Here is a 47,532-nt window from a genome sequence, read left to right as displayed (position 1 = left end):
AACCAGTAGCACTTTCTGGCATAACATTCCAGCGCATCAAATTCATGAATAATGGCTAAAACGGTATAATGTTCATTCTTATCTTCCCAGTAGAGTTGAGTAATGAACTCATCTATTTCCGTTGGAACTTGGAAACTATTCCACTCCTCCGCCATAATCATTCTGGCTTCTAGTTCATCGTCATGATTACAGTTAATTCTCTTAAAATCTTTCATAGAGGTAAAAAAATGAAGATGTTTAAAATTTTAATGCCAATTTATCAGATTGATAGCAGGTTTTATCATTTGAGGGGAAAATTCTATCTTAGATTCAAATCAAGGACTTCACGACACGTCAACGCTCAGGTGGAAAAAACTTCAGTAATTAGAATCAAGATTTTTGACCCATTGATTTATGGTATTCTTTGAAAATTCAATAGAAACATACTTATCGGAAAGTCCTAAAATCGTATCCAAAATTTCTAATTTTGTCAGACCAATACATTTAATTATATTTGGTGGGTCTATTATTACCTCGCTTTGGTTATAGCTGAATGATAATTTTACTTCAAATTTTTGGTCTAATATATTTGATAATCCATGACTTTCAAATTGGTTTACATCAAATGAATTTTGTGTTAGTTGATTTAAAAATGACTCTATTGAAAGACTTAAAGCTTCTCTACCTTTGAAACTAGCTAATTTTATTTTTGATTTGGGTTTGTTTGCAAAAATTTGATTTTTTTCTTTAAATATATTAAAATCTAGAGTTCCTTTTTGAAACTTTGATGGATAGGATATTTCTAAGTTATCCAGTTCACTAACGAATAAATTACAAATATCATCTTTTATATTTAAGTGAAAATAATTTTTCATAAAATACTTTGTTGAGATAAATATTTGGTTTTTCGTGAATCCATTATTTTCCAATATTTTTGGTTTTTTAACTGTGAGATATCCATCGCTATTTATCAAGGTAAGAATTGTTTCAAAATTACCGTTTTCAAAATTTGAAAAATCAGTATTCTTAAAAGCGCTATAGGAGTCTGGAAAGATTAAATCTTCCAAAAATGCCATAATAGCTGTGTTCAAATCCTCCGAAATATTATAAAAGTCTTTTGCATTTTCTGGTCTTAATGCAAACAATTCATCTTCTTTTTTTATAAATTTTAATTTAATTTCATGTGAGACCTCTTTACTTATTTTATTTTCTTTCCTTTCATTAATTTCTAGACTTGTTACTATGTTTTTGACGATAATATCTTTTTTCTTTTTAACATAATCTTTGTGCTCAAAAATTTCCTTATCTGACTCATTATAAACTTCATTTTTTTCTATTAGTTGAAAATCCTCTAAATTTAAGCTCTTTAATTCATCAGGGTTTGAATGAAAAAAATTAAATATTTTATCGTTTTTTAAAAAAATGAAATCTTTTGCGTTTTGAAAACTATAGGTAAATCCATCCAATACTTCATCTATATAAGCAGGTGTTAATTTTACTATATATATGTTTTCTCTAATTTTAATGTCGTATTTTTCTTCGATTTCCAGAAGCTTGTAGTAATTGGTGGTCATTGTTATTTGAATTTTCAGTGTTAAATATAACTTTTTCTATATTTAGAACTATTTTTTGTAAATTATATTTTATATAGTTGCTTTTGATAATATTATTTTTCTCCAAGTATTGTATTTAAAACATAGCTTAATTAGTTTGCTACTGCCCCGCTCAGGAATATTTGTCCGTGTAGGATTAAGGTTGCCGTCTACCATCGTCCAAGGGATATCCACCAGCAGGTTTTGCTTGGCTAGTCCTTGGATGTAATTTTTCAAGGTAGATTGGAGGTCTTTTATGAGGTCTTGGAGCATTTGCTGAAATTTTTCAGTTAAAAATAAGAGTTTAATTTGAAAATCATCAGGCCATTGATATAAGTATTTGGATAGGGGTAGCTTTTCTCTTATTAAATATTTGAGTCTTGTCCAGAAAATCGAAATCTTTTTGGGGCGCAACTGGCTTGACTACCTAAGAGTTTCTAATGATTAGATGTTGTTGAATTCATCAAATATTTAGTCCTTACTTACCTCAGTTCACTGAAAGACTTTTAGAATTTACATTCCAATAAAGGACTAAATTTTTGGTGAGGTTTCGAAAAGTAGTATGCACATTGTGAGTGGTTAAGCTCTGAATTAGACCTAAAAAACCTTGCACAATATATCTATACCCAGTCCTCCGTATCTGGCGAGATAGGGAGGAGGGAATTCGGGGAGGTCTTAAAGGCCCCGCAGGCATGCATTAAAGGGTTTTTTGAAAAAAATTTTTCCAGAAAATTTTCACTGTTGCTATTTTTGACTTTTTTAATTGAATATCAATTGATTAGGAAGTTAATAAGCTCTTTTAATTTAGGGGAAAATATTTTGGCGATTTTCTATGTCCTTTCGTAAAATGAAAGAAATTTAAAACAATGGAAAAACTAGCATTTAAAATTGAATCAAATGAGGATTTTTTTCTAGTAGAGGGAAGAAATTTCCAGTGCGATCAAATGGTAAGAAGAAGTACCGAATTAATTACATTAATCGACATGGTTGATAAAGAAATTTGGTGGTATGGAAATGATGACGATTTTTTTCTTGCACTTCACGCAAAAAACCGAAATGAATCAAACTTCATAGAACTTGAAAATTGGGGCTATTTTGATTTTTTTGCTGAGACTTTTGGTGTTGAATTCCGTGCCTTCAAGCTCAATTAATGTCTTAGGAATAAAATATTTTGAGGTTTTTTTAATTTTTTTTTAGGGATAAAAATTGATGCTAAAAAATAGTTAGGTGATTGGCTAATAAATTAAAATACTGTTTATGACATTTTTCGGCACTTTTTATATAAGTTATTTAATTTAATTAAAATGAAATTAAATAATGTATATAGTTTATTTAAATCTATTTAATTTTTCAAAACCATTATAAACAGAATTTTATTTTTAGCGTATAATAAGTCCAAAGGAAAAAACAGGATGTTGAAATTCTAGAAAATTCATCCCTCTGATTTCTATAGCTGGTATAAAGAATCAGTTCGTGTCGGTACCTCAATAAAGTATACACCTATTCAAGACGTCAGGATATAGGTTGATAGTTTGAGGTTGAAATGCAATGTTTTCATGCTGGGTATACTCCTTATCAATGGTCCATTTGACTATTTATTTAGAGTACTAACTCCTTCCAAATCTTCTAAACTAAAAAGTTGGTGGTTGAACTCTGATTCACCTGCATGGAAATGTATTGCCTAATATTTAGCCCTAGGTGACAAAAATTAACCATGGGTATATGTTGATTTCTAAAGTTAAAAAATGCCTTTAATCCATCAGAAATGAAGCAAGGCCTTATTAAACCATGGGTAACTATCCCCTATATGTATTATTCATTAATCAATTAATTATTCATTCAACAAACAACTTAAAAATATGGAAAAAATACGCAAAAATTCCTATCTCCTTCATGATTATGATTTCAGGATAACAAGTAAAATTCAAAAGGTATTGGAAGAAATTCTTCCTTCTCCTCAGCATGCTGAAAGACATGTGAAAAATCATTCCTTCAAGTATTTCTATGTAGTTGATAAGATTTTATCAACCAATTTGAAATTTGAAAAGAGTCCAAAAGCATCTCAACCTGTTTGTTATAATTCACTTTATGACTTTACTAGTAAGGTTAAAATTGAGGTGAAGTCAGGTGACTTTATAACCTTTTCAAAATTGATTTTAGATGTTCTCCAGCTAGGGAAAATCATTAAAATGACAAGGCCTCATGATCGAGACAAAAAACTATGTGCGGAATATCAAGTGGTTTGGAAGGGGTTAGGTAATTATAGAGTATATCCTTTCGATTACATAACAAATAGTAGCACCCAACAAAAATTCATAACCAAACTTAGGAAACAGGGAAAATCTGAATTTTTTATTGGATCACCAGCAGCAATAAAAATGGAAGAGTGGATGAATCTACTTGATTTTTCATGGGTGAAGACAGATTCTCTCAAGCATAAATCAAAACTATATTTAGAGTATTACAAGAGTAATAAGTTTCAAATCAAAGCTGATACAGGCCGAATTTATAACAGTTTCACAAATTTGCCACGCGTCATTCGTGAAAAAACTAGAGTACAGTGAGGTCCTATTTCCGAACTCGATTTGGCAAATGCTCAGGGTGTTTTCTTGGCCTCAATAGTTCAAAAGCATTTACGAAAAAATAATGTCATTCCAGATCAATCAACCATTGATTTCATTCATTGGACTGAATTAGGAAAGCTATTTGAGTTTTTAAACGGAAAACTCAAGTTCCCAACAGGAAAAGACAGGGAAGTATTTAAAGAAAAGCTGTGGATGTGTGTTATGAGTCATAATAAAGCTATGAAAATGGTTGGATATAAAATGGTTTATTCTGCTTTAGAAAGAGAGGTTCCTCAAGTTTTAGAGGTCATTACAGAGGTTAAAGAACACGATCATACTAGAATGGCCTTTCTTCTTCAAAATGCTGAAGCTGAAGTCATGATGAACTGCTTTGAAAAGATTATTGATAAATCTTCTTCATCACTGCTTCATGATGCCATGTATTTTCCAACTGCCCATTTAGAAAAGAATGTGAATGGATTTATAACGGAATTGAAATCTTTAGAAATCCGATGTACAGTAAAGGTTTTGGCTAAATATGATAATACAGTACTGCCAACGGGTCATTTCAATACAGTTGACCTTCAAAAGGTTAGGTATGATATTGATAGTATTAGGAAGGGGATATTCTTGAGTTTTGCTCCCGAAAAAAGGCATTTGGATATCATCAAAGAAAATATCGATCTCTTTGAAGAGTACCCAATAAAATTGAAAGCTCATGTCAAACCAAAATTTGGCAGAAGCCTAAATGAGGATTTTGTAATAAATTTTGAAAGCCAGAAAAATAATCAAGCCATGTATAATTCAGGAATTCTCCATTCCATGCTTGTATATGCAGGCAGTGGAATGGCTAATCTCCGATTAAGCGATGTAAGTACTCTAAGTCCATTTGATCTGCTGGATATTGTTGAAATGTCCGATTCAAATCACATTCAAAAGATTTTCATTGGTGATCAAGAGATTAGCTTTCAATTATTGCTTATGGTGTGGATGAAAAACAATTTCGATATGTGCCAAGAGTTTGAAAAAGGATTGATTTTAGATTTGGTGAAACACAACCTTGATTTTATTTCAAATCTTGTATTTGGGAATAACCCTTTACCTGATGAAGTATTTCCATATGGTTACGGCTGTTATCAGATTGATGAAAAACAATTTCTACTCGCTTTGAACAGCCAAACTGAAAAATCACCAATATTAAAATTGTTTGAAAAGCTATATAGTCAAGATTTAGTTTTTCAAATAATTTGTAAAGATCAATTAGACCATTTATTTGGAACCTTAGATTATTTGAAGTCAGATATATATCTATTTGAAAATAGACTGCATCAACTAGATTTTAAATCCTACGTGAAGTATTTAGAAAACTGGTTAAAGGCTAATTGTATTGAATTAAAAGACGGGGAAATCCTGGTTTATCCCGAAAATTTAGATGATGATGATTTCTATCAACTGCATGGATAACTAGCAGCAATGATAATTCTTCCTTCCTAGGGCGTTCAAGTCCAACCAATAAATCAATCAAATCTTACTATAATCAAACAAATGCCCATTTTAAAAAATGAGCATACTGAGATAACTATTTCCTAAAATGAAAAATCAAATTTCAATATCGGCATGCGAGAAGATTTTGAATACCAGAAAAACAAATCGGTATTCAAGTCAAGACTTATATGCTATACGGATATGGTTGGAATTTTTGGTTGATTTAGAGCTTGACGCCCTAGAGAAAGAATTGGAGAAATCAAAAGAATTGAATGTCGGAAATTGTAATAAAAATGGAGTATAAATGACTGAGCCATTAATTATCACCACTCCCCAAGCCTTAGAATCCCTGATTAAAGAATCAACAACCAAGGCAGTAATTGAGGCCCTGAAAGGGCTTACTATTCCTTCAGAAGTTCAATCTAAAAGGGAGATTCTGACAAGACAGGAAGCGTGTAAAGTTTTGAAGATTAGTCTTCCAACTTTAGGTGAATGGACAAAACAAAGTCTATTAAAGTCCTATAACTGTGGAGGACGGATTTATTACAAATCTGACGAGTTGGAAAAAGCATTAAAGCAAATTCCTTAATAAATGTGCCATAACGAAAAATGCCTTTCTATGTGGCAGAAATGTTGCGGTAAAGATTACCCTCAATAATGGCAAAGTACTAGGAATATATAGAGTGATCGTTCGAAGTAATTCGTTAAATGCAGTTTCTTCCTCACATAAATTTAATATTCTTGGCAAGTTTTATTGATCTGACTTACTTTCATTATTGGCTTTGCCCAATGTTCAGCAAGTTTAATTGCATTTTCTTCTGGCGTTACTTTAATATAAAGTAAAAAAGCCTTTTCGGTTTTATGGCCTGTGATTTTCATTAATGAGATTGCGGGAAACCCAGATTTATAAACGTTGGTAGCAAATGAACGGCGGGCCGTATGAGTAGTAACTAATTCCCATTTTTTTAGAATTCCATGGACTTTTAAGCCTCCTTTTATCCCTTCTGTTTCTATATCTACTTTAAGGCTATCTACTTTTCCCGCAATATCTTTAAGGTAGGAGTTCATTTTTTGATTTACGATAGCTGGAGGAAGGCTATTAGAGTATTTGCCAGCATATTTATCCATGATTTGCCTAACCATCCAATGAATAGGGATTATCACCTTTTCGTCCGTCTTAAATGTGGTGATATGAAGGAAATTATCCTGAATATTTTCAGGTTTAATATTTGTGAAATCGCTGAACCTTAGTCCAGTCCAACATCCAACGATAAACAAGTCCCTTACACGCTCTAAATGAGGCATAGAGCTTAAATCTTGCTCGTATATGTCGCTAACTTCCTTTTCAGTAAGGTAAATGGAAAACCCCGCAACCTTATGAGCTTTGAATGCTTTGGATTGAAAATACATGTTTTGATTATAGCCGTTTTCGGTTGCATAATTCAAAAATGTCTTAATCACTTGAATGTATTTGCCTACGTTGTTTAGGCTGAATTTCTTCTTATTCAGATAGGCAACAAACTTGGTGTAAAATTCTTTGTTGATAGTTTCAAATGTTAGGTTGTACCCCTTTCCAAAGATTTCTAGCATGTCGAAAACGGTATTATATTTTTGAATTGAACGCTTATCGAACCTTTTTCCGGTGGAAGTTAAACGGTTCCCATCTTTAGAGTCTTGAATGAACTGTTTGAAGACTCCTAAAAAAGTAACGACCTCCACAGGTTCCGATTCTTTGACCTTTCCTAATTCTGAATCGATTCTTGCTTTGAGTTCCTTTAAAGTTGGTTCTCGATTCAATTCTAGTTCTAAATCATTGAAAGCCTTTTGCCCGGCTTCTCTTACCCTTCCTAAATGTCCATTTATAACCTTGTGGTCTTCTACGGCCTTTACAGGCTTGACATTTTGCTTCTCAGTATTCCAGTGAGCTGGTGAAACAGACTTACCACTTGCGTATTTTAAAGTATTACCAGACCAACGGACAACCAAAATAATAGAGGTTGTATTTTCGCTGTTTTTGTCTTTCAAGTAGACATTAAAGCTTGCCATATTTAGGGACGGTTTTGGGGACGGTTTTGGATTAAATCCCTCAAATGGGGACGGAATTGGGGACGGTTTTACTTACTTTATTTACCGAATTACTTTACCTAAATTTACATTAAAACTTCATTTAATGGTCAATATGGCATAAAAAATGATAAAAAATAATAAAGAATAAAAAAGAGGTATGTAGCCCTGTTCCCGCTACATTAGAGGATACTAGAAATGGTATCCTTTTTTATTTTATGGAAATTTTGAATGTTCACAGGTTCTACTCAAGATCAAGAAAAGAGTGGGGTTGGAACTCTTTCCGATATCAGGTGGTATTTCTGATTTTTTGTTTTTTAGGATTTGCTTTATTTACTTTTTTCATCCGTTCATTTAAAATATTCCTTAGCCCATTTGAAAGGGGTGTTCTGCGTCATGTGCTTGATCTAGTTTTGATAATCAATTAATTATAAAACTAAGCACATGAACAAGGAACTTATCTTTCTCAGAACATTCGCAGTAACTGCGGCAATTAGCTCTTCTTTCTTATTCTTCACCTCATTTAAAGGTTCAGGAAACCAGCAGTTTGAAACCATAGATGTACAAAGAATAAATGTGGTGGAAGCTGACGGGACTGTAAAAATGATCATCACGAATGCTGGACTTTTCCCAAATGGTGAGGATAAAATCAATGGGAACAACACCAACGCTGATAGAAAGAAAAGAGCAGGAATGCTGTTTTTCAATGAAGATGGGTTGGAATGTGGAGGATTCATTTATGATGGGGAGAAAAAGGAAAATGGGCATAGCTCAGGTCTATCCTTGACATTTGACCAATATGATGGAGATCAGGTCATGCAGTTGTTAACGACTGATTCCAAAAAAGGAGAGGATCGATATGTAAGTTCAAGTTTGGTTTTCAATGACAGACCGGCTAAAGAGTCCCAAGAAAAAACGCGTGAGATCATGCTGGAATTAAAAGAACTCAGAAAGTCAGACCCCGAGGCATTTAAAGCCAAATACTCAGAATACCAAGAACAAGAACTACTTGGAGGAGCTCCCAGAATTATGTTAGGGAAATCAAGAAGTCAAAATAACGGGTTATTTTTGTTTGATGATAAAGGGATGCCAAGAGCTATGTTCTACATCGATAAGGACAATAATCCTAAGTTGGAGGCATATGATGAAAAAGGAAATGTGACTAGTACCTGGCCAGAAAAGAAATAAAAATATCAAAGGTGGAAGAATCCTTCCACCTTCTTTTATTAGACCTATGAAAAAGCTACTGGAGCGATTACAACTTTCATCCGAATTTTTACTTTTCATTATATTTTTCACCTTTTTGGATTCCATTAAGTCTAGAATTGGTCCCGGACAAGTGATCAATCTCTATACTTTCACCCCTGAATCGGTTATCACGGCAATTCCAAACTTCTTAATTATTGTTTTGCTTCTCCGCTATAGCTATTTGAAAATCCATGGAAATCAATTTCCCCTTCAGAGGAAAAAAGCTTTGCTAAGCTTCCTGTTGGGATTAATAGGCTGGATATTGATAAGTAATGCCTTCTCGCTTTTCATAGCGCTTGCTTTTGGGAATTTTGAGAGGAATTTTATGGGAGAGGTAGTTTTTCTGTCAAATTTTACCCGTGTATTGGATTTCATGATTTACGGTGGGTTTTATTTTGCCTTCCTATTATTCAGGAAATTTCAGGAGCATCAAAAGAAGCTTGCAGATTATGATCAGGCAATGTCGGAATTGACCATATACCAATTGAAACAGCAGCTAAATCCTCATTTTTTGTTTAACAACCTCAATGTTCTAGATCAATTGATAGAGGAAAATCCAGCGGTGGCATCAGAGTTCTTACATGAATTTTCTGAGATTTACCGCTATGCCTTGGAGAAGTCAGATAGCCATCTTGTTCCTTTGAAGGAGGAACTGGCCTTTTCTTTAAATTACTTTCGATTGTTGTCCAGAAAATTCGGTGCTGGCTATAAACTTGAAGTGCCTAATGAAATCCCTGATTTCTGGATTCCCCCTTTAACCTTACAAGTGTTGATAGAAAATGCGGTTTTTCATAATCAGGGAAGCGAAAGCCAACCCATCTCCATTTCCATTCAAGTCAATGAAAAAATTGCGGTCTGGAATCAATTAAAGCCATATAAACATAAAAAGCATAGTGGAGGAAGAGGCTTGAAAAACCTAATAAAACAATACAGGCTTCTCAGTAAAGAGACCTTGGAAATAGTCAAGACCAATGATTCCTTTACTGTGGAATTACCATTGATAAAAGAAAAAGTAATATGATTCGGGTAGTAATTTTAGAGGATGAAGTGCCTTCAAGAAATAAAATCAAGAGATTTTTGGAGGGGCTGGAGGAATCCGTTGAAGTGATTGCGGAGTTGGATTCTGTGGAGGCAGGGATTTCCTTCTTTAAAAATTCACCCAAACTTGATCTCTTGATTTCAGATATCGAATTACTGGATGGCAATGTTTTTCAGTTGTTCGAAGAAATTGATATTAATTGTCCAATTATTTTTACCACAGCCTATAACCAGTTTTGGATGCAGGCTTTTGAGGGGAATGGGATTGAATATTTACTGAAACCATTCAACCAAGCACGATTTATGAGCGCTTGGGCAAAGTTCAAAAGGTTGTCGTGGTCCAATGAGGAGCAATCTGCCATTTTGGAAAAATTACAGCAGGTGATTGGAATTCAAGTGTTAGATAGACCTACTTTCAAAAGCAGGATATTGGTTCCAAACCACAAAGGGGCTTATTTTTTGTCATTGGATGAGGTAAGCTTTTTCTTGGCAGAAAACTCATTGGTATGGGCTGTGGATCAATTTTCGAAAAAGCATTTACTCAAAGAATCTACTTTGAGGGAATTGGAAGAACAATTAAGCCAGGATAAATTCTTTCGAATCAGCCGGAGTCATTTGGTACATAGTAAATATGTTTTGGGACTGGAACGATACTCCAAGAACTCAGTTGCAATCAAAGTCCAAGGAGAAAACAATTTGTTGGTTTGTAGCCAAAGTGCTACCCCTGATTTTATTAAGTGGATGAATGAATCTTAAATCTGCTGTTGAATTATCCTTTGATTTCAAATCCTTTAACCCATATTTCACATAAGCAAACTTAGTTCCTTCTGGATTCCAAAAGGAGGATACTAGAAATGTTATCCTTTTTTTGTTTTAAGTTTTTTTGGTGTAAAGCCTTGCAATTTTTTAACTTCCCTGACTAAACCAATCCTGTTATGGGCTCTACTTCTACGATCACAATTTCAACTTTTGTCAATCTTCCAATTGAAATAGTATGGAAAGTCTGGATTAGACCTGTGCATATCAAAAAGTGGAATAATGCCAGCCCAGATTGGTACACACCCTTCGCAAAAAATGATTTGAAAGTAGGAGGGAAGTTTATGTATCGAATGGAAGCTCGAGATGGAAGTTTTGGGTTTGATTTTGAAGGGAAATACCTGGAAGTGGAAACTGAAAAACTTATCAGTTATCAATTAGAGGATGGAAGAAAAGTTTGGATAAAATTTGAAGTAGAGGGTGATGGGGTGCTGGTTACCGAAACATTTGAACCGGAGCAGGAAAATTCAATCGAGCTCCAAAGACAAGGCTGGCAGGCCATTTTAGATAATTTTAAAAGATATAGCGAAGCGCTTTAATCCACCGATTTCCGCTGCTTATTTATTCTAAAGGTTGAATTTTCGGATTTACTGAAGAACTTCCAACTTCCGGCCTCCAACCTCCTGACCTCCAACTTACGACCTCCTAACTTCCTAACTACCCTCTCTTCAATCAAACCTTCCTACTTCAAATCCTTGGATTTCGATTGCAGTATTTTTTTGTTGATGGATCTCGGCTAGAATTTTACCAGTTGCAGGAGCCAAAGAGATGCCCATCATGGAATGTCCGCTTCCTACTAAAACATTGGAATATCCAGGTGCTAATCCGATGTAAGGCAAACCATCCGGTGAGCAGGGACGTAGCCCTTTCCAGATTTGGTTTTCATCTGGAAACTTTGCTTCGAAATCCGGGTAATACCGATTGATCGATTCAAAGATCCCTTTAACTCGATTGAGATTAATTGATTGATCTGTCCCTGCGATCTCCATTGTTCCTCCAAAACGAACTTGATTTCCGTAGGGGCTTACAGCAACTTTCATCTCTGTCAAAATTGTCGCTTGAGAAATCTCTGGCTTGTTTTCCTGAATAAAGGAATATCCTTTTCCGCCCATCATAGGTAATGAAAAGCCAAGCATTTTGGCGAGTTCACCAGACCAAGACCCACCGCAGAGCAGGACTTTTTCTGCTTCGATTTTGCCTTGATCGGTCAGTACAGCATTCACTTTTTGACCAGCTTTCTCAAAGCCAAGAACCTGAGTATTGTATTGGAATTTAACTCCTTTTGCTTCTAAGTATTTTTTCAAAAAGCCATATAAAGCACCAGGGTCCAAATGCGCGTCTCCTGGGAAAAGTACGGCTCCTCTAGCCTTCAATTCTAGGTTTGGCTCTACTTTTTTGATGTCTTCTGGAGTGAGGATTTCTGCTTCCAAACCGTATTTCCGAGCCAAATGAGCAAATTCAACTTCCTCTTTTTCTACAGCATCAGTTTGATAGGCCATCATTAACCCTTTTTCCACCAATGCAATTGCGGATTCCGGATGCTCCATTTTGAACTCTTGATAAAGCGCTTTACTGAGCAAACTCAAATTTTTCAAAAAAGGAATGCTCCGCTTTACTTGCTTTTCATTTGCAGCTTTGAAAAAAAGCATACACCATTGAGCCAGTTTATAATCCAGTCTTGGATGAATATAAAAGGGGCTTTTGGAGGAAAACATCCATCCGATCCCCTTGGAAATCATACCTGGAGCAGCCAATGGAATTATATGACTAGGCACAATCATACCCGCATTGCCCGTGGAGCAATTATCTTTCAGGTCCGTCCGATCTATAATGGTGACTTCGATTCCTTCTTTCTGAAGAAAATAAGCTGAGAAAAGTCCGACGATTCCACCGCCGATGATCAATGTTGGTTTCATATTCTGAAGTACTTAGTATGAAGTACAGAGTGCCAGTAAGCCAAGTTCAAATTGACACTTTAATTGATTTATTAGCCTTTTCACATGTTTAAATAACCTGAAATCCATGTACATATGGATCATCATCGTCTAGGATAATCGTATTGTAGCCATAGACTTTTGCCCAGCCTTCAATGCTTGGAATAATGGCTGGCTTGCCAGCGATCTCGGTGACTTCTTCGATTCTTCCAGTGAATTTTGAACCGATAAAACTCTCATGGATAAACTCATCTCCTGGTTTTAACCAGCCTTTTGCGTGCCATTGTGCCATTCGGGCAGAAGTGCCTGTGCCACAGGGTGAACGGTCGATCGCTTTATCTCCATAGAACACAGCATTTCTTGCGGTACTTGTCGGATCTAAAGTTTTACCTGTCCAGAGCACATGAGAAAGTCCTCTGATCCGATCATGTTCTGGATGGACAAAATCATAACGCTCGTTCATTTTTTGGCGTAGATTTCTAGCCATTGAAATAAGCTGCTCCGCTTTGTAATGTTCCAAACCGGGGAAATTTTCCTGTGGATCTACGATGCAGTAGAAGTTGCCACCATAGGCTACATCTACATTTAATTTTCCGAGTTCATCGGATTCAATTTCCAGATTTTCTGCTGCCAAAAAACTCTTAACATTCGTCAATTTCACAGATTTGACCTTTTTTCCTTCCTGCTTGTATTCTACCAAAACCAATCCTGCAGGGGCCTCCATTCGGAGAAATCCAGGTGTTTTTGGATGAATCAATCCTTCCTCGATGGCTATGGTAATCGTGCCAATCGTTCCATGACCACACATGGGCAAGCAGCCTGAAGTTTCGATGAAAAGTACCGCAAAATCATTTTCTGGATCATGAGGGGGGAAAAGCATGGACCCGGACATCATATCATGTCCTCTCGGCTCAAACATCAAACCTGTCCGAATCCAATCGAGATTCTCCAAGAAATACTGCCGCTTTTCTAGCATGGAATTGCCTTTCAAAAACGGTACTCCACCGGAAACTACCCGAACTGGGTTTCCGCAAGTATGGGCGTCGATGCAGGAGAAAGTATAACGAGAAGGCATAAAATTATTCGATAATTGTAGTTTTAAGAGCTTTATGAAATAACATGGAAATATCCCGCAAGCGGGACGAAATAGGACCGAAATATCTGAATTGACTAGAAATATCTCACTGCGTGAAGCGCAGTTTATTTCTGCGTATTTCTATTGTATTTCATATTTTATATTCTCCATTCACCTGTCTCATAATCCCGAGCGGATTTTCGTTTTTCAAGGCATCCGGAAGTAAGTCATTTGGCATATCTTGAAAAGCTATCGGCCGTGCAAAACGCTTGATTGCATGAGCTCCCACTGAGGTACTTCGAGAGTCGGTTGTTGATGGATAAGGTCCTCCATGCTGCATTGCATATCCAACTTCAACTCCTGTTGGTACTCCTGCGAAGAGCATTCTGCCACATTTTTCCTCCAGTAGATTGATCAGTTCTTTATGTGTTTTGAATTCCTCAGTATCTCCCCACAGGGTAATTGTCAGTTGTCCGTGAAGTTTTTCTGCTACTGATTTTAACTCAGCATCGTTTTCATATACCACCATCAATGCAAAGGCTCCAAACACCTCCTCTTGAAAACGATTATCACTCATCCAATCCGCGGCACTGATTTCTGCCATGGCCGGACTGGCATTTATAAGGTGTTTCGCATCAGGGACTTTGACCCATTCCAGTTCCGAACGAAGCTGTAGTTCATTCAAGGCTTTGTAATAAGATTCAGCAATCCCTTCGTGAAGCATCGGAGATGCCGCCACTCCTTGGATAGCCTCTGAAATCGCATTTCCAAATCGTTCAGCTAAAGTTCGTGGGACGAAAATCAACCCTGGATTGGTGCAGAATTGCCCAGCTCCAAGTGTCAAGGAACTCACAAAACTTTGTGCAAGTGGTACTAATTCGTTTTTCAGTCGCTGAGGAAAAGTGAAAATCGGATTGACAGAGCCCATTTCTGCATAAACCGGGATAGGTACTTCTCTGTTACCGGCGATGTTGAAAAGTGATTTGCCCGCAGAAAAAGAACCCGTAAACCCTACTGCTTTTGCCAAAGGATGCTTGACCAAATCTTGTCCCATTTTGACCCCGCCCTCTACATGAGTGAAAATACCTTCCGGAAGTCCGGATTTTTTCACGGCTTGTGAAATGCAATCTCCCACAAATTTGGAAGTATCGGGGTGTGCCGGATGACCTTTGTAAATTACAGGACATCCCGCTGCCAAAGCGGAAATAGTATCTCCGCCTGCCGTTGAAAATGCCAAAGGGAAGTTGCTCGCACCAAAAACGACAACCGGGCCAAGTGGTGTAAGCATTCTTCGAATGTCAGCTTTGGGAAGGGGAGAGCGATTTGGGTCGGCTGGATCTATCGTAGCCTCTACCCAACTTCCCTCTCTCACGAGTTTTGCGAAAAGTTTGATTTGTCCGGTAGTCCGTCCTAATTCTCCATTGATTCTTCCTTCGGGAAGATTGGACTCTCGGACTGCCATTAGGACAATGGCACTTCTGTTTTCCTCTAGGATCTCCGCGATTTTTTCAAGAAAATCAGCTTTTTTGGCTCCAGATAGGTTTTTATAACTTAGAAATGCCTCTTGGACTGCTTGGAAAATATGGTCTAGGTTCATGGAATTTAAAATTCAAAAATTGGAAAATTGAGAATTGCTTGGCTAGGCACACATCTGACATCGGTTATTGTGCACCCGACATCCTACAATTTAGGCCTTTTAGCCAAGCCATCGTTAATGATTTTTTCAATTCTTTCTCGCTCTTCTCCGATTAATGTCAGTCTAGGCGCACGTACATGCTCGCTTCCAACGCCACAATGAGTTTCGGCCAATTTGATGTATTGCACCAATTTTGGATGGATATCCAACTCTAAAAGTGGCAAAAACCAACGGTAAATTGCTGCTGCTTCTTTGATTTTGCCTTCCTGAATAAGATTGAAAATGGTCACAGTTTCCTTTGGAAAAGCACAAACCAATCCAGCCACCCAACCGCAAGCTCCCATCAGCAATTCTTCCATTGCCAAAGTGTCCACACCACAAAGTAATTTATAGCGATCACCAAAGCGATTGATCATCCGAGTTACGTTAGAAATGTCGCGGGTTGATTCTTTAATCGCTTGGATATTTTCACATTCGGCTAGCTCAGCAAACATGTCGATGGTCACCAAAGTCTTATAATCCACCGGATTATTGTAGATCATCATCGGGAGCTTGGTCGAGTTGGCGACGGTTTTGAAATAAGTCACCACCTCCCGAGCATCTGCAGCATAGCGCATTGGAGGTAAGATCATCAAGCCTGATGCTCCAAGTTCTTCGGCTTTTTTGGCCCAAAAAAGTGCCTCTTGGGTAGCGCCTTCGGCAATGTTAAGAATTACAGGAACTTTCCCATTGATGTAATTCACGGTTTCTCTAGTCAGCGTGATTTTCTCTTCTGTAGAAAGTGCAGAACTCTCACCCAATGTGCCACCGAGAATAATTCCGTGGACTCCTGACTCCAATTGGAAATCTAGGTTTTTGAAAAATAAAGACATGTCAAGACTTCCGTCTGCATGAAATTTGGTTGTCACCGCAGGAAATACACCGTACCAGTTCATAGTTTTTTATTTCAAAAGTAGTGGAGTTCAAATTGGTTTTCTTCCACAGGGTTAATATTCTTTGATACTATATTGATCTATTAAATACTGTTTTACTTTTATAAGTAATAATTTGATACCAATTTTGAAATATGTCCAGAGTCATATCCTTTCAAATCCCAAAATCTCAAAGAGAGTTTATCCGATTCCAAGAGGATAGAGGAGCACATTTTTATGACAAACTTCATCAACACCCTCAGTTGCAGTTGACCCTTATTTTGGAGGGAAAGGGGCAGTTTCTAAGTGGGGATTATGTGGGGCGTTTTCAGCCTGGAGATATTTTTTTTCTTGGTGAAAATGTTCCTCATGTCTTTCGTAGTGATCCCGAATACTTCGAGGCTGGAAGTGAATTTATTGTCGCCGGAAATACAGTTTTTTTTGATTTTCAAGCTTTGGGAAAAGCTATTCAGGAAGTGGAGGAACTCAATTCTTTGGAAAAATTCAGAGAAATGGCGGGGAGTTGCTTTCAGGTAACCGGAGAGGTATTGGATGAATTAAGAGAAATTATAGGTGGATTTTCTGTTTTCAGGGAATTGGAGCGGTTCCTTTTCGGAATCAAACTTCTTACACTCTTGGAAAGTGAATGTTGTGAATTGATCCCATTAAATCAAAGCAAGCCCAACTTCAATGAACGAGACGGTACGCGGATGAATCATGTTATGCAGTTTTTGCTTGAAAATCGTTTTCAGGCCATTTCCCTGGATCAAGTTGCCGAAAAAGCCAATCTGAGTAAAGAAGCTTTTTGCAGGTTTTTTAAGCTTCGAACCCAGCGTACGTTTACTCAATATCTTCAACAGCTCCGGATCTCAGAAGCACAAAAGCTTCTCAGCGAAACTGAGCTCAGTATCTCAGAAATAGCTTTTAGGGTTGGTTATGAAAATTTATCCTATTTCAACCGCAGTTTTAAAAAATTGGCAAATTCTTCTCCGAGAGAATGGAGAAAAGAAAAGAATCCTACATCCGCTTGATATTCATCCCCCCATCCACAGAAATAATCTGACCGGTAGAATAGGGTAGATCCCCACGAACCAAAGCTGCAACAACTTTTCCAATATCCTCAGGTTGGCCCATGCGAGGTTCCAGAGTCATTCCACTTTTTACATTTTTGTGATAGGTTTCCCGTACTGCCTCGATCATGTCCGTTTCGATCACTCCCGGTCGGATCTCATAAACAGGGATTCCAAACTCTGCCATTTTTATCGCAAAGACAGTGGACATCATCGAAAGTGCTGCCTTGGACATGCAATAAGCCCCTCGAGTCACAGAAGCAATCTCCGCTGATACCGAAGTAATAGTAACAATGCTTAAGTCAGATTCCGGATTTGCTTGTTTTAATTCAGCCATCCATTTGGCAATCTCCTGCGTGAGAAAGAATGTCCCTTTTTGATTGATTTCCATCAGGATATCATAGTCTTCTTCGGATATTTCCAAAACATCACAGCGAGTTCTTGGCGCCACTCCTGCATTATTCACTAGGACATCAATTCTTCCGAATTTCTCCCGCAGTCCATGAATAATCGAAGCCCGATCTTCTTTCAGAGCAATATTTCCCCGCAAATATTCCACATTGACTCCAAGAGCGCGAAGTTCTTGAAGTGTTTCAATCGCCTGAGATTCATCCCGGACACCAATGATTGCGAGATCGAACCCCTCTTTTGCTAACTGTTTGGCTATCCCAAGTCCGATACCTCTACTTCCTCCAGTGATTAATGCTACTCGATTCATGGATTTTTTTATTTTCAAATTGGCTTAATGAATTGATTTTAGGTAGTAATTATTCAAATATGTATGAATTCTAACACATAATCCGAGTTAAAACCCAACAGCTCTTTTGTTCAAGAATTCTGTGATTTAAAATTGTCAAACAGATTTCAGTTCTTTCAACAATGTAAACTCTTCCATTTTTTTGTAAAAAGGATCTAAAGGGAAACAGCCGGAAATCATCCCGTTTCTTGGGGCAGTAGTGCAATCTGAAAAAGTACGGCAAATCTTTCCGCGTTTCATCTGCTCTCCAGCTAAGATATCGGCCGGTAATTCCGGATAGCTGAGTACCATTCTTCCTAATCCCACCGAATCCGCCTTGCCTCTCCTGAGTACTTCCTGACCCACATTTGGCAACCATTCCTGAAGGTAAGAGTAGGCCGAACCAACTACGAAGAAGTTTGGAAATGCTTTTTTCACTTCTGCTGTGGCTTCAATTTGCCGGGCAACTCCCATCAAGGGATCTTCCGGTGGCATATATCCATCCGAGGGAGGAAATAAAGCAGGACGCTGAATATGTGGGTTGTAGTAGGGGCTTCCTGCCGTAGTACAAAGCAATTCGATATCTAATTTTTTCAGTTCCTCCAGAAAAGAAAAAGGCTCAGAAAGATCAGTTTCCTTACCTGATTGATTTGCTCCGAAAGCGAATTTATAGTCACCTTCAAAGGCTGGGATTCCAATTTCCTCAGGCCCTTTTTGAAATGGCATCCAGTCAAAAATACTCATCCTGACACCAATCTCCAGACCCGTAGCCTCAGCTCTGATTCCTGCCACGATTTCCCGAAGAAAACGACTTCGGTTTTCCATCGATTGACCATAAATTCCAGAGCGATCATAGGCACTTAGGAGTTCATGACCCAAATACCCATGGCAATGCTTGATGTCTACAAACTGAAAACCTGCCTTTTGCGAAAGCACAGCCGCTCTCACATAATCCTCTACCAGCTCGTCGAGATCTCCATCAGACATAATGGGGTAGTCCTCAGAAATTCCGAATTTCTTATCCAAAACCGGATGTCGGTATAGAATCTTGGGTTCCATTTTTGTTTTGGAATTTGGCTTACAAAATCTGCCTGAATGGGTGAGCTGCAATCCGGTCATCAAATCCTCGGCGCCTCCAAAACGAGAAGCATGAGATTTTTCCACCAGCTGGTAGAGTCCTTCAAAATCTTTCAAATTCGAATCATTCATCAACAATTGATTTGGATTGGCTCGCCCTTCATGACGGACTGCCACCGCTTCGCAGCCCCAAAGAAGCTTTGCTCCGCTGATTGCAAAATTCTCCCAGCGTCTTTTGGTAAGTTCTGAGGGTTTTCCATCCGTCGTCCCATCCCATCCTTCCATGGGAAGAATGCAAAATGAGTTACCAATTTTCTTTCCAGATCGGAGCTGATGTCCTTTTGCAAAGGGGGAATCATTCCCCGGAATCAATTCTTCGTCAAAACCCAATTTGATTTCTTGCTCTTTCAGATGATTTCTAAACTGTTCAGCAGTTTTCAGTTGGGCAATACGGGGAAATTGAGGTTTATATTTTCCAGTACTCATGAGCTTGGGATGCAGTTGAAGAAACTATAATAAGGAGCGCCATCTTTCATGCGCTGAAGCAAAAGTGCTAATTCCCGGGCATGATAATCTCCCCACATGCAGGATTCGCCATAAGGTGCTTTGCCGGGCTCGGGTTGGTAATCCCAGCCATTTGGCTGATGATAGATTGAATGGAGAATCAATCCCTGATGACTGTCTGAAGTAGAAAGGTAAGGCTCCTGAAATAGGTTTTTTGCAATCAGAATTCCCGCATTCAAGTATTTTTTAGCTCGATCGTGATCTTCCTTTTTTAGAAAATTTGAAATCCGAATGAAGCCTTGAGCTGCAATACAAGCAGCAGAACTATCCACCGGTTCCAATCCGTTGAAAGGGTCAGAAGGGCGATTCAAATAATCTCCTAACTCATGTAGCCTTGGAGCTCCAGTATCCCAATACGGAATGCCATCGGTTGGGGTATTGGCAAGGTAAAACTCCGAGGTGGCAATTGCAGCCTTCTTTAATTCTTGAATCAACTCATCTTTCGAGATGATTTCTTCATAGTCTTTTGGATCAATCTGATCCAAAATCTCCAGGGTTTCGCCTAATCCACAGATCGCCCAAGCCAATCCTCTAGTCCAGGTGCTAAATCCCGTATATCCTTGCTGCGAATTTGGACATCGGTAATTTCCATCGTTGGTATTGAATATAATTTCATGAGCAGTTCGACCGGGCACGTCATAGCTATCCCGACCATTTCCATAATAAATCGAATATCGAACCGTACTTAAGATATGCTGTATCGCTCGCTGGATGAGTGAAATCTTTCTGTCGTTTTCTCCTTGAAACACGTGTCCCAAAGCATGAGAAACTACCAATGCTCTACAGGATCTAATCGTATCCACAAATAAGGAATGTGGGCCATTGAAAGAATAAATAAATCCACCAGAAGGAATTTTGGTCCAGCGCATCGCTTGCACAGCTCCACTTACTTTGAGAGCAAGTCTATAAAATTCACTTTCCCATTCCGTTCCCTCAATTTTTCCCTCATTAATCAATCTAAGAAGATTGCCGTAAGTGCTCACATTGTTGAATCCATGATCATGAACGCCGGTATGCGTAAGATGTGGAGCCATTTTTTGCACCGTATTTTCTCTGCCGATTTTTAAAAACTCCTTTTCCCCGGTTGCATCAAACTGAAGCAATGCGGATCCATATTGAAATCCCTGAGTCCATTCGGTCCAACCTCTGCTTACATATTTTCCCTTTTCAGTGAATACTGGAGCTCCAATCTTAGGGTCAAAAGATTGCTCAATCAGATGGATTTTCTTTCCTGAGATTTCCCAAAATCGATCTAAGGATGGACCCAGATCAGCTAAAGAAATTTTAGATTCGAGCTTCATGATAGTGTTTTTTGATTCAAATGATGCCTAATCATCAGCACCGATGTAATTAAAGCTAGTATTCCGTACATGACAAAATCCAAAGCCTGTCCTAAGATTTTATCAGGAACTATTCCCAAAAGCGAAAGGATAAAATAGCCTAATGCAAAACTTGAAAGGATCAGTAATGATTTTGGTGGATGTTTAAAAATCACTGCACCAAGAACCACAGGAGCGATCATGGAAGTCCCTGTAAAACTAACCCGGGCGAGAAGTACCAATTCGTCAGACATATAACTGGAAAATATCAACACGATAATTGAGAAGATTAAAATGGAGATTTTCGTAGCCCGCATATTAAACTGATCGCTTCCAGAAAGCAGTGATCTTAGCTCGGTTCCCAAAGCAAAAATCTGTGCGTTTGTCGTCGAAAGACAAGCTGCAAATAAACCGACCACTGCAAGTGCTGCAACTGGAACTGCCTGATCAAATAGCAAGGCCTGAGAAAGGAAATCAGCGGTGCTGGCATCCGGATATTTGATCGCTCCATAAAGCCCGATGAAAGCTGTAGGCAGAATCACCAACATGGCAAAAATCCCAACTGCATAAGCCATTTGATGAACAGATTTCAAATTTTTCATCACCACCAAACGTGTCGTAAACTGAGGTTGAGAGACAGGAATCAACACAATAGCAATCGCCGACGCCACCAGAAACTGCATGCTAAATAACCCCTTTGGACCTGGGAGGCTTAGTAATTCAGAATTCACAGCCTGGACTCTTGCTGTGGCTTGCTCCCAACCTCCTGCCATTTTCAAACAAGTCAAACCAATTATCCAGATGACTATCAGCATGATCACTCCTTGTATAGCATCACTGTAAACAATGGCTTTTAACCCTCCAATTTGAGAATAAACCAACATGATTAAAACCAAAATAGCTGCCCAAGACCAAGAGGGAAGCATTTGGGGGAAAGCGGCATCTAAGAAGATCGAGATTCCCCGAATCTGTATCGAGACGTATGGGATTAGAAAAAGAAATGAGCTAACAAAGACTAAATAGCCTGCATATCGACTACCATAGCATGATTTCATAAATCCAGCCACTCCTTGATAACCCACTAGAGCTGCTCTTTTGCGCAAGGAATATCCGAACCAGATTAAGAAAAAGACCATCAATGCATCCGAAAGTGCCAAAAAGATCCAGGCGCCTACCCCATGAGTTCGGAAGAAATCAGGCATTCCCATAAATGTAAAAGCACTGAAGAGCGCTGCCGAAAAGGTCAGAAAACCCAGAATAGCTCCAATATTAGAGCCTCCAAGAATAAATTCATCTGAGGTTCTGTTTTTCCGATAAGATAAATAAGACGCATAGCCCAACATTCCCAAAAAGATGGAAAAGAAGAAGATCAGCCAACCTATCATGATTTTTTGGGATCGTCAAATGGGAAAATCTTGGAAGCGATATAAGTACTTATCACGATAAGCAAAGTGACTAGAAATCCAGTCCAAAAAATAAAAGGCACTCCAAATAGTTCTGGAGTAGCTTTGTTTTCCTTGAAAATGAATATGAACGAAATGATGCAGAGCGCTGATACGAACAGCACCAAAATTTTCCAGATTTTCAGTTTCATGGGCTAGGTTATTTTGAGAAATTGGCTTTCAGCAGTGATTTTGATTGAAAACCCGCTTAAAATAGCAATTATATTTCTCAAAGCTACCCTGTCGTGAAGACGAATTTTAAAGTGAATGCAGAGAATTACTATTTTTTTTACTATCCGCAATTCTGTCAGTAAGCTTACTTTCTTTGCTTCTCTGGAGGATGTTGCCTGCCCGACGACAGGCTGGGATGTCGGCTGACCAATGCAGACCAAATTCAAGTATTACCCCAATTTTGCAATATTCATTTCTATATAGGGGCTTAAAAGCTGGTATAGGCAGTTTCTTTTGAAAAAGATTGTACAAAATTAAAAACAATGGATAGACAGGGCCAAAACACTAAATTCCTATGATGTGATATGTTTTTCTAATACTATTGTAGATAAAGCAAGCTATGTTAAAACAGAAATATCCTTTTGATCCATCCTTGAAGCATCATTTGATTATTGCTTTGGGATTGGCAGTCTGGATATTTGTCTTTTTATTTTTCACAGAGCCTCTTGATGTTAGTCAGTTGGATAGTAGGGAAAAGTTGATTTATCTGCCTATTTATGGGCTTTTCGGATCAATTTGTTATTTAATCTGCTTGCCGTTTCAATTTTGGTGGCTTCTTAAAATGAGAAGCTGGTTAGTTAGTGCAGAATTCATATTTTTCTCCCTCCTGTTCATAGTAAGCTTTATTTCTACCCGTTCGATTTATTACTATTTAGTAGTAGATGCGGATCCTTACGCCTACCCGATTTTATATTTTGCCACTTCGGTCTATATGCCAGCTGCATTGACGGTTTTCCCGATTGTGGTTTTCGTCAGATGGTCATTTGGGAAGTATAAGGAAAAGCGATTTGAAAATGAGAAAATTGAAATACGCGGGATAGGCAATTATGAAAGTTTACGTCTCCAATTAAATGACCTAATATGCATTCAATCCTCAGATAATTACGTGGAAGTAACTTTCAAAGAAGGGGAAAAATTAAAGACACATTTGATTCGAAATAAGCTTATGACTGTGGAGGAGCAAGTCCCTGAATTGATCCGTACCCATCGTTCTTTTTTGATTAATCCATACCATTTTAAACAATGGAAAACCGGGAATAAAAAGGTTCAGGTTTTACTTAGCGAAGGAATTGAAGTGCCTGTATCAAAAACGTATTTAAACGATTTGAGAATGATGGTAAATTTGACCACAGAATAGTAAACTTTCACCACAAGTGTTCTTTAACAAGTGTAATAGGCCGATTTCTGTTTGTACGTTTGATTCATAGTCAAACACAAACACAAAAAGAAATGAAAAATTCACTTACCTTATTTTTGCTGATTTCGCTGAGTTTTAAACTTTCGGCACAAAGCAATTGCGACTGCAAACCTGAACTTGAATTTGTTTATGAGCAAATACAAACTACCTCCTCCTTTAAAGATCAGGTTAAGGGAGAGAGAAAGAGAGCGTTTGAAAAAAAGTACGAATCGCTCAGATCAAATATGGAGGGTGAAATTTCCAAGTTGGCCTGTTATTGGAGTCTTAATCAGCTTATGGCTTTAATACAGGATAAGCATGCCGAAGTGAATGAAGTCTTACCTGATTTCAAGCTGGAAGATCTCCAAAATCCTGAGTTTGAAGCTAATTATAGAGCTACTGAATCATTCAAAAACTTCCCTAAAACTGTTAAAAATATTGCATCATTAACTGAGAGCCTCAAAAATAAACCTTTGGATGATATTGAGGGAATCTATACAATCGGAAGTAATCTGAGAATGGGTGTTTATCGTACAGATATGGCTGACAGCTTAGTGGGAGTTATACTTTCTTCAGATCTGGGAATTTGGGAGGCCGGACAGATTTTTGCTTATATAAAAGCTTCAAGTCAGCCTTCCCATTATGATATTACCTATTATGGGAAAAATTATAAAAATCTAAAATTTTCTAAAGCTCAATTTTTTGATAATGGAATGTTATTTCCAGGCGTGCTTAAGGAAGATCTCAAGAAGAATTATGCATTGATTGAAAAGAAGGAGGAGGAAGCTTATAAGCTATCTTACTTAAACGATGATGTGCAATACGTTTGGTTGAACAGCTTTAACCGAAACACAATGCCAGCCAAGCGTGATGCTTTGATAGAACAAATAAGTACTGAGCTATCTGCAAAAAACTTGATTATAGATTTAAGGAATAATGGTGGTGGAGCTGATAAAATCTCCCTACCAATTTTGAAAGCACTAAAAAAGAAGTCGGCCAATATTTACATAATCACAAATTTTTTTACCGGGTCAAATGCTGAGATGACCACAGTTCGACTGAAAAAACAATTTGTTGCTACTCAATTGGGACAAAGAACCTATGGGGCTATAAGCTATGGTTCGAATTATGGCAAAAGTTACGACTCGCCTTCTGGATTATTTAATTTTTACCCAACTGACATGCGACAAAAACAATTTATTGCCTATGAGGAAGTTGGCGTGAGGCCGGAAGTGAACTTAGGCCCAGAATCTGACTGGGTTGAGCAAACTTTAGAATATATTGACTCTCAGAGCAAACGGAAAAAATAAGTCAGAATTTTGACGCATAAGCAGAAACGGAAAAGATGTGTTTGACTACTATCTCTTCCTGAAAGAGGCCGCTTTTTGGGCGGTCTTTTTCCTTTCTGTGATGAAAATTAAATCCGCCAATTTCGAAGCTAGCCTGCAGTACCTACTTTTTCAAAACCAAGACTTTGCTGTCCATGACATTACCGATAAATAAATAATCGCCCCAAGGCAAAGCCACTGAAGAACCTGATATTGCATTTCCAGGATCTGTAAAAATGGATTTCACGGTAGAATTTCCTTGCGAATAGCTGATTTGGATTACCTCAGATGGAGCTATAGGTTTTTTGCCTGCAGCATAGGAAGCGAATTGTAATAAATCTGGATGAGCCCCTATCCAAAGAATTCCCGAAGGATCTAATTCGATGTTGTCGACTCCGGTTCTGACTTCTATATCTTCCAAAAGGGTTAAGTTCCAGTTTTCATCCACTTGGTAAACTTTCACCTGAAAGGCTCTGACGGAAGCTACATACAGTAATCGTTTGGAAGCATCAAACTGAATTCCATTGGCATAGCCAATCCTTCCGACTTTGATTTCTGCAGATTGTCCATTGTAGAAACCCACATTTGAGGCTTTCAAACCGATATAATTTTCTGCGAAAACTCCTAAGCCATCGGTGTAGCCATGATCATTGGAGTAATAGAACTGATCTGGACCTACCATCACCAGATCATTTGGGCTGATGAAATTAGGATCTGTGATCGTTCTTTGGTGGGTGAGATTTTTGCCTTCAAGGATAAAATGTTCAACCGAATGCTTTCCATCCACATGGTTGATAGCCATCAAGCCATACTTTGCAGAATCTAATGGGAATATGCTGATGCCATGTGGGAAGAAAGGAAAATCCAGCTGATCAGTGAGTGAAATAGGTGTAAAAGAAGAATTTCTTAAGTCGATTAGGTAAAGGCCTTTCAATCCTTCCTTTCCATCTCGCCTTGCAGCACGGTCATCTACAGAAAGTATTAATAGGCTATCAGCCCTTGCGAGGGCCATATCCTCTACTCCAGGTAAAGCGATCGTTGTGAATACGGGACCAAAGGAATTAGAAGCGGCTACTTCTCTAAAGAAGCCTGTGGAGTAAAATATGTTAAACAAAAATCCTCCTAATAATAAAAGAATTAAGAGCAGGCCTAGGATAAATTTTCTCATAAAAGGGCAATGGTTACAAAGCTGAATTTAAGTAAAAAAGCGAAACAGAAATTTGACTAAGCTTGATCAACTGAAGCTATATCGGGAATCTATTCCCCAAAAAACGGATATTCCTCAAGTTTATCTTCGAAAATATATTCCTGATTTTCGACTAGTCTTTTTCGAAAAATGAGTTAGGAGCATCAGAAACTGCATTTGTTTATCATTTCTCAATATAGAATCCTAAATGGGTATCCCTTTTGGAAGAGAAATAGGAAATAAACAAATACTAATGAAAAAGCTATTTCTAATTTTTTTTGTCGGGATGATTACTCTGACTTCAAATGCGCAGCAAACAAGAGAACTGGATGAAATCAGCCAGCAAAATTCCTGGTTAAAGTTTGGACTTAACCTAGGCGTACCGATAGGGGATTTGAGTGATTACTCTAAGCTTGCTTTTGGAGTTGAAGCTTCAGCTCAGTTTATGCGAACTGACAATTATGGATTTGGTGTCACCACGGGTTATACCAAATATTACAATAAAAATAACGCATCACTTGACGGTTCGGAGAAAGGCTTCGGCGCAATTCCGCTCGGTTTGATGTTCCGTTACTATCCTCAGCCTTCCGGCTTTTTTGCTGGAACAGATGTAGGGTATACCTTCTTTACTGATTTCAATCAAAATGAAGGTGGCGCTTATATCCGTCCTCAATTGGGCTATCACAATTATAATTGGAATGTATTCGCTTTCTACAATCAGGTTTTCCGTGCTGATCCAAGCATCGATGTTCAAACCATTGGTCTAGCGGTTACACACAATTTGAGGTTTAAGTAATAGTATTACCCGCAGTTAGATCAGGAGCCTAATTACCTTAGGTTTTTGAGCTGGAAGACAGATGACCGGAGACCGAAGAACTTCAAAACTGAACTTCAATCTGGCTTTTACGGCTTTGGGTCAAGCTACTGTTTAGAATATGAATATTAAATAATCGATCTCCAGTGCTTTTCAAAGCCAGAAATTGATTCAATAAAAAAAACCAGCACTGATGAGAATCGGTGCTGGTTTTTAAGTTTTAATAAAGTGGACGCCCTTTTTCTTACTCTATTGCGGGCTCTCGTTAATTTTCGGTTTAGGGACAGTTAGAAAGTAAATAATTACAAATAGGGTTGCGATCCCTGTCATTATGAATGCAGCTGTCGCACCGAACTGAAACCAAATCAATCCTGTAAATGAGCTTGCCAGCATGGTGCAGATACTTTGAAGCCCCGTAAATGTTCCAATTGCCGTCGCGATATTTTTCTTTTCGGTAATGTTTGAAATCCATGCTTTTGAAATGCCCTCTGTCGCTGAAGCATAAATCGCATAAAGAAAAAACAACCCGAAAAAGAAGTAAAGATTTGTGTTGACAGACATACCAAAATATACCAATGCAAATAGGCCAAGTCCGGCAATGAAAATGGTTTTCAGTCCCACTTTGTCGGCAAGAATTCCAACCGGAAAAGCGAACAAGGCATAAATTAGATTGTAAAAAATATAGACTCCAATGACACTGGTGTCATCAAGTCCTGATAGCTTGGCCTGCAGCAAAAGAAAAACATCGGAACTGTTGAATAGTGTGAAAATTAAAAGTCCGATTACAAGTTTTCTGTATTGCGATGGACTTTCCTTCCAATAGTTAAGGAATGAAAAGAATGGGGTTTTGACTTTTATTTTAGGCTCGTTTATCTTTTTTTCCTTGAGGTAAAAGGAGGATAGTACGGCTAGCAGTCCGGGAATAAATGCAATCAAAAAAAGGGTTTTGTAATCCTCCGGATAAAAATACAAGTAAACCAAAGCTAAGGAAGGTCCGATAGCGGCCCCAAGCGTATCCATCGAACGGTGAAACCCAAATACTTTTCCTTTGGTCTCAGGTGTAGCCTCGCCTGAAAGAATCGCGTCCCTTGCACCAGTTCGAATACCCTTTCCTAAGCGGTCAATCGTTCGTGAAAAAAATATCCAAAGTGGGAATATGAAAATTGCCATCATTGGTTTTGAAATAGCACTAAATGCATAGCCTATTTGCACAAAAGGAACTCGCCTGCCAGAAGTGTCGGAAAGTTTGCCAAAATAGCCTTTACTAAGTCCTGCCGTTGCCTCAGCTAGACCTTCAAGAATCCCTATCAAAACGATCGAAAACCCAATCGTCTTTAGATAGATGGGCATGATCGGATAGAGCATTTCGCTTGCCGTGTCGGTAAGCAAACTGACTACCGATAAAACCCAAACTGTCCGTGTGATAGATTTCAATTAATTCATCTTCTATTTTCGATTAAAAAAGAGACTTTATTTCAGAATGATTGATTGTAGTTTCTCCTCTACAACTTTGCCATCTTTCAGTGAAACAAAGTAGTTGTTATATTTTTCATCGATGGACACTACTTTGAATGGTTTTCCATTTTTGAATATGATTCCGGCATTGTTATCCATCGCATATCCAGCTTTGAATATTCCATTTTTGATGTTTTTTTGATAAAGCGGTCTTCGAAATTCCTCTCCATCATAATGTGGGCTATGACTAAAAGGGAGAAAGCCTAAGCCTTCCACCACGGACAATTCTATTGGTCGAGAATCTGTCGTTCCATTCTCAAACCAGCAAAGAGATCCTGCACTTCCACCTGCTAAAACAATACCTTTTTCCAATGCTTTTTTAAGGACCACATCAATTCCCTGAGCTTTCCATATTGCCATCATATTAAGGGTATTTCCTCCTCCGACTACAATGGCGTCCATGCTGAGGAGAACTTCTTCAAAAGTCACATCTTGGTTGTATGAACTAATCCACACTCGCTGTACAGAGGGTTCTACAGATAGGTCATGAACAAGTTCATACCAGTTTATAATACTCCGTTCACTATCTCCGGAGGCAGTTGGTAAAAAGCAGATTTTAGGTCTTTCCTTGCCGGTTAATTTGATGATTTCTTTGATGAATAATTTGTTTGGTCCACTTCCAAATGGAAAGATATATTGATCTTGACCAAAGGCGAATCCTGTTATAAAAACAGAAACGATACATAGAAGGATGAACTTTTTCATAACAGTTTCAGATTTGGGTAAAACCAATTTTTAAAAGGTATTTATATCACTCCTATTTGGTCAAATAGGAGGTTTCTTTTAACCCTCCTAATATCTCTATAATCCCATACGTTTTCCTAAACTGTAGCAATTTTTCATTTATCCAGGTAATTATATAGGAATAAGAGAAGCTGCCTTTTTTGCTATTCGATCTTTCCGGTTATCATTCCAGGCGTTTAGGTATAAGGCAATCAGAATCCCTATTTCCACTAGAAAAATTTCTCCAATCGCATAAATCAAATACCTGCTGACTTTATTCTCAGTTAGCTATCGCTGTCGGATTTGTCGAAAGAATTTTATCATAGGTTAGTTTTAGGAGTCTCAATGATCCATTTTCTTCGGTGGTTATTTTTCACTTTTTTCAAATCGCACACCATTCCAAGTGAATAGAAAACGATCGGTTTTTATCAATTCTTCAGACTGATTAGTCTCCGGATTAACTAGGTATTCAACTGAATTCGCTTCCTCTGGAACGAGATTGTAACTTGTATTCAAGTTCCTACTTTCTGTTTTCACGCTGTCAGGAAGATTGTCTTTTAGAAATTGATAAGGTTCTATGGTTTCTGGAAGGCCTAAATTCTCGTTGAGCCTAAGCGAGCTGTCTTGGTAGTCAAAAGTCAAAAGGGTATGTTGCTCATACGCTCTTCTGGCACCTCCAAATTTTGCATACACAACTGCAAGTGAGCCGTCAATTTTTTCAAATTTCCGTAATTCAATAATTAGAATTCCGCTTTGTCCGGAAGGAAAGCTATAGATCATTCGAATGAAGTCCTTTTCAGAAGTATAATCGCATTTCAATGATTCCACTTCATCTCCACCGGGAAATGTGTAGGTTCCATTTTGGATTAAGGAATCCTTGGCTTCTAACGTAAGTTCGTTTGCGTAAGCTAATGGAAGAGCTTTGAAGATTTCTTCAATACTTTGTCCAAAAGACAGGACTGTCAAGGTAAAGAAGAAAAGTAAAGTCAGAAGTTGTTTTTTCATTGTTCTTGCTGATACCCCTAAAGACTTTTTAAGGTCTGGGAGTTTATCCCAATCAATCGTTTTCTTTTCGGCTTTTAAGTTCCTTCTCAATTAGGACTAATTGTATTGCTAGATTTGAAATAAAAATCACTAAAACTCCCAATCCAACCATTCCGAGTGTATTCGTTGATAGCCAAGTTCCCGATGCAAGTTTTGAAATGAAATAGACAGAATACAATATCATTAAAACACTTATAACTATTACTGAGGTTGTTAGTGTTTTCTTTTTGCCTTTTAGCTCATCAACGGTTAATTCCTGATTACTTTTCATTGGAAGAGTTTTTAATAAATTTTTACAAAATAGGATCAATTAGTCTTCTATAATATCTTATCTAAACCATTCATATTCAATATGATTTGGAAAATAAATGGCTGTTTTTGATTCAAGCTTGTGACTTTCAATTAAGACAAGCTTTCCTCGCAGCTACTTCTTAAACTTCCCATAAACCGGATTTCCCGGAAAAACATTTGAAACTGTCTCACCATTTCTCAAGACAAAAGTCCCATTGACTAGCACATATTCTATTCCTTCGGAAAAGGCCAAGCCTTCTTCAAAAGTTGCTTTGTCAATGATTGTATTAGGATTAAAGATTGTGATATCTGCATCGGTCCCGACTTGGATTCGTCCTTTAAAGCGCATCATTGGGGACAGGTTTTCCATGCGTTTAGCAGGCAGCAAAGTCATTTTTGCGATTGCAGTTGGCAAGTCAATAACTTTTTCTTCCCGTACATATTGGCCCAAAACTTTGGAAAAAGTACCCGCAGTACGTGGATGGGCAAGCTTGGAGTAGTTGGAACCGTCCGAAGCGATCATTACCCCGGGAGCTGCTATGCCGGTTTTAATCCATTCGGGTTTCATCAGGTGGACAATTACTGCACCGCCTGTTTTTTGGTAGGCTTCAAAAGTCTCTTTGGTTAATCTTTCCCCTGTAGCTACCCATTGTAAGTCTCCATAACTGATTCCCAATCGATCCTGCCAACCCTCATCAAAAATAGCACTGGCCAAGCCAGTCGAAGCAGCAGTATAAGGATACAATTCTGTGCTAATATCAAATCCTTTATCCTGAGCGGTTTGCACCATCTGTATCGATAAGCCGATTTGATCCAAAGAAACGCTATTGATATGGACGATGTGTAAAGGAGCTCCGGTAAGTATGGCATCCGCTATGACCTCTTGAACGGAATAGACATTTGGGATGCGCACGTGAGTATAGACTAAAGCATCTAATTCTCCAGCCAATTTAAAGATCCGATACATTTCTTCTGCCTTGGTTTGAGGAAGGTATCCGATGGGAACGCCTATTCCCAAACCTCCAGCTTCTAGAGAAGATTTTATATTTTGATGGGTTCTTTCTTCTTCTTGTGAACTCAGTTGCTCGGTAAAGGAAAGCGGAAAAAGTGAATCCAATTTCTCGACGCTGGATTCCCAGGTTTGCGATTGGTCTATAGCAGCCTGAACAGCCTGCTGATATTTTTCCATGGACTTAAATCGTTCAAAAGGCCAATTCACGCTAGCTCCATAATGGATCAAAGCTTTTGATTTTCTGGATTCGTACCACATGCCTAGGTTTTCCACTCCCCACTCCAGATCCAGTGCAGTGGTAACTCCATCATGCAGCTGGTATTCTTGCTCCACATTGGTCCGACCATGTACATGCAGGTCTATAAATCCAGGAGCGACCACAAGACCGCTGACATCGATGACTTCCTTTCCCTGTAAAGGTTCCGAACTGATTTGAGCTATTCGATTTTGGATAATCCCTACATTCCTGATCGCATCCAACTTGGTTTCGGGATCAATCACTCGGCCACCGGCTAAGACGATGTCATACTGAACGTTGTCTTGTGCGAATGTCGCTTGGCTAAGTTGAAGAGATAAGAAAAAGCTGAAAAAATGGCTAAGAAATTTGGAGGTCATAGATTGTATTTTGGTAAAAAAGAACTGATAGATTTCACTGGTTTAATTATTTACTTTTCACTTTGAAAGCCAGCAACACATTCCCTGGCATTTCTCCAAACATGGCATAGCCGGAATTGACGTAAAGCATACCATCTGCCACCACAGGAGATGGACCATCAATCGATCCGCCTCTGCCTTTTTGCCCATTTACAGTTTCATATTCTCTGACGGTGTCATATTCCCATAAGACGGTTCCATCTTCGGTGGAATAAGCCCTTACAAATCCATTGAGGTCGCCTTCGAAAACGATTCCCGGAATGACGGTCGGTGCGGCAGAGTTAGATTGCTGACAGTTTTCACGGGTTGCCGGGTCACAAGGTGGAGGGGATACACTCCAGACTTTCTCGCCAGTTTGCAGGTTGAGCGCATAGATTCCAGGTGAAGGAGCTATAGTCTCATCGCTCGGATCCAAAGCATAAACATTATCAGAATTGGCGGCATAGACTAGCTCACCGTCAGTTGCCATGCCCCAATGGATGCCACCCAGTGCTCCGCCTTTTCCAATTCGGGTTTGCCAAATCACTTTTCCGGTTTCAGGAAGCAACGCATGGACGACTCCTGATTTTTGCCCTACTACCAGAATGTCTCTTTCATTGATTTGGTCATAGACTAGAATAGGAGCCATTCCGAAATCTACATCGGGGCCAGTTGGCGTGGGACAGTTAGGATTATCAGGACAACCCATATTCCAAGTGTCATTTTTGGATGCCTGCCAATTCCATCTTAATTCTCCCGTTTTCAGATCCAGCGCCTGAATCGCGTCACTGGTGGTGGTGGCTGGAGCGGTATAGTTTTCACCGGTTCCAATAAATAACAAACCTCTTTTTGCATCCACAGTAGGACTTGCCCAAACAGGAGCGCCGGAAGGACCATAAATTGAGCCTCCATTTTCCTTTTTCCCGGAAATCTTGGCTTCTTCAGCGATTACTTTATGCTTCCAGATTTCAGCTCCGGTTCTAGCATCCAATGCGGTCACTCCACCTGATGAGTTACAGCATTCATAGTTCGGATCTTGAGTGGAGACTATTTCGAAGGAAGTAATAGGGATGTAAATGATACCATCATGCACCACTACAGAGCCAGTGACTGAAGATAACGGGTGTTGACCGGCTCTTTTCTTCCAGTTTAATTCCCCAGTTCGGATATCGACGGAATAGGTATTGGTCGCATAGTCGGCAAAGTATGCGGTAAGATTTTCATTCTCGACGGTATAGGTAATTGCTCCCCGGATTGCAGCATCGGCCTGAAACATCCATCCGATTTGACCGGAATGACGATTCAATGCATAGACTTCACCAAACTGGCTTCCTACGATCATCCAGTCTCCAATGATGGCAGGTTTGCTTCGAACTACGGTGGCGTTTGGAAAAGCAAAACTCCATTGCAACTCCAGAGATGAGACGTTTTCAGGGGTGATTCCCGCTTGGGCAACTGACCGAAAGCCTGTGCCTTCCATATCTCCACCCCAACCTGAATAGTTAAATTCGGCGTTGACATCCTCCTCTGAAATTTCGAAGGTAGTGTAAGCGGATTCGGGTATTACCACTTTTATTAATTTCTTGTTGGTGAGGTATTGTGCCACTGCCTCTCGCTCTTCAGAACTTAAGGGTTCTGCCTGCACTCGCATTTTTCCCATGTTCAGGGCGGCGAGGATTGCATGGGGAGACATACCCGACAATAAGCCTTTGGCAGGAGCAAGGTTCGTGTTGCCTTCTGTATGGCAAGCAGCGCACACTGTCGTATAGGTTTGTTCTCCGAGGTTTAATACCTCATCTGAGACGGTGAGTTCTGCGGTAACACCATTTTCGACTGGCTTTTGACAAGAAGTGATCAGCAAAAAAAGCAGGATTATAAAAGTTGAAAATTTTGACATAGTATTAGGATTTAAAGGCGAAAAAAAACAAATGTTAAGATACCTCTCCAATATAAACGATTGATTTTAAGAAAAAAAGCTAGAAAGAAGGAGGCAACGGAGAAAGGAAGTCTTGAAAAAGTTCAAAAAATAAATAGGGCTTCCTCTGATTGAAATTCCTCAGAAACTTGATTGGACTAACACATCCCGATTGGGAATTCGGATTTAAACCTTCAGATTTTTGAGGTCTAAGCTTAAGTCTTTTTGGTTCATGGGTTAGCCTTTTAAGAAGGAGTTTTGAATTTTGAACGTAATACTTCTAAGCTATCCAGTGGAGGATCGATCCAGGGAATGTTAATACTTTTCCTAATGATCCGCTGATCAAAAGGCTCGGTACTCTTTTGGTACTCTTTCTCAAATTCCTTTCCCCAATAGTCAAAAGCATCTAGGATAATGTCCATATAGCTTTGCTCGATGATGTTTTCGGTGAAGTCATTACTCGGGTCTTTGGTAAATTCCGGAAGGGCCCTGTATGCGAAAACCGGACCTCCCTCCACGATGTAATCTGAAATCAAATCAGTAACTTCAAATCGTTCATATCCCAGTTCCCATCCGTCATAGGAGGGAAGATCTGTAAATGGAACAATGTATAAGACCCCATTAATTACCGAGTTTGAATCTTCCCGGATATTGAGGTAATGTATATTCTGAGGGAAAATAGTGTCTCCTTCCACCAATATCGAAGATCGGTAATACTGTCCATCCGTCGTGAATCCAGGTAAGGTGGATGGCCAGACAAAACTCCAAGATCTTTTATAGCCTTTGAGATGTGCCGATAGAAATGGTCCTTCATATTTCTCAGCCAAAAGTCCTGTATCGATGAGTTTTTTAGACATTAAGGAGCCGTAGCCAAACATGCCCACGTGGCCTTCCGGAATAATAAAGGTTTTTTTAGGTTCCTGGCAACTTCCCATCATAAGTAGCATTAGGAAAGAGAAAGTTAAATAAAGGAGTTTTTTCATGGATGTACTGTTTACTCTTTTGGCCTATTTTTTTTTAGTCGCTTGATTTCTGTTTCCCTAGCTTCTTTTAATTCAGCTATTACTTCGAGGCTTCTAGTTGTGCTTTGACTGCATCAGCTGTGCCTTGGATGAAGGCTTGAATTTTAACCACCTCGCTTTCTGTCAATTTCCCGGAAAAATTAGGCATCCCAAGTTCCTTCAGTGCGTCAGTCAAAACATAGGTCTTTAGATTTTCAATTTTGTCTTTATTGGAGAATCCAAGATTCGGGATATTTCCCCCCTTACCCAAGACCGGCACGCCGTGGCAAATCACGCAATGTGTAATATAGAGTTTAGTCCCAAGTCCAATGTCTTGGGGGGCATAGGCCACGCCGCTCAGGATGGATGAGGTTTTCCTTAATTCAAGCTCAGGCATTGGAGCTTTGGCATTAAGGGCAAAAGTGTAAACTCTTCCTAGAGTTTGGTATTCACTGTAGTTCGTGGACATGCCATGGCTCCCGCCCCAGCCAGCAGCAATACTTACAAACTGCTGCCCATCTACTTCATAGGTGATCGGAGCGGCTATGACTCCTGTGCCGACTTGGACTTCCCAAAGTTTCTCACCTGTGGAGGCATTGTATGCGACAAATCTTCCCTCGGCCGTTCCTTGAAAAACCAGATTTCCCGCAGTACTTAAGGTGCCTCCATTCCAAGGGCTTGCATGCTCTACTTTCCATGCGGCTGCTTTTTTCACAGGATCCCAAGCTAGTAAATGACCGAATGTCGCTGATTTTTTAGGAGTTGCTGAAGATAAGACGCCAGTATTCCAGCCTGTTCCAGAAGCAAAAGCTCCTGACTCAGCTGAATTGGCTACCCAATTTGGATCATTTTCAATAACGATGGGAATACCTTGTGCAGGAATATAAACAAGACCAGTAGTTGGGTTAAAAGACATAGAATGCCAATTGTGGGCTCCATTTGGCCCCGGAATAGCCTCATAAGATCCGCTTTTATACTCGGCTTCGGAGATTTCCATGGGTCTCCCTTTTTCATCATATCCGCTTGCCCAGTTGACATCCACAAAATTCTGTGCAGAAATATACTCCCCATTTGTTCGGTCGATTACAAAGAAAAATCCATTTTTCGGAGCTTGCATAATCACCTTTCGATTGGCTCCTTCTATTTCCAGATCAGCCAAAATTAGGGATTGGGTTGCGGTATAATCCCAGTGATCACCGGGTGTTCCTTGATAGTGCCATTTGTAAGTTCCATCATCTGGATCTAAAGCAACTATAGACGAAAGGAAGAGATTGTCTCCTCCTCCAGGTGAGCGAAGTCTTCTGTTCCAAGGTGAGCCATTGCCAACTCCTACGTACATCAAATTAAGTTCGGGGTCATAGGCCATAGCATCCCACATGGTGCCACCGCCGCCAAGTTCCCAGTATTTCCCACTTGGATCCCAGGTCTCAGCGGCCATTTCTAATTCCGGTTGTTCAAAGGGTTGGTCCGGATTCCCCGGCACGGAATACCAACGCCAGGCTTGTTCCCCTGTTTCGGCATCATAGGCGGTGATGTAACCTCGAACGCCATACTCAGCGCCACCATTTCCAATAATTACTTTGCCTTTGAATACTCGAGGTGCTCCCGTAATCGTGTAATTCTTACTCGTGTCCAAAGTGACTTGCTCCCAGATTTTGGTTCCGGTTGCAGCATCAATTGAAATCAGTCGTCCATCAAGCGAAGCGACAAAAACTTTGCCTTGGTAAAGTGCGACTCCGCGATTGACTACATCGCAACATGCTTTTACGCCAGTCTCCCGAGGCACTTTAGGATCATAGGTCCAGAGCTGCTTTCCTGTCCTAGTGTCGATTGCATGGACGATACTCCAGGGTGCTGTGACGTACATTATTCCGTCAACTACCACTGGTGTGGCTTCCACTCCACGGGTAGAGTTTAGATCGTATGACCACTTGAGGCCAAGCGTCCCTACATTTTCGACAGTAATTTCCTCCAATTGGCTAAAGCGATCTTCAGAATAATTTTGTCCATAACTCAACCAATTTTTAGAATCGTTTTTGGCATTCACTAAAACAAAATCATTTACTGTATTGGTCACTTCAGTGATGTGTTCTGCTGTACCTTTCACTGCTGAGTCCTCATTTTTGCAGGAGAGACAGGCGATTAGGAGGATGAAAATTTTAAGTGAGTTTTTCATGGATTCTAGAAGGTCTGGGTTTAAAAAAAATAAAAAAGTATTGCGCGGTTTTGAGTCTTCATGAAAAGTCAAAACAATTTTATTAGAATGACTGATTAATTGACTAAAACCAATAGATTGTTTTGTTTCAGTCAATAATTTACTTAAAATCAACCATAAAATACTAACCTTAGAACAGGTTATGTCTTACACACAAAAAAGCCCAATCGATGAGATAGGGCTTTGATTTAATGGGAATATACTATCCTACTATCAGAAATTCTTAATAAGCTGATAACTGAATTGTAGGATTTCCTGATAGTTCTCCTTGCTGATTTTTTCATCGATGCCATGGAATCGGGTCATCGATTCAGCATTGATCCGCATTGGATAGAAGCGATAGACATCCTCAGCGATATCATAGAAGTAGCGGGCATCGGTACCGCCACCGAGCAAGCCTGGTACGACAACAGTTCCAGGATAAAGACCTCGAATCGTTTTTTCTAATGTCTTATAGGATTCCGAATCTACTGTGGATACTGGAGAAGGATTGGTCAGAAAGCCAACTGGTTCCACGCGTACCTTATCTGAGATGACGGATTCAATATGAGCCTGGACAGATTCTATGGTTTCGCCCGGAAGGATTCGGAAATTGATCGTCGCCTCAGCCACCGTAGGAATGACATTGTTTTTTATGCCTCCGTCGATAATGGTCGGGGCGGTAGTGGTATGCGCATTTAAGCCTTCCAAAAGTTGCTGCTTGAAGAGCCAAGGATTTGCAAAAGCCATTTTGGTAAAAAAAGGAAGTTCCGGTCCCATATACTCCAACTGGGCATCAATCGGTGGAACTAGTTTATAAGGTAATTGATTGTTTTCCAGGTCTACGATGGCTTGAGCCAACATACCGATAGTATTTTCACGAGGAGGAGCAGAACTGTGACCTCCATTAGTTTCTACAATTAGTCTGAAGGAAGCGAAGCCCTTTTCCGCCAAATTGATCATTGCTACTGGTGCAGATACTCCAGGTACCAAGCCTTCCGCAATATATCCACCTTCATCAATCGCCATAGCTGCTTGTACACCTTGGGCCTTAAGATGAGCGGCGATTTCCGCAGCACCGCGCGCCCCTCCTACTTCCTCATCATGCCCGGAAGTGATGTAGAGTGTTCGGGTAGGTTGATAGTTTTCAGAAAGTAGTTTTTCCACTGCTTCCAAGACGGCTATCAAAGTGCCCTTATCGTCCATCGTTCCCCGACCAATGATATGCGTATCAGTGATTTTCCCTTCAAATGGCGCTGCCTCCCAAGCTTCCAAAGTAGGTTGATCCACAGGAACCACATCCTGATGGGACATCATAATCAGTGGTTTTTTGGAAGGATCTGAGCCCTCCCATTTGTAAAGCAGGCTGTAGGTATTGATTTTTTCCAGGGTCAGGTTCGCATGTGTCAAAGGAAAAGTTTCCTCCAAAAAGCGATGAAAGCCAAAGAAAGCTGCCGAATCCGGTATGGCGTCTTCACTGAAAGAAATCGTCTGGAAAGTGATGGCTTTAGATAAGTTTTGATAAACCTGATCCGAAAAATCAGCTTTGGCTACAGGCTCAGCTTCGACTTGCTTGGAGCTCATTCGAAGGGTGTTGAAGAGTAGTATGGCGACAATCACGAGGAGTACGAAGAGTATCCCAAGGAAGAATTTTTTCATAGTGGGTGGATTTTCTTGGGCTTAATTTAATTCAAAATCTAGTAAAATCTTGTTGACAGGAATGTTTTCTAGCTAACCGACAAGCTGAGGTAAATAACTATCCTAATTCAGAAACTATTTGAAATCCAAATTGGGATCGAGGTTTTGATATACCAACAGTGCTGCTGCAAGGTCTTCAATAGCCAATCCTACAGATTTGAAAAGTGTGATCTCCTCGCTCGAGGTTCTTCCGGGGTGAATGCCTTTGATCAGTTCCACGATATCTGCTTTGACATCTTTTTCTGTGATGATCCCGGCAGCGAGAGGTAGTGCAAGTTCGCCTGATTCATGCAGTGCACCGGCACGGGAGTCCACAAAGATGGAGCTCTTGCGAATGGCTTCATCGTCAGTTTCACGAGTCTCAGGTTTATAGGAACCCATCAGATCCAAGTGCGTGCCTGGCCGAATCCATTCTCCTTTAATAATTGGAATCTTAGAGGGTGTGGCACAAGAAATAAGATCTGCCTTGCGAGCAGATTCTTCCAAATTATTCACGACTTCTGCGGGGATTCCCTGATCATTCAACTTCGCTACAAATGCTTCCATTTTGGTAGGATTTCGCATCCAGACGCTGACTTTTTTAAAGTTTCTTACCGCCAAATGTGCCTGAGCTAAATGTTGGGCCACTTTTCCTCCGCCTACGATCAATAAATTTTCTGCATCTTGTCGGCATAGGTAGGAAGCTGCCAATGCGGAAGTGCAGGCCGTTCTTCGAGCAGTAATCTCAGTGGCATTCATCATCGCCAAGGGTTGACCCGTTTTGGAATCGCTCAAAATATACTGTGCAAAAATAGAAGGTAAGTTTTCCTTGGAATTTGCCGGTGCGACAGTGACCTGCTTCAAACCCATGTATTGGCTGTTCCAAACCGGCATCAGGATCAGGGTATTTTCATCTCCCTCTGGTGTTTTATAAAAATGATGGTGCCTTAAAGGCATGGTGTAGTCAGACTGGAAAATCTCCCGAAGTGCTTCAATCAGTTTTTTGTAATCTAAAAGTCCAGCGATTTTCTCATCAGGTATAACTAGCATAGTTGTGTATTGGCTTGATCAAAGACATCAAGTTCGGGAATTTCCTTAATAATTCTCTTTGAGTTTAGAATAGGATCATTTGGTGGACTTTGTGTATAAACAAACCACACTAATTGCCAAAATAGAACTGACTAGACTTAGCGATTGAGTTTAATCAGTTGAATTTTTCAACAATTAATAAAAAGTCCACTTTTGCCGAACCCCCTAAAAACATCATAGTGGGCCTTATATCCGGTAATACAGAAATAACTTCACCATCCAGTTTATTGATAAACTGTTCCAGTTTTTCCTGCATAGTGTCATGTTTGACTTCAAGGCGATGTACTTTGTATTTCATAGCTCTACCATATTATTGCTCCATTATTTTACCATTTTTCTCTTTGAATCCCCCATTTGACAACAAGAAAATTTAATCCTTTTTTACTCAAAAGCGTTTTCAGCTATAGTTTGGGTTTCTGCGAGCAGGAGCACAGGCGAAATTCATTACTTTTGCGGCATCTAATCACCATAAAATGTTTCTCGACATACTCATAGCCATGCTATGGAGCATTTCCCCTTTCGGAGAGGCTAAATTAGGAATCCCTTACGCCCTCTTGAATGATATAAATATCTATTTGGCTTTTGTTCTTTGCTTTTTTGCCAATGTGCTGGTATTCCCGATAATGACCTTTTTTCTAGATGTAGTAAATCGTTATTTCCTGAAATGGTATCACTACAAGAAGGCAGCGATTTTTGTGGGGCGGAGAACCAAAGCCGGTGCAGGGAAAAACGTGAAAAAATATGGTTTTTGGGGGCTAATGCTATTTGTGCTGATTCCACTTCCAGGAACTGGAGTTTATGCAGGTACCATCGCAGGGTATCTTTTTGGTTTGGATCGGAAAAAAGCCTTTCTGGCAAATTCCATAGGAATTTTTATTTCCTGTGTGATTGTATGGGTGTCCACCTTAATAGCAATAGGTAGTTTTAACTAACCGGTATAAATCGGTATTGCAGAAGATTTTCTGATTTCTAGCGCCAGGAATTACTCGGGATTGGAGGGTCTGATTGAAGTTGATTATTGGTAAGTAGTTCTGATAAACAAATTACATCCCGACAGCTGTACGGGATGGGTTTAATAGTAAAGCGTAGTTACATCCAGTCCAAGACCAACGGGCTTTTGAATTTCAAAACTGAAAGCGAGTTGACTACACCCAGTCCAGTATAATCTAAATCTGCGAATCAATCCACTTGTCAATCTTTTCTTCTAACAATACCAAAGGCAAACTACCGGAATTCATCACTTGATTGTGAAACTCTGTAATGCTGAATTTTTCACCTAGCTTGGTTTCGGCTTTGGTTCTTAATTCTCGTATTTTTAACTGACCGATTTTATAGGACAATGCTTGGCCTGGAGTGGCCATATAACGTTCAATTTCAGCAATAACCGCGTCTTCAGATTCTGCTTCATTGTCTAAGGAATACTGAATAGCTTGTTCGCGGGTCCATCCTTTACTATGTATTCCAGTATCCACGACTAGTCGAATAGCACGATGCATTTCCATACTTAGCATTCCAAAATACTGAATTGGGTCTTCGTAAAGGCCCAGTTCAGATCCTAATGATTCTGCATACAAAGCCCAGCCTTCCACAAAGACTCCCATGCTTTCCGGATGTAAAAATTCCGGCAAATCTTTATTTTCCTGTTGTAATGATAATTGATAATGATGGCCGGGAATGGCTTCATGTAGAAAAAGTGCTTCATCTGAATATTTATTGTAGGTTGTAACATCAGGTATTGGCACATAAAAAATCCCTGGCCTCGAGGCGTCTTTGGTTCCGGGAACATATTCAGCACTTGCGGAGGCTTCGCGAAATGCCTCGGTACGTCTCACCACAAAATCCGCCTTGGGTTTCAAGTCAAAAACCTGATTCAGCGTACCATTGATCCGTTCCTTAATGCTGTTAAAATTGTCGATTACCTGCTGAGGGTCAGTAAAAGGCATTTGTTCAGGACTGTTGCGAACTGATTCAAAGAATGCCTTGATTTCACCTTTAAAGCCAATTTTATTCTTCGCCTCTTCCATTTCGATTAAAATACGAGCTACCTCAGATTTTCCAAGTTCGTGAATCTCATCCGCTGTTAGGTTTGTAGTGGTATGCAGCTTGATCAGGTAATTGTAAGTTTCTGTTCCATTGGGCAAAGCTCCAATTCCTGAAGTTTCTCTACAGGCCGGCAAATATTCATTAACCAAAAACTCCTTAAGCTCCGAGTATTTCGGCTTCAACTTCGTCGTAATCATAGCGCTATACTCAGCAGCAATGCGATTTTTATCGGCCTCCGCTATTGACTCAGGCATGGATACGATTGGCTTGTAAAATAAATGCGCATCGACTGGGTTTGTGATGAATTCGTCCAATTGAGGAATTATTTTTTGAGCAAGTGCGGTTGGTAGTACAATGTTTTTAGACATACCTTCTTTCATCATCGCAATAGAAGTGTCCAGAAAAATAAGGTAGTCATCTACTCTTTTCAACCAATTATCATAATCTTCAACCGTTTCAAAAGGCTGAACACTGCCTCCAGCTGCTAATTGAGCCACATAGAGATGCAATGACTGGATTTGAAATAATGGCATCAATTCAAAACTAGGTAAGTTGTAAATTGGGGATGCCATGGTTACAATCGAATTATTCAGGCCTTCCAACTTCACTTCACAGTCCCATTTCATTACTTTCATGCTCAAAAGATCCGCTTCTGATAGTGCTGTAGTATCTAATTCCTCTAACACATTCAAAAAGTAAGTGTAATTCTTTCTCAAGTCGTCTTGATAGTCATCAGATATATAATTCGCTATAAAATCATTGTATTCATAATTTCCACCTTTTGTTGCCTCAAGGGGATTGATGCGATCCTTGAATTTATAATACTCTTCAAAAATCGTATCAATAGAAATCAGATCTGCTGTTTTCTCCTTGCATCCAAAAGCCAGTAGAATAAGAAAGATAAAAATTAGAGGTTGCTTCATTTTTATAGTGATTAGTTATGGAAAGCTATACAGTTTTAAACTTAAGTCTTACAATTGTAAATAATTTTAGGATCGGTTTTGATATTAGGGTAGGACAAGGTGTTAAAAAACAATCCAATTGATTTTTTTAGCCTTAGATCAGCTTTAGTAAAGGCAAACTACGCTTAGACTAACATTCTGAAACACCCACCTTAGATTTATGCATTGGGGTTATTTCAAGTTTTTGGAATAATCAAAAAATAAGAGACTTGGCAAAAGCTTAAAAATTCGGTCAAAAAGTAGCAGAAACCTCAAGGCTAAAAAATCAATTCTTAAGTGCGAATATTAATCGTGCCTTTGTCAATCTATCCTTTTGGATTTATATTCCAATCTAAAAAAACAGATTCAATGCGATGCGGGTACTCCGGCTGTTAAAAGAACCTTATCCATTAAATTCCATTCCTAAAATGACCTCGTTTGCAGCATTTGTGGCGGGTTTTGTATTTTTGTTTTTGACTTTTTTTCAGCCATTTGGCTTAGGAGGAGGGGATTTGGTTGGTTTGATCAAGGTAACTGCCACTTATGGTCTGATCACTTTTTTCACAATTATGCTGGCCACGCTGCTGATCCGAACACTTTTCCCGGCGTATTTTAAGGAGAAGCACTGGACTTTTGGGAGGGAGTTGGTTTTTACTCTGCTCAATATTCTTCTGATCGGTCTTTTCAATACCCTCTATTCTAATTTCAAGTTTAGCATTGGACTCAATTTTAATGAGTTTTTACTTTTTCTATTCTACACCATAGGCGTGGGCTTCTTTCCGGTCGTGTTTTTTATGTTTTTGAAATACACACACCTAATACGAAGCAATGTCCACACGGCTGAGGACCTATCCGGTAGTATCTCAAAAGCAAAACCCTCAACAAGCTTGGATCAGGATATCAAGCTGAGCATACATTCCGAATTGAAAAAAGATGATCTGGAAATCTTCGAGCGCGAACTTGTCTATGCCGAAACGGCCGATAATTACATTGCCGTCTATCACTTGATCGAAGGAAAACTGGAAAAATCCATGGTCCGAAGCACGCTGGGCAGATTGGAAACCGACTTGGCTGACAGACCCAATTTGGTGCGATGCCATCGGGCATTCTTGGTGAATTTGGAGTTTTTGGAGAGTTTCAAAGGCAATGCCCAAGGCTTACAGCTGCGGCTCCGAAATACCCCAAATGAGATCCCAGTATCCCGAAATAGGGTGAGCAAAATCAAATCCATGCTTGAATAGACCTTGTCATTCGGCACCAAAACCGGTGTCATTTAGCCCTTGGACTGGTTTTTATCCCAAACCCTTTCCCTTTAGCCCAGAAATTTTCAGCACCGGTGAAGCCTGCATAAGTTTGAAAAAAAACGAACAAGCTTATGCTCTTCCAATCTCTCCTCATCCTTCACATCATAGCCGGCTTTGTAGCTTTACTGGTTGGCGCGATGGCCATCGTATCTCGTAAAGGATCACAAAATCACTTAAAATCTGGGAAATGGTATGTGATTTCCATGTTTATAGTTGGGTTCTCAGCCATTGCCATGACTCAGCTGAAATCCAACCCATTCCTGTTTACCGTTGGAGTGTTCACCTTGTACTTGACCTATTCGGGTCAGCGCTCCATTTTCTATTTTCGGCTGAAAGAAGCCTACCGTACCGGCTGGAAGGATCGTTTACCTATTCTCATTGCTTTGATCGTGGCTATGGGAATGGTGGGACAGCCCATCTATCAAATGCTCAAGTCCGGTGTATTCTCCGTGAATGTAATGGCAGTATTCGGCGCCATTTTGTTGGGTTTTGGGATCCGAGACCTGATCATGCTGATCAAAAACCCGAGCTTCCAACCCAATGACAAAACTTGGCTGATCAAACACATCGGAATGGTTGGCGGTGCATACATCGCTACGCTTACGGCATTTCTGGTTACAAATGTGACTTTTAGTCCCGGCTGGGTAATCTGGCTTGCGCCTACCTTGATCGGATCCATTCTGATCGCGAGGGCTTCCAAAGCCTGGCGAATCAAATTGAAAATTAATGCCTCTGCTCAGTAGTCCTAGCCTGGATCCTTCGATCTGCTAACCAAGATCCTTCAAAACCAAACGATCCTTATTCATTCCTTAATTAGCCAAAAATGAAAAATCTTGTCTTTACCTGTTTCCTAGTGCTTTTCTCTTTTGTTGCCCAAGCCGAATACCTGATCAAAGGAAAAGTGACTGACCTGAAGAATCAGCCGATCCCTTATGTGACGATTGGTTTTGTGGGGACCTCCATCGGGACGATCGCTACGGCTACCGGGGATTTTGAACTTTATCTCGATGAAATACCAGAAACTACTTCCCTTCGATTTTCCTGTATGGGCTATGAAGCGAAAGACCTGATCATTTCACTTGAAAAAATCGGAGAGCCGATGCGGATCAAGCTGAATGAAAGCACGCTGCTACTTCAGGAGCAGGTCGTAAAGCCCATGGTCTTGAAGACGATCGAGTATGGGAATACCGATGAGAAAACGGCAATGCAAACCAATCTTGCCATCAGTGCCAAGCCAAATATGAACTTGGGAGCAGAAATCGGTCGTAAGTTCCGCTTGGGCAAGGAAGCCAACTACCTTTCAAAATTGAAGTTTTTCGTGGCCTTCAATAATTTTGATTCCCTGCTGATACGGGTGAATTTCTATGAACTCGAATCTGGAAAGCCAACAAAAATAATACAACAAAAGCCGATCCTGCGGCAGGTGGTTGATCATCAAAGGGCTGGGTTACGGTTGATCTGGAAGAGGAAAATCTGATGGCTAGCGGTACTATCGTGGCAAGTGTCGAGTGGATCGGAGCAAGTAATCGCGGCAATAAATTCGGATTGAATATTTCTATGCCGGCCCTTTTCCAGACGCATTATTATAAATACGGAGCTCAAAATAACTGGAAAGTTTATCCCAATATGTCCTCGTCCATGGTCCTGGTGGTGGAGTCGGAGGAGACTTTGAAGGAAGAGTGATGTGCAGGCAAAAGCACTCAGTTCCAAAAACGATCTGAATACACCCAGCCAGGAGTAAATTTCTAATCTTCACCTCAGACTATTTTACAGCCTTCTCCACAGCAGCTTTTTCTCCCATCACTGGAACGGTCAATACAGTTCCATCTAGATCTATCGTCAGTTCTGTGCCGGGCTTGGGTAATATTGTAAACTCGGCATCTGAGGAGAAGATCATCAGACCATTCTGCTGGCCTGCTGGGATGATCTTATCGTCTGGCTGTAGTTTGAAGCTTACCTCGTAGAACTTTCCCCTTTTAGTGCAGGCATTTTGGATTTATTTAAAATCTTCATCAGAAAGCTCCTGATTGAATTTCACAGAAACTATCTTCGCTTCCAAGGCTTCGGGTAACATTGGATTCTTGATCAAAAGTCTCATAGGGATTTTTACTCCTTCGATTTCCGAATAATCCAAGTAGGTGACATTCCCTGCTGCTTCCGAACTCGTGCTTAATTTCAAACCGGAAGCAACTGAATAATAATCAACTGTTTTCATGCCGTTTGGAGTAGTGATAACCAATTTGTGTGCTTCTTCTTCATTGATGATTTCTGTTCCTTGAACTTCCATTTCATATCCCAATTCTTTGTAATGCATCTCTGGAAATACATAGGTCTGGGCTTTTAACATGGAAACCATTTCTTCAGGTAGTTCTTGTTCCTGACCCATAGCTGACATTTTACCTTTCCCGTCAACCAATACTGTCTTTTGGGCAACATTTCCCATAACCGAAGTCTCCTGTAGCATTCTTCCGTTGACCTGGTCCGAAATCCCGCGGATAACAATTGTCGCTCCCTGAAATTCCGCTTCCATTAACAATACCGAATTTTTGATTTTTTCAACATTGGCTTTTCCACCTACTGCTTTGATATAATTATCAATAATCGTTGTAGGATCGTTTTCCATTAAAACATAAGCACTGGACGCTGGATTGTCAGCCATTTTTGCTTCGGCATTTGATCCGATAAGCACAAAACCAAATACAAGTGCTGTTACAAACATTTTTTTCATTTTCTAAGATTTAATATTATGTATATCCGCAATCTTGCCAGTATGATTAAATCGAAGCAATGATGAGTCTGTCAAAGAGTTTTTGACCGAAGTATCTTCTGTTGAGCTTGTAACAAAACTCGTCTAGGTAATTCTG

General features: G+C 39.6%; 45 protein-coding genes. 18 read left to right on the top strand and 27 right to left on the bottom strand.

Annotated features, from left to right (window positions below):
- Positions 1–356: 356 nt before the first annotated feature.
- Both P8O16_RS04755 and P8O16_RS04750 read right to left on the bottom strand, forming a co-directional pair.
- On the bottom strand, positions 357–1,553 hold the full coding sequence (locus P8O16_RS04755) for a hypothetical protein (RefSeq protein WP_300311406.1): 1,197 nt from the start codon (positions 1,551–1,553) through the stop codon (positions 357–359).
- A gap of 69 nt (positions 1,554–1,622) precedes the next feature.
- A complete protein-coding gene (locus P8O16_RS04750) occupies positions 1,623–1,844 on the bottom strand; it encodes a hypothetical protein (RefSeq protein ID WP_300311403.1) in 222 nt (73 codons plus the stop codon).
- A 593-nt stretch (positions 1,845–2,437) separates the two neighbouring features.
- Here P8O16_RS04750 and P8O16_RS04745 point away from each other — a divergent pair.
- The 5 genes from P8O16_RS04745 (at position 2,438) to P8O16_RS04725 (ending at position 6,209) form a co-directional block, all read left to right on the top strand.
- Positions 2,438–2,722 (top strand): hypothetical protein, encoded by a 285-nt coding sequence (locus P8O16_RS04745; RefSeq protein ID WP_300311401.1) that lies wholly within the window; start codon positions 2,438–2,440, stop codon positions 2,720–2,722.
- 708 nt (positions 2,723–3,430) lie between these two features.
- On the top strand, positions 3,431–4,135 hold the full coding sequence (locus P8O16_RS04740; RefSeq protein WP_300311399.1) for a hypothetical protein: 705 nt from the start codon (positions 3,431–3,433) through the stop codon (positions 4,133–4,135).
- Between the two features lie 21 nt (positions 4,136–4,156).
- The gene (locus tag P8O16_RS04735; protein ID WP_300311398.1) at positions 4,157–5,599 is read left to right on the top strand and encodes a hypothetical protein; all 1,443 of its coding nucleotides are present in this window, start codon (positions 4,157–4,159) and stop codon (positions 5,597–5,599) included.
- 127 nt (positions 5,600–5,726) lie between these two features.
- A complete protein-coding gene (locus tag P8O16_RS04730; RefSeq protein WP_300311396.1) occupies positions 5,727–5,924 on the top strand; it encodes a hypothetical protein in 198 nt (65 codons plus the stop codon).
- Complete coding sequence (locus tag P8O16_RS04725; protein WP_300311394.1) at positions 5,925–6,209, top strand: helix-turn-helix domain-containing protein; 285 nt, start codon at positions 5,925–5,927, stop codon at positions 6,207–6,209.
- 143 nt (positions 6,210–6,352) lie between these two features.
- On the opposite strand, the gene P8O16_RS04720 is transcribed toward P8O16_RS04725, so the two are convergent.
- Positions 6,353–7,666: a site-specific integrase gene (locus P8O16_RS04720; protein ID WP_300311392.1), complete on the bottom strand. Its 1,314-nt coding sequence runs from the start codon at positions 7,664–7,666 to the stop codon at positions 6,353–6,355.
- A 462-nt stretch (positions 7,667–8,128) separates the two neighbouring features.
- On the opposite strand from P8O16_RS04720, the gene P8O16_RS04715 reads away from it, so the two are divergent.
- The 4 genes from P8O16_RS04715 to P8O16_RS04700 all read left to right on the top strand — a co-directional run bounded on the left by P8O16_RS04715 (position 8,129) and on the right by P8O16_RS04700 (position 11,325).
- A complete protein-coding gene (locus P8O16_RS04715; protein ID WP_300311390.1) occupies positions 8,129–8,872 on the top strand; it encodes a hypothetical protein in 744 nt (247 codons plus the stop codon).
- A 46-nt stretch (positions 8,873–8,918) separates the two neighbouring features.
- Complete coding sequence (locus P8O16_RS04710) at positions 8,919–9,953, top strand: sensor histidine kinase (protein WP_300311388.1); 1,035 nt, start codon at positions 8,919–8,921, stop codon at positions 9,951–9,953.
- On the top strand, positions 9,950–10,726 hold the full coding sequence (locus tag P8O16_RS04705; protein WP_300311386.1) for a LytTR family DNA-binding domain-containing protein: 777 nt from the start codon (positions 9,950–9,952) through the stop codon (positions 10,724–10,726). The genes P8O16_RS04710 and P8O16_RS04705 overlap by 4 nt, the downstream gene beginning before the upstream one ends.
- 179 nt (positions 10,727–10,905) lie before the next feature.
- Positions 10,906–11,325, top strand: a complete 420-nt coding sequence (locus P8O16_RS04700; protein ID WP_300311384.1) for an SRPBCC family protein — start codon at positions 10,906–10,908, stop codon at positions 11,323–11,325.
- Positions 11,326–11,454: 129 nt separating this feature from the next.
- Here the strand turns inward: P8O16_RS04700 and P8O16_RS04695 are convergent, their stop codons facing one another.
- The 4 genes from P8O16_RS04695 to P8O16_RS04680 all read right to left on the bottom strand — a co-directional run bounded on the left by P8O16_RS04695 (position 11,455) and on the right by P8O16_RS04680 (position 16,366).
- Positions 11,455–12,702 (bottom strand): FAD-binding oxidoreductase, encoded by a 1,248-nt coding sequence (locus P8O16_RS04695; protein WP_300311382.1) that lies wholly within the window; start codon positions 12,700–12,702, stop codon positions 11,455–11,457.
- Positions 12,703–12,790: 88 nt separating this feature from the next.
- Positions 12,791–13,795 (bottom strand): 4-hydroxyproline epimerase, encoded by a 1,005-nt coding sequence (locus P8O16_RS04690; RefSeq protein WP_300311380.1) that lies wholly within the window; start codon positions 13,793–13,795, stop codon positions 12,791–12,793.
- 151 nt (positions 13,796–13,946) lie between these two features.
- Positions 13,947–15,392, bottom strand: coding sequence for an aldehyde dehydrogenase (NADP(+)) (locus tag P8O16_RS04685; RefSeq protein WP_300311378.1), 1,446 nt, complete (start codon positions 15,390–15,392; stop codon positions 13,947–13,949).
- Between the two features lie 83 nt (positions 15,393–15,475).
- On the bottom strand, positions 15,476–16,366 hold the full coding sequence (locus tag P8O16_RS04680) for a dihydrodipicolinate synthase family protein (protein ID WP_300311376.1): 891 nt from the start codon (positions 16,364–16,366) through the stop codon (positions 15,476–15,478).
- Between the two features lie 131 nt (positions 16,367–16,497).
- On the opposite strand from P8O16_RS04680, the gene P8O16_RS04675 reads away from it, so the two are divergent.
- Positions 16,498–17,373 (top strand): AraC family transcriptional regulator, encoded by an 876-nt coding sequence (locus P8O16_RS04675; protein ID WP_300311374.1) that lies wholly within the window; start codon positions 16,498–16,500, stop codon positions 17,371–17,373.
- Here the strand turns inward: P8O16_RS04675 and P8O16_RS04670 are convergent.
- The 5 genes from P8O16_RS04670 to P8O16_RS04650 all read right to left on the bottom strand — a co-directional run bounded on the left by P8O16_RS04670 (position 17,360) and on the right by P8O16_RS04650 (position 22,702).
- The gene (locus P8O16_RS04670) at positions 17,360–18,130 is read right to left on the bottom strand and encodes a 3-ketoacyl-ACP reductase (RefSeq protein ID WP_300311372.1); all 771 of its coding nucleotides are present in this window, start codon (positions 18,128–18,130) and stop codon (positions 17,360–17,362) included. The genes P8O16_RS04675 and P8O16_RS04670 overlap by 14 nt on opposite strands.
- A gap of 135 nt (positions 18,131–18,265) precedes the next feature.
- Positions 18,266–19,711: an NADH:flavin oxidoreductase gene (locus P8O16_RS04665; protein ID WP_300311370.1), complete on the bottom strand. Its 1,446-nt coding sequence runs from the start codon at positions 19,709–19,711 to the stop codon at positions 18,266–18,268.
- On the bottom strand, positions 19,708–21,090 hold the full coding sequence (locus tag P8O16_RS04660) for a glycosyl hydrolase (protein ID WP_300311368.1): 1,383 nt from the start codon (positions 21,088–21,090) through the stop codon (positions 19,708–19,710). The genes P8O16_RS04665 and P8O16_RS04660 overlap by 4 nt, the downstream gene beginning before the upstream one ends.
- Positions 21,087–22,493, bottom strand: coding sequence for a sodium:solute symporter family protein (locus P8O16_RS04655; protein WP_300311366.1), 1,407 nt, complete (start codon positions 22,491–22,493; stop codon positions 21,087–21,089). Before P8O16_RS04655 ends, P8O16_RS04660 begins: the two co-directional genes overlap by 4 nt.
- Positions 22,490–22,702, bottom strand: coding sequence for a hypothetical protein (locus P8O16_RS04650; RefSeq protein ID WP_300311364.1), 213 nt, complete (start codon positions 22,700–22,702; stop codon positions 22,490–22,492). Before P8O16_RS04650 ends, P8O16_RS04655 begins: the two co-directional genes overlap by 4 nt.
- A gap of 419 nt (positions 22,703–23,121) precedes the next feature.
- Here P8O16_RS04650 and P8O16_RS04645 point away from each other — a divergent pair, with 419 nt between their 5' ends.
- Together P8O16_RS04645 and P8O16_RS04640 are read left to right on the top strand one after the other, a co-directional pair.
- Entirely contained in the window at positions 23,122–23,919 is a 798-nt protein-coding gene (locus P8O16_RS04645) for a LytTR family DNA-binding domain-containing protein (RefSeq protein ID WP_300311362.1), read from the top strand.
- 92 nt (positions 23,920–24,011) lie between these two features.
- On the top strand, positions 24,012–25,268 hold the full coding sequence (locus tag P8O16_RS04640; RefSeq protein WP_300311360.1) for a S41 family peptidase: 1,257 nt from the start codon (positions 24,012–24,014) through the stop codon (positions 25,266–25,268).
- A gap of 142 nt (positions 25,269–25,410) precedes the next feature.
- On the opposite strand, the gene P8O16_RS04635 is transcribed toward P8O16_RS04640, so the two are convergent.
- Positions 25,411–26,454, bottom strand: a complete 1,044-nt coding sequence (locus tag P8O16_RS04635; RefSeq protein ID WP_300311358.1) for a hypothetical protein — start codon at positions 26,452–26,454, stop codon at positions 25,411–25,413.
- Between the two features lie 271 nt (positions 26,455–26,725).
- Between P8O16_RS04635 and P8O16_RS04630 the strand changes: the two genes are divergently transcribed.
- A complete protein-coding gene (locus tag P8O16_RS04630) occupies positions 26,726–27,268 on the top strand; it encodes a hypothetical protein (protein ID WP_300311356.1) in 543 nt (180 codons plus the stop codon).
- A 267-nt stretch (positions 27,269–27,535) separates the two neighbouring features.
- On the opposite strand, the gene P8O16_RS04625 is transcribed toward P8O16_RS04630, so the two are convergent.
- The 11 genes from P8O16_RS04625 to P8O16_RS04575 form a co-directional block, all read right to left on the bottom strand.
- Positions 27,536–28,720, bottom strand: coding sequence for an MFS transporter (locus P8O16_RS04625; RefSeq protein WP_300311354.1), 1,185 nt, complete (start codon positions 28,718–28,720; stop codon positions 27,536–27,538).
- Between the two features lie 36 nt (positions 28,721–28,756).
- Complete coding sequence (locus P8O16_RS04620; protein ID WP_300311352.1) at positions 28,757–29,506, bottom strand: peptidase E; 750 nt, start codon at positions 29,504–29,506, stop codon at positions 28,757–28,759.
- A gap of 384 nt (positions 29,507–29,890) precedes the next feature.
- Positions 29,891–30,529 carry a hypothetical protein gene (locus P8O16_RS04615; RefSeq protein ID WP_300311351.1) on the bottom strand — a complete coding sequence of 213 codons (639 nt, stop codon included), beginning with the start codon at positions 30,527–30,529 and terminating at the stop codon, positions 29,891–29,893.
- A 52-nt stretch (positions 30,530–30,581) separates the two neighbouring features.
- The gene (locus P8O16_RS04610) at positions 30,582–30,839 is read right to left on the bottom strand and encodes a hypothetical protein (protein ID WP_300311349.1); all 258 of its coding nucleotides are present in this window, start codon (positions 30,837–30,839) and stop codon (positions 30,582–30,584) included.
- A gap of 153 nt (positions 30,840–30,992) precedes the next feature.
- On the bottom strand, positions 30,993–32,486 hold the full coding sequence (locus tag P8O16_RS04605) for an amidohydrolase family protein (protein WP_300311347.1): 1,494 nt from the start codon (positions 32,484–32,486) through the stop codon (positions 30,993–30,995).
- Positions 32,487–32,532: 46 nt separating this feature from the next.
- Positions 32,533–34,401, bottom strand: a complete 1,869-nt coding sequence (locus tag P8O16_RS04600; protein ID WP_300311345.1) for a PQQ-binding-like beta-propeller repeat protein — start codon at positions 34,399–34,401, stop codon at positions 32,533–32,535.
- 263 nt (positions 34,402–34,664) lie between these two features.
- The gene (locus P8O16_RS04595) at positions 34,665–35,402 is read right to left on the bottom strand and encodes a gamma-glutamylcyclotransferase family protein (RefSeq protein ID WP_300311343.1); all 738 of its coding nucleotides are present in this window, start codon (positions 35,400–35,402) and stop codon (positions 34,665–34,667) included.
- A 79-nt stretch (positions 35,403–35,481) separates the two neighbouring features.
- Positions 35,482–37,596, bottom strand: a complete 2,115-nt coding sequence (locus tag P8O16_RS04590) for a PQQ-dependent dehydrogenase, methanol/ethanol family (RefSeq protein ID WP_300311341.1) — start codon at positions 37,594–37,596, stop codon at positions 35,482–35,484.
- A 252-nt stretch (positions 37,597–37,848) separates the two neighbouring features.
- On the bottom strand, positions 37,849–39,273 hold the full coding sequence (locus P8O16_RS04585; protein WP_300311339.1) for a M20 family peptidase: 1,425 nt from the start codon (positions 39,271–39,273) through the stop codon (positions 37,849–37,851).
- 114 nt (positions 39,274–39,387) lie between these two features.
- Complete coding sequence (locus P8O16_RS04580) at positions 39,388–40,341, bottom strand: ornithine cyclodeaminase family protein (protein ID WP_300311337.1); 954 nt, start codon at positions 40,339–40,341, stop codon at positions 39,388–39,390.
- 154 nt (positions 40,342–40,495) lie between these two features.
- On the bottom strand, positions 40,496–40,678 hold the full coding sequence (locus P8O16_RS04575) for a hypothetical protein (protein WP_300311335.1): 183 nt from the start codon (positions 40,676–40,678) through the stop codon (positions 40,496–40,498).
- 175 nt (positions 40,679–40,853) lie between these two features.
- Here P8O16_RS04575 and P8O16_RS04570 point away from each other — a divergent pair, with 175 nt between their 5' ends.
- Positions 40,854–41,312: a small multi-drug export protein gene (locus tag P8O16_RS04570; RefSeq protein WP_300311333.1), complete on the top strand. Its 459-nt coding sequence runs from the start codon at positions 40,854–40,856 to the stop codon at positions 41,310–41,312.
- A 234-nt stretch (positions 41,313–41,546) separates the two neighbouring features.
- Here P8O16_RS04570 and P8O16_RS04565 read toward each other — a convergent pair whose 3' ends face one another.
- Positions 41,547–43,346: a DUF885 family protein gene (locus P8O16_RS04565; protein ID WP_300311331.1), complete on the bottom strand. Its 1,800-nt coding sequence runs from the start codon at positions 43,344–43,346 to the stop codon at positions 41,547–41,549.
- 446 nt (positions 43,347–43,792) lie between these two features.
- Here P8O16_RS04565 and P8O16_RS04560 point away from each other — a divergent pair, with 446 nt between their 5' ends.
- The 4 genes from P8O16_RS04560 to P8O16_RS04545 all read left to right on the top strand — a co-directional run bounded on the left by P8O16_RS04560 (position 43,793) and on the right by P8O16_RS04545 (position 46,351).
- Positions 43,793–44,605 carry a LytTR family DNA-binding domain-containing protein gene (locus P8O16_RS04560; RefSeq protein ID WP_300311329.1) on the top strand — a complete coding sequence of 271 codons (813 nt, stop codon included), beginning with the start codon at positions 43,793–43,795 and terminating at the stop codon, positions 44,603–44,605.
- 134 nt (positions 44,606–44,739) lie between these two features.
- A complete protein-coding gene (locus P8O16_RS04555) occupies positions 44,740–45,411 on the top strand; it encodes a DUF2306 domain-containing protein (protein ID WP_300311328.1) in 672 nt (223 codons plus the stop codon).
- 80 nt (positions 45,412–45,491) lie between these two features.
- Positions 45,492–46,145, top strand: a complete 654-nt coding sequence (locus P8O16_RS04550) for a carboxypeptidase-like regulatory domain-containing protein (protein ID WP_300311326.1) — start codon at positions 45,492–45,494, stop codon at positions 46,143–46,145.
- Positions 46,145–46,351 (top strand): hypothetical protein, encoded by a 207-nt coding sequence (locus tag P8O16_RS04545; RefSeq protein ID WP_300311324.1) that lies wholly within the window; start codon positions 46,145–46,147, stop codon positions 46,349–46,351. Before P8O16_RS04550 ends, P8O16_RS04545 begins: the two co-directional genes overlap by 1 nt.
- A gap of 79 nt (positions 46,352–46,430) precedes the next feature.
- Here P8O16_RS04545 and P8O16_RS04540 read toward each other — a convergent pair whose 3' ends face one another.
- Together P8O16_RS04540 and P8O16_RS04535 are read right to left on the bottom strand one after the other, a co-directional pair.
- Complete coding sequence (locus P8O16_RS04540; protein ID WP_300311408.1) at positions 46,431–46,664, bottom strand: CocE/NonD family hydrolase C-terminal non-catalytic domain-containing protein; 234 nt, start codon at positions 46,662–46,664, stop codon at positions 46,431–46,433.
- Positions 46,665–47,396, bottom strand: coding sequence for a peptidase, M16 family protein (locus P8O16_RS04535; protein ID WP_300311322.1), 732 nt, complete (start codon positions 47,394–47,396; stop codon positions 46,665–46,667).
- Between the last annotated feature and the right edge of the window lie 136 nt (positions 47,397–47,532).

It is taken from the genome of Algoriphagus sp. (assembly GCF_029254265.1).
GTDB lineage: Bacteria > Bacteroidota > Bacteroidia > Cytophagales > Cyclobacteriaceae > Algoriphagus.
Note: the sequence above shows the minus strand (reverse complement) of the source record. Positions and strands in the feature narration are given on the sequence as shown.

Coding starts and splice junctions, on each gene's coding strand:
- P8O16_RS04640 (WP_300311360.1), top strand. CDS start 24,012: ATGAAAAATTCACTTACCTTATTTTTGCTGATTTCGCTGAGTTTTAAA.
- P8O16_RS04550 (WP_300311326.1), top strand. CDS start 45,492: ATGAAAAATCTTGTCTTTACCTGTTTCCTAGTGCTTTTCTCTTTTGTT.
- P8O16_RS04630 (WP_300311356.1), top strand. CDS start 26,726: ATGAAAAAGCTATTTCTAATTTTTTTTGTCGGGATGATTACTCTGACT.
- P8O16_RS04535 (WP_300311322.1), bottom strand. CDS start 47,396: ATGAAAAAAATGTTTGTAACAGCACTTGTATTTGGTTTTGTGCTTATC.
- P8O16_RS04670 (WP_300311372.1), bottom strand. CDS start 18,130: ATGAATCGAGTAGCATTAATCACTGGAGGAAGTAGAGGTATCGGACTT.
- P8O16_RS04705 (WP_300311386.1), top strand. CDS start 9,950: ATGATTCGGGTAGTAATTTTAGAGGATGAAGTGCCTTCAAGAAATAAA.
- P8O16_RS04690 (WP_300311380.1), bottom strand. CDS start 13,795: ATGCCTTCTCGTTATACTTTCTCCTGCATCGACGCCCATACTTGCGGA.
- P8O16_RS04685 (WP_300311378.1), bottom strand. CDS start 15,392: ATGAACCTAGACCATATTTTCCAAGCAGTCCAAGAGGCATTTCTAAGT.
- P8O16_RS04610 (WP_300311349.1), bottom strand. CDS start 30,839: ATGAAAAGTAATCAGGAATTAACCGTTGATGAGCTAAAAGGCAAAAAG.
- P8O16_RS04665 (WP_300311370.1), bottom strand. CDS start 19,711: ATGAGTACTGGAAAATATAAACCTCAATTTCCCCGTATTGCCCAACTG.
- P8O16_RS04695 (WP_300311382.1), bottom strand. CDS start 12,702: ATGAAACCAACATTGATCATCGGCGGTGGAATCGTCGGACTTTTCTCA.
- P8O16_RS04645 (WP_300311362.1), top strand. CDS start 23,122: ATGTTAAAACAGAAATATCCTTTTGATCCATCCTTGAAGCATCATTTG.
- P8O16_RS04585 (WP_300311339.1), bottom strand. CDS start 39,273: ATGAAAAAATTCTTCCTTGGGATACTCTTCGTACTCCTCGTGATTGTC.
- P8O16_RS04655 (WP_300311366.1), bottom strand. CDS start 22,493: ATGATAGGTTGGCTGATCTTCTTCTTTTCCATCTTTTTGGGAATGTTG.
- P8O16_RS04555 (WP_300311328.1), top strand. CDS start 44,740: ATGCTCTTCCAATCTCTCCTCATCCTTCACATCATAGCCGGCTTTGTA.
- P8O16_RS04600 (WP_300311345.1), bottom strand. CDS start 34,401: ATGTCAAAATTTTCAACTTTTATAATCCTGCTTTTTTTGCTGATCACT.
- P8O16_RS04595 (WP_300311343.1), bottom strand. CDS start 35,402: ATGAAAAAACTCCTTTATTTAACTTTCTCTTTCCTAATGCTACTTATG.
- P8O16_RS04720 (WP_300311392.1), bottom strand. CDS start 7,666: ATGGCAAGCTTTAATGTCTACTTGAAAGACAAAAACAGCGAAAATACA.
- P8O16_RS04745 (WP_300311401.1), top strand. CDS start 2,438: ATGGAAAAACTAGCATTTAAAATTGAATCAAATGAGGATTTTTTTCTA.
- P8O16_RS04580 (WP_300311337.1), bottom strand. CDS start 40,341: ATGCTAGTTATACCTGATGAGAAAATCGCTGGACTTTTAGATTACAAA.
- P8O16_RS04590 (WP_300311341.1), bottom strand. CDS start 37,596: ATGAAAAACTCACTTAAAATTTTCATCCTCCTAATCGCCTGTCTCTCC.
- P8O16_RS04615 (WP_300311351.1), bottom strand. CDS start 30,529: ATGAAAAAACAACTTCTGACTTTACTTTTCTTCTTTACCTTGACAGTC.
- P8O16_RS04605 (WP_300311347.1), bottom strand. CDS start 32,486: ATGACCTCCAAATTTCTTAGCCATTTTTTCAGCTTTTTCTTATCTCTT.
- P8O16_RS04620 (WP_300311352.1), bottom strand. CDS start 29,506: ATGAAAAAGTTCATCCTTCTATGTATCGTTTCTGTTTTTATAACAGGA.
- P8O16_RS04635 (WP_300311358.1), bottom strand. CDS start 26,454: ATGAGAAAATTTATCCTAGGCCTGCTCTTAATTCTTTTATTATTAGGA.
- P8O16_RS04545 (WP_300311324.1), top strand. CDS start 46,145: ATGGCTAGCGGTACTATCGTGGCAAGTGTCGAGTGGATCGGAGCAAGT.
- P8O16_RS04730 (WP_300311396.1), top strand. CDS start 5,727: ATGAAAAATCAAATTTCAATATCGGCATGCGAGAAGATTTTGAATACC.
- P8O16_RS04560 (WP_300311329.1), top strand. CDS start 43,793: ATGACCTCGTTTGCAGCATTTGTGGCGGGTTTTGTATTTTTGTTTTTG.
- P8O16_RS04650 (WP_300311364.1), bottom strand. CDS start 22,702: ATGAAACTGAAAATCTGGAAAATTTTGGTGCTGTTCGTATCAGCGCTC.
- P8O16_RS04710 (WP_300311388.1), top strand. CDS start 8,919: ATGAAAAAGCTACTGGAGCGATTACAACTTTCATCCGAATTTTTACTT.
- P8O16_RS04755 (WP_300311406.1), bottom strand. CDS start 1,553: ATGACCACCAATTACTACAAGCTTCTGGAAATCGAAGAAAAATACGAC.
- P8O16_RS04660 (WP_300311368.1), bottom strand. CDS start 21,090: ATGAAGCTCGAATCTAAAATTTCTTTAGCTGATCTGGGTCCATCCTTA.
- P8O16_RS04750 (WP_300311403.1), bottom strand. CDS start 1,844: ATGCTCCAAGACCTCATAAAAGACCTCCAATCTACCTTGAAAAATTAC.
- P8O16_RS04575 (WP_300311335.1), bottom strand. CDS start 40,678: ATGAAATACAAAGTACATCGCCTTGAAGTCAAACATGACACTATGCAG.
- P8O16_RS04565 (WP_300311331.1), bottom strand. CDS start 43,346: ATGAAGCAACCTCTAATTTTTATCTTTCTTATTCTACTGGCTTTTGGA.
- P8O16_RS04570 (WP_300311333.1), top strand. CDS start 40,854: ATGTTTCTCGACATACTCATAGCCATGCTATGGAGCATTTCCCCTTTC.
- P8O16_RS04725 (WP_300311394.1), top strand. CDS start 5,925: ATGACTGAGCCATTAATTATCACCACTCCCCAAGCCTTAGAATCCCTG.
- P8O16_RS04700 (WP_300311384.1), top strand. CDS start 10,906: ATGGGCTCTACTTCTACGATCACAATTTCAACTTTTGTCAATCTTCCA.
- P8O16_RS04675 (WP_300311374.1), top strand. CDS start 16,498: ATGTCCAGAGTCATATCCTTTCAAATCCCAAAATCTCAAAGAGAGTTT.
- P8O16_RS04740 (WP_300311399.1), top strand. CDS start 3,431: ATGGAAAAAATACGCAAAAATTCCTATCTCCTTCATGATTATGATTTC.
- P8O16_RS04680 (WP_300311376.1), bottom strand. CDS start 16,366: ATGAACTGGTACGGTGTATTTCCTGCGGTGACAACCAAATTTCATGCA.
- P8O16_RS04715 (WP_300311390.1), top strand. CDS start 8,129: ATGAACAAGGAACTTATCTTTCTCAGAACATTCGCAGTAACTGCGGCA.